Source organism: Nostoc sp. (genome assembly GCF_036917155.1).
Classification (GTDB): Bacteria; Cyanobacteriota; Cyanobacteriia; order Cyanobacteriales; family Nostocaceae; genus Nostoc.
In genome coordinates this window covers 1-45,681 of record NZ_JBALDZ010000076.1, presented here as the reverse complement: position 1 = coordinate 45,681, position 45,681 = coordinate 1, and the positions used below count along the sequence as shown (strand labels likewise).

At 41.1% G+C, this 45,681-nt stretch carries 34 protein-coding genes and 1 pseudogene; 26 read left to right on the top strand and 9 right to left on the bottom strand.

Going from position 1 to position 45,681, the window contains the following annotated elements; all coding sequences use genetic code 11:
* Positions 1 to 334 precede the first annotated feature (334 nt).
* A complete protein-coding gene (locus V7K67_RS11390) occupies positions 335 to 631 on the top strand; it encodes a hypothetical protein (RefSeq protein ID WP_292843727.1) in 297 nt (98 codons plus the stop codon).
* Between the two features lie 84 nt (positions 632 to 715).
* Here V7K67_RS11390 and V7K67_RS11385 read toward each other — a convergent pair whose 3' ends face one another.
* Together V7K67_RS11385 and V7K67_RS11380 are read right to left on the bottom strand one after the other, a co-directional pair.
* Complete coding sequence (locus tag V7K67_RS11385; RefSeq protein ID WP_334733080.1) at positions 716 to 1,804, bottom strand: nucleotidyltransferase domain-containing protein; 1,089 nt, start codon at positions 1,802 to 1,804, stop codon at positions 716 to 718.
* 305 nt (positions 1,805 to 2,109) lie between these two features.
* Positions 2,110 to 2,343: a Nif11-like leader peptide family natural product precursor gene (locus tag V7K67_RS11380; RefSeq protein WP_334706886.1), complete on the bottom strand. Its 234-nt coding sequence runs from the start codon at positions 2,341 to 2,343 to the stop codon at positions 2,110 to 2,112.
* A gap of 674 nt (positions 2,344 to 3,017) precedes the next feature.
* On the opposite strand from V7K67_RS11380, the gene rplU reads away from it, so the two are divergent.
* From rplU to V7K67_RS11345, 7 genes are all read left to right on the top strand, one after another.
* Complete coding sequence (gene rplU, locus V7K67_RS11375) at positions 3,018 to 3,425, top strand: 50S ribosomal protein L21 (RefSeq protein WP_179068072.1); 408 nt, start codon at positions 3,018 to 3,020, stop codon at positions 3,423 to 3,425.
* A 30-nt stretch (positions 3,426 to 3,455) separates the two neighbouring features.
* Entirely contained in the window at positions 3,456 to 3,752 is a 297-nt protein-coding gene (rpmA, locus tag V7K67_RS11370) for a 50S ribosomal protein L27 (RefSeq protein WP_334706884.1), read from the top strand.
* Positions 3,753 to 4,429: 677 nt separating this feature from the next.
* A complete protein-coding gene (locus V7K67_RS11365) occupies positions 4,430 to 4,810 on the top strand; it encodes a pentapeptide MXKDX repeat protein (RefSeq protein WP_334733081.1) in 381 nt (126 codons plus the stop codon).
* 118 nt (positions 4,811 to 4,928) lie between these two features.
* Complete coding sequence (locus V7K67_RS11360) at positions 4,929 to 5,537, top strand: thioredoxin family protein (protein ID WP_334733082.1); 609 nt, start codon at positions 4,929 to 4,931, stop codon at positions 5,535 to 5,537.
* A 163-nt stretch (positions 5,538 to 5,700) separates the two neighbouring features.
* A complete protein-coding gene (locus V7K67_RS11355; protein ID WP_334706881.1) occupies positions 5,701 to 6,420 on the top strand; it encodes a cytochrome c biogenesis CcdA family protein in 720 nt (239 codons plus the stop codon).
* A 94-nt stretch (positions 6,421 to 6,514) separates the two neighbouring features.
* A complete protein-coding gene (locus V7K67_RS11350; RefSeq protein WP_334733083.1) occupies positions 6,515 to 7,111 on the top strand; it encodes a cytochrome b/b6 domain-containing protein in 597 nt (198 codons plus the stop codon).
* A gap of 327 nt (positions 7,112 to 7,438) precedes the next feature.
* Entirely contained in the window at positions 7,439 to 8,158 is a 720-nt protein-coding gene (locus tag V7K67_RS11345) for a molybdopterin-dependent oxidoreductase (protein ID WP_334733084.1), read from the top strand.
* Positions 8,159 to 8,171: 13 nt separating this feature from the next.
* Here the strand turns inward: V7K67_RS11345 and V7K67_RS11340 are convergent, their stop codons facing one another.
* The 4 genes from V7K67_RS11340 to V7K67_RS11325 form a co-directional block, all read right to left on the bottom strand.
* Positions 8,172 to 8,939, bottom strand: coding sequence for a Uma2 family endonuclease (locus V7K67_RS11340; protein ID WP_334733106.1), 768 nt, complete (start codon positions 8,937 to 8,939; stop codon positions 8,172 to 8,174).
* 90 nt (positions 8,940 to 9,029) lie between these two features.
* Positions 9,030 to 9,701: a GNAT family N-acetyltransferase gene (locus tag V7K67_RS11335; RefSeq protein WP_334733085.1), complete on the bottom strand. Its 672-nt coding sequence runs from the start codon at positions 9,699 to 9,701 to the stop codon at positions 9,030 to 9,032.
* A gap of 255 nt (positions 9,702 to 9,956) precedes the next feature.
* Positions 9,957 to 12,047: a LysR family transcriptional regulator gene (locus V7K67_RS11330; RefSeq protein ID WP_334733086.1), complete on the bottom strand. Its 2,091-nt coding sequence runs from the start codon at positions 12,045 to 12,047 to the stop codon at positions 9,957 to 9,959.
* 196 nt (positions 12,048 to 12,243) lie between these two features.
* Positions 12,244 to 13,293, bottom strand: a complete 1,050-nt coding sequence (locus tag V7K67_RS11325) for an LLM class flavin-dependent oxidoreductase (RefSeq protein WP_335166563.1) — start codon at positions 13,291 to 13,293, stop codon at positions 12,244 to 12,246.
* Positions 13,294 to 13,864: 571 nt separating this feature from the next.
* Between V7K67_RS11325 and sfnG the strand changes: the two genes are divergently transcribed.
* Positions 13,865 to 14,962 carry a dimethylsulfone monooxygenase SfnG gene (gene sfnG / locus V7K67_RS11320; protein ID WP_334733088.1) on the top strand — a complete coding sequence of 366 codons (1,098 nt, stop codon included), beginning with the start codon at positions 13,865 to 13,867 and terminating at the stop codon, positions 14,960 to 14,962.
* Positions 14,963 to 15,532: 570 nt separating this feature from the next.
* Positions 15,533 to 16,741, top strand: coding sequence for an SfnB family sulfur acquisition oxidoreductase (locus V7K67_RS11315; RefSeq protein ID WP_334733089.1), 1,209 nt, complete (start codon positions 15,533 to 15,535; stop codon positions 16,739 to 16,741).
* Between the two features lie 340 nt (positions 16,742 to 17,081).
* On the opposite strand, the gene V7K67_RS11310 is transcribed toward V7K67_RS11315, so the two are convergent.
* Positions 17,082 to 18,716, bottom strand: a complete 1,635-nt coding sequence (locus V7K67_RS11310) for an iron uptake porin (protein WP_335166561.1) — start codon at positions 18,714 to 18,716, stop codon at positions 17,082 to 17,084.
* A 657-nt stretch (positions 18,717 to 19,373) separates the two neighbouring features.
* Between V7K67_RS11310 and V7K67_RS11305 the strand changes: the two genes are divergently transcribed.
* From V7K67_RS11305 to V7K67_RS11270, 8 genes and pseudogenes are all read left to right on the top strand, one after another.
* The gene (locus tag V7K67_RS11305) at positions 19,374 to 20,558 is read left to right on the top strand and encodes an acyl-CoA dehydrogenase family protein (protein WP_334733091.1); all 1,185 of its coding nucleotides are present in this window, start codon (positions 19,374 to 19,376) and stop codon (positions 20,556 to 20,558) included.
* Positions 20,559 to 20,705: 147 nt separating this feature from the next.
* Entirely contained in the window at positions 20,706 to 22,181 is a 1,476-nt protein-coding gene (locus V7K67_RS11300) for a hypothetical protein (protein ID WP_335166559.1), read from the top strand.
* Positions 22,178 to 23,524, top strand: coding sequence for a DUF1822 family protein (locus V7K67_RS11295; protein WP_334733093.1), 1,347 nt, complete (start codon positions 22,178 to 22,180; stop codon positions 23,522 to 23,524). The genes V7K67_RS11300 and V7K67_RS11295 overlap by 4 nt, the downstream gene beginning before the upstream one ends.
* Before the next feature lie 53 nt (positions 23,525 to 23,577).
* Positions 23,578 to 24,036, top strand: a pseudogene (locus V7K67_RS11290) (ISKra4 family transposase); the annotation flags it as partial.
* A 114-nt stretch (positions 24,037 to 24,150) separates the two neighbouring features.
* Entirely contained in the window at positions 24,151 to 24,285 is a 135-nt protein-coding gene (locus V7K67_RS11285) for a hypothetical protein (protein WP_334733094.1), read from the top strand.
* A 77-nt stretch (positions 24,286 to 24,362) separates the two neighbouring features.
* Complete coding sequence (locus V7K67_RS11280; RefSeq protein WP_334733095.1) at positions 24,363 to 24,653, top strand: helix-turn-helix domain-containing protein; 291 nt, start codon at positions 24,363 to 24,365, stop codon at positions 24,651 to 24,653.
* 36 nt (positions 24,654 to 24,689) lie between these two features.
* Entirely contained in the window at positions 24,690 to 25,526 is an 837-nt protein-coding gene (locus V7K67_RS11275) for an LssY C-terminal domain-containing protein (RefSeq protein ID WP_335166556.1), read from the top strand.
* 608 nt (positions 25,527 to 26,134) lie between these two features.
* Positions 26,135 to 27,235 carry an AI-2E family transporter gene (locus V7K67_RS11270; protein WP_335166554.1) on the top strand — a complete coding sequence of 367 codons (1,101 nt, stop codon included), beginning with the start codon at positions 26,135 to 26,137 and terminating at the stop codon, positions 27,233 to 27,235.
* 241 nt (positions 27,236 to 27,476) lie between these two features.
* On the opposite strand, the gene V7K67_RS11265 is transcribed toward V7K67_RS11270, so the two are convergent.
* Positions 27,477 to 27,602 carry a hypothetical protein gene (locus tag V7K67_RS11265; RefSeq protein ID WP_334733108.1) on the bottom strand — a complete coding sequence of 42 codons (126 nt, stop codon included), beginning with the start codon at positions 27,600 to 27,602 and terminating at the stop codon, positions 27,477 to 27,479.
* A 370-nt stretch (positions 27,603 to 27,972) separates the two neighbouring features.
* Between V7K67_RS11265 and V7K67_RS11260 the strand changes: the two genes are divergently transcribed.
* The 5 genes from V7K67_RS11260 (at position 27,973) to V7K67_RS11240 (ending at position 35,489) form a co-directional block, all read left to right on the top strand.
* On the top strand, positions 27,973 to 30,411 hold the full coding sequence (locus V7K67_RS11260; RefSeq protein ID WP_334733097.1) for a CHASE2 domain-containing protein: 2,439 nt from the start codon (positions 27,973 to 27,975) through the stop codon (positions 30,409 to 30,411).
* Positions 30,404 to 31,099, top strand: a complete 696-nt coding sequence (locus tag V7K67_RS11255; protein ID WP_335166552.1) for a hypothetical protein — start codon at positions 30,404 to 30,406, stop codon at positions 31,097 to 31,099. The genes V7K67_RS11260 and V7K67_RS11255 overlap by 8 nt, the downstream gene beginning before the upstream one ends.
* Positions 31,100 to 31,445: 346 nt before the next feature.
* Entirely contained in the window at positions 31,446 to 32,846 is a 1,401-nt protein-coding gene (locus V7K67_RS11250; protein ID WP_335166549.1) for a serine/threonine protein kinase, read from the top strand.
* Between the two features lie 176 nt (positions 32,847 to 33,022).
* Positions 33,023 to 33,220: a hypothetical protein gene (locus V7K67_RS11245; RefSeq protein ID WP_335166547.1), complete on the top strand. Its 198-nt coding sequence runs from the start codon at positions 33,023 to 33,025 to the stop codon at positions 33,218 to 33,220.
* Between the two features lie 121 nt (positions 33,221 to 33,341).
* Positions 33,342 to 35,489 (top strand): S8 family serine peptidase, encoded by a 2,148-nt coding sequence (locus V7K67_RS11240; protein WP_335166545.1) that lies wholly within the window; start codon positions 33,342 to 33,344, stop codon positions 35,487 to 35,489.
* 82 nt (positions 35,490 to 35,571) lie between these two features.
* Here the strand turns inward: V7K67_RS11240 and V7K67_RS11235 are convergent, their stop codons facing one another.
* Positions 35,572 to 36,159 (bottom strand): Uma2 family endonuclease, encoded by a 588-nt coding sequence (locus V7K67_RS11235; RefSeq protein WP_334733102.1) that lies wholly within the window; start codon positions 36,157 to 36,159, stop codon positions 35,572 to 35,574.
* A 300-nt stretch (positions 36,160 to 36,459) separates the two neighbouring features.
* Between V7K67_RS11235 and V7K67_RS11230 the strand changes: the two genes are divergently transcribed.
* From V7K67_RS11230 to V7K67_RS11220, 3 genes are all read left to right on the top strand, one after another.
* Positions 36,460 to 38,910 (top strand): CHAT domain-containing protein, encoded by a 2,451-nt coding sequence (locus tag V7K67_RS11230; protein WP_335166543.1) that lies wholly within the window; start codon positions 36,460 to 36,462, stop codon positions 38,908 to 38,910.
* A 153-nt stretch (positions 38,911 to 39,063) separates the two neighbouring features.
* Complete coding sequence (locus tag V7K67_RS11225; RefSeq protein ID WP_335166541.1) at positions 39,064 to 42,762, top strand: CHAT domain-containing protein; 3,699 nt, start codon at positions 39,064 to 39,066, stop codon at positions 42,760 to 42,762.
* A 113-nt stretch (positions 42,763 to 42,875) separates the two neighbouring features.
* Positions 42,876 to 45,149, top strand: coding sequence for a caspase family protein (locus V7K67_RS11220; RefSeq protein WP_335166539.1), 2,274 nt, complete (start codon positions 42,876 to 42,878; stop codon positions 45,147 to 45,149).
* Positions 45,150 to 45,681: the final 532 nt, after the last annotated feature.

The window sequence follows — 45,681 nt, the reverse complement described above, 5'->3', positions numbered from 1 at the left end:
AGGAGTTAGGAATGAGGAGTTAGGAATGAGGAGTTAGGAATGAGGAGTTAGGAATGAGGAGTTAGGAATGAGGAGTTAGGAATGAGGAGTTAGGAGTTAAGAGTTTTGAATAGAAAACTGCTTCATAACTCACAACTTTAATTCTTCACTCAGCACTCAGAACTCAGAACTGAGTATATAACTCCTAACTCCTAACTCCTAACTCCTAACTCCTAACTCCTAACTCCTAACTCCTAACTGCTAACTCCTAACTCCTAACTTCTAACTCCTAACTCCTAACTGCTAACTCCTAACTCCTAACTGCTAACTCCTAACTCCTAACTCAGCACTGAATATGAGATTTTGGTCTTTTTGGTTCAACAGCTTTGTTTTATCTAGCCAATACAACCCGCCCAGGTTTGTAGAATTATTGATGCTCTTATTAGCGATCGCCATGCTGGCAATAGCTAGTATTTTACCCGATATGCCCTATTTAATCTTAGGCTTGAGCTTAGTAGTTGGGGCATCTGTTTCCATCTTAGTGCGGGAAGCGATCGCACCCTCACCCCAGACGCGAATTACCCAACTAACAGCATCCCTATTACTCATCATCAGCCTCTATGGTTTTGCTGATTTAATGTACACTCTTTAAAATTTAATTAATCAGTTAGGAGTTATGAGTGAGAAATTAATTAATAACTCCTAACTCCTAACTCCTAACTCCTAACTTTTACATTTACCAATTCTGCATTTCCACCAATTCCATACACAACTCATTAATTTTCTCTAAATCAGGTTTGTGAGGTAGGGCGGATTGTTCGTAAACAACTTCCATTTCGGCGACCAAATCTTCTGCCATTTTCATCACCTGCTCATAAGAATACTCACCCTTTAAAATAGCTTTTAAATCCTCAACATCACCAGCTATTCTCCTATCTACAACCACTTCACCTCGCCGCAATATTTCTACTCCACTGCGTAACAATCTAATGCAGTGCATCCCATGTTTGAGGTCAAAACCCGACTTTCTTTCCATTTCTGCCCTAGCGGGATTTCTATTCTCTTGCCAAGATAAGTAAGCCTTCCATTCTCTTAAAGCTATCTGATAGCTTTGGCTTTTCTGAAGCAGGCGGATAAAATCTTTACGACTATTGGTTAACTTTTGGGTATATTCTAAAGTTTCATCGGGTAAAGCATATTGTTTTAGCACTCCTTTAAAATCAATATCTGCTGTCAGCAATTGATATAATTGTTCCGCTTCTTCCAGAAACTCAATCCGTCCTCTGATTAAGTTATAAAGATACTCCAGAAAAGCATTTAGCTCATCTTTGCTAAGAGGTGCTTCGTCTTCTATAGCGAAGTCAGACGGTATCGGTTTTTTTTGCGGTGGCTTTAACAACCACTTACGATGAGTTTCCATCTTTTTAATTTGAGCAAAGGCATAACCAGTGTAAGTATGTTTTACCTTTTTACTCAGAAATAACTGCTTATGATCGATTAAATGCTGTCCGACTGTGCTTAAAAAAGGATAATTATTTAACCAGAGCAATTCTAAAACATTGGGATTCGCGCCCGCTAATAACTGGAGGATTTTTCTTAATTCATATATAACCGTGTCTTTGTTACCATCAACGAATGGAAATATTCCTGGTTCATCCCAACCAGCATCTTTTTGTTCTATGTGGTCAAATCCTAAGTAGTACCTTTTGGGCGCGATAAATACTCCCCGATAATCAAAATCAGAATCAGGACGATTTAAACCATAGCCGTGGCTACCAGCCAAACCAATTAAAATAGTTCTTTGCTCAACTTCTATTCTTTTCATATCACCTAATTAAAATATAGTCATCCTAACTCATGAGCTAAGTAGGTGGCGAGATGGAGAGTAGAGAAATAATTTTTAACTCTTATTGCATAGATACTGTCACAGCATGTAGCCAAAGATGGGTACATAACAGCCCTACTTAATCATTCGCGAACAATAAGATCCCCGACTTCTTAGAGAAGTCGGGGATTTTAACCTTGGTTTAACAGGAATACCCTTAAAGGAGATGATGCAACGGTATCCCCTTGAGGAGCAAAACTTGTCAATTCAGTTGTTCCTATACTTTCGATTTCCCAGAGCAAGAATTATCTAGGATAAATGTGGCGTCTAGTCCCCCATCCTGGATTGACAATGGCGGCTAAATCTTCTTCAGATAATTTGCTAATTTCACTATCCAGTTCTCTGGCGGTGAAATCATAGCCACGCTCTTGAGCAATTTTGATGAAGGCTTCTGGATCGGCTGTTACTTTGAGTTTTTGCTGTAATGCTTGATCTTGTTTTACAGCTTGAAAAAGTCGGGCAGCATTTTGCTGTGTCATGACAATCAATCTCCTGTTTGAAATATCAGGTTTGAATGTGGTAATTTAACTTTTGAGGATTCACTAACTTCTGCAAAGAATTTCTAAATTATGCATCTCACATTTGATCTTAAAACAAAGAAGAACAATGTGTTGATTTTGATAAAAAAATATAACTTCTACGCTAATCTTAATGTGAATTTTTTTAAATTCAGTCCTAAGATAGTAGCAATTTTTATCTAAAAAGTATTGGTTCTGACTTCTTGATAAATGCAATTTATATTTGTGCTAGTGGGCGATAAGCTGTTGCGCCTACAAATTGCATCACAAGCATGATTAGGCAAAACCTGTAAATCCTCTCCCTTGCTCCCTGCACCCTGCTCCCTTGCTGCCTCAATGTGCAAACTATAATCACAACAGCTTATCTACGAAGGGCTACACCTATGCCCATAAAGACCGTTGGCTAATTCCTCCCCACTCTGGGAAAATGAGTTTTCATTTTTAGGTAGAGCAGACAGCAATGCCAAACCCAAAAATCCTGTTAAAGCTTGACTTGACACCTGTTAATAAAATATGATATTAAATTGTCTGTCTAATTCCTGCTCGGATCAGGTAGACATATTACAAAGGCTGGCAAAAGCGTCTCTATAAGAGATAAAACCAGCTACCTGTACGGCAACCTCAAGGACAATTCCATGACCTACGCAATTATTGAAACTGGCGGCAAACAAATACGAGTAGAGCCAGGTCGGTTTTACGACATTGAACTGCTTGCGATTGAACCAGATGAAAAAGTTACAATAGATTCCGTATTGCTCGTGCAGCACGATGGCGAAGTCACCATTGGACAGCCACTAGTTACGGGTGCGACTGTAGAAGGGACTGTATTGCGACATTACAGAGGTCGCAAAGTCCTGGTATACAAAATGAAGCCGAAAAAGAAAACCCGCAAAAAACGGGGGCATCGTCAGGAAATTACCAGACTTTTGATAGACTCCATCACCCTTAATGGTGCAGTGTTTGCTGCCCAAGGAGAACCGGAGAAAGAAACCCCCGTTATAGATGAGACTCCTGCCGAAGAAGTTGAAACCGCTGCTGAATAATAAAAAGAAGTAGATACACAAGAGGAAATTATGGCTCATAAGAAAGGAACAGGTAGTACACGTAACGGTCGTGATTCTAATGCTCAACGTCTGGGTGTTAAACGTTATGGTGGTCAAGTTGTACGTGCAGGAAACATTCTCGTGCGTCAGCGTGGTACAAAATTCCACCCTGGTAACAATGTCGGTATTGGTAGCGATGATACTCTGTTTGCCTTAATCGACGGTGTTGTAACGTTTGAGAGAAAGGGCAAAACCCGTAAAAAAGTTAGTGTTTATTTACCCGTAGCTGCTGTTGAGGCGGCGGCGGCTGAAGCAGTAGCAAGTTAGAGTGTTAGGGTGGTTGACATCCACCCCATTTTGATACCTGACGGCGATGGCGCAGCTAAGCCGGGTCTTCTCCCTTGGCGTTAGCCTCTCCCTTTGGGAGAAGGGGAGACGCCAAGGGCGAACGAGCGTCTTAAAATCGCCCGTGCCTAGCCCCCATAAATAGAGTCAGTAACTCAACCCTGAAGGGATTGAGCTTGTAAGAGAAATCAAACAAGCTGTACTGACCAGTCTCAGTCTTTGCTGACTACGTTTTTTGAATGAATTGACCAACAACATAATAGAATTTAGGGGCTTTCTCGGCACGGACAATTCGGTAAAAGTCCCTTTGTCCAGATCCCCGACTTTTTTAAAAAGTCGGGGATCTAATTTTTCACGAATGATTTAAGATTGCCATTGGATTAAGCTACCATAAATTGCCTGAGAAAATGCTGAGAATAAAATAAATTTTCTCAAGGGATAAATTTATGAAAATTATGGCTTCGTTTCAGATAAGCTTCAGTCCTAACAGAGATACTTTGGATGTTCGGGATAGCTCAAACATCAGTAACAAAAGTCTGATGAAGTCCCCTACAAGAAGGCATCTTCTTTACCCCAATCATTTTAATGAATCTGCTTGTAGCTTAGTTTACTCCGATCAATCAATACAAAAATAACTATCCAAAGGACGAAAGAAGACTATGAACTGGAAAACACTTTCTTTAATTGCTGGTTTGATTTTAACTACCAGTCTCACTGCTTGCTCTAGCAGTCCTGCCAGTAACAATCAAATTGCTCCTGAAGCCTCTCCTGCTATGAGCAAAGACAAAGCCGGCGATGCGATGGGCAAAGATGCTATGGGTAAAGACAAAGCCGGCGATGCGATGGGTAAAGATGCGATGGGCAAAGATGCGATGGGCAAAGATGCGATGGGCAAAGATGCGATGGGCAAAGATGCGATGGGCAAAGATGCGATGGGTAAAGATGCAATGGGTAAAGATGCAGACAAAGCTGGTGGTGCGATGGGTAAAGACAAAACAGGTGATGCAATGAAGCAATCGCCTGCTTCTACCAAGCCTTAGCCACAACTAGCTTTGCATTTCACTTTTCTTGTACTGGGTACTAGGGACTGGTAAACCAGGAAAATCCTAATTCCAATCCTTATACTTTGGTGCTTTGACCTCAACAGGAGAAATTCTGATGAATCACAACCTGCTCCACCGACGTCAGTTACTTTTTTATCTTGGGTTAGGGGTTGTTGGAATTGGTGCAGCTACAACATTTTCCAACTTTAGAAAAGTGAATGCCCCTTCTATCTCTCCTGTAAATAGTAAGAATATACAAAACTCGGAAACTATTGCAGTGAAACCTCTGGCAGGCGATAGTTTACCAGAGTTTCAAGGGATAAGTCAGTGGCTTAATTCTACACCTTTGTCAATAGCTGACCTCAAAGGCAGTGTTATTTTGATACAGTTTTGGACTTTTGCTTGTATTAACTGCCAGCGTACACTGCCTTACATTACTAGATGGCATCGACAGTACGAGTCGCAGGGACTCAAGGTGATTGGTATCCACACAGCAGAGTTTGCTTTTGAGCGAGACGCGGATAACATAAAAAAGGCATTACGACAACACCAAATTACTTATCCGGTTCCGGTTGATAACGAATATAAAACTTGGAACGCTTACGAAAACCAGTATTGGCCTCATATATTTTTGGCTGATCGTCAGGGATTGTTGCAATATGACCATATCGGTGAAGGGGCATACGAAAAAATAGAGCAAACTATCCGCCAGCTATTGGGGTAAAAAGATTATGAATTTTAGATTTTGGATTTTGGATTTTGGATTAAAAGATTCAAAATCCAAAAAAATTTTAGCAGCCCTCTTAGTTTTAAGTATAGAAAAATCTAAAATCTCTAACTAGAGTCAATTTCTTAAAGCATGGAGTCAATCTAAAATCTAAAATTGTATGACTACTTCTACTTTATCAATCAGTCTGGCTTTCTTGGGGGGAGTTTTAAATGTGCTTTCACCCTGCGTTTTACCGATTTTGCCTGTGCTATTGGGGCGATCGCTAACCACAAGTCACTCTGCATCTACGCCCCAATCCCATACCTACGGCCCAGTCGCACTGGTAGGGGGATTAATCGCTGGTTTTGCCCTGGTAGGTAGTTTACTCGGTGTAACAGCAAGCTGGTTTACAGGCTTGGTAAATTTATTACGTAATGGAGCGATCGCACTCCTCTTATTTTTGGGAGTACTGGCAATTTTCCCCACCTGGAGTTACCGAATATTTAGTTATATTCCAGTTGGCAAGTGGGCTAAAAAACCTCCACGTATGGGACTTATGGGAGAGTTTTGGCTAGGGACTCAGTTGGGGCTTTTGTGGACTCCCTGTGCTGGGCCGGTTTTGGGGGGAATTTTAGTACTAGCAGCAGTTAATCATCAAGTTACAAGTGCATTTTGGCTACTGCTTGCTTATGGAATTGGAGCAGGTTTGCCTCTATTAGCGATCGCTTATGGTGGACGAGTATTCAGCCAACGAATCCTCAATCTCCGCTTTCATAGTGCAGCTTTGCAGCGGATTGGTGGCGTTGCGATCGTGGCTACAGCAATTGCTATTCTTCTGGGTTGGGATGTTCAAATACAACTTTGGCTAGCTCCATTTTTCCCCACTCAATCCCTGTAAGACTTGCCAATTTTAGATTTTGGATTAGAAGACCCAATCCAAAAGTCTAACTGGGAACAATCTAAAAATCCAAAATTCAAAATCCAAAATTGGTATGATTTTATCTAAACGCAAAGTCCGCTCAACACCAAGTCAGACTTTTCTATCAAAAACTTTTCACTGGATTAATATCATTAGTCTCATCTTGATGATCGCTAGTGGACTGCAAATCTATAATGCTAATCCGGTATTTGGAGGGCGTGCAGGTTGGCATTTTCCTGACTTTTTGTTGCTGGGAGGTTGGTTAGGAGGTGGAAGACACTGGCATTTTGCTGCTATGTGGCTGTTTTCAATGAATTTACTTTGGTATGGACTTTATATCTTTGTAACTCGTCGTTGGCAGCGTCGCTTTGCCGATGGCGGTGATTTAAAAGCATTGCAAGTCAGCCAGAATCCAAAGCGCAAGAATTACGCATGGCATCGCCTAGTTTATACTGCTATCATTCCAGTGCTACTGCTGGCCATCTTGAGTGGTTTGGCGATGTACAAACCTGCTCAATTGCATTGGCTTTCTGGACTGTTTGGGAGTTGGCAGACTTTACGGACTGTTCACTTTATCACTGTTCCCACTGTCATACTGTTTACAATTGTTCATTCCTTACTTGCCCTGAAGGTAGGAAGCATCCGTCTAGTTAAATCTATGTTCCTGTAGAGGTTCTGTAACCATTCTCCGACCTAAAGGTACGGAGCTTTTTCCCCCTCCCAACACTACTAACAATTGCTTGTTCACTTATGTTGTTTGCGGAACTTACGGGCACGGTTACGTTTGATCAGAGGGTGTACTCACCCCCACACCCCACGACTCAATTTGCGTGGATACGACCCTCGCGGACTCGCTTTCTCGTGTCGCTATCGCTATGTCACTGGGTTACTACTTAAGCTTTGGCAACGAGTCAATTTCCTGCATTTAGTAATTTCACCGTATATTGATTTTACAGTAAAGCCGTCCTCCAAGGACGGGGAACAACCCAAATTTCTTATGAGTCTGATTCTTCCCAAAAGCACATTATCTCGTCGTCGGTTACTGCAACTATCTGGATTTTCAGGTGTAGGTTTTCTTTTAGGTGGCTGTGGGACAAATTTGTTCTCAGATAATCTGCGGCAAATATCTGAGCCACTAAACCAAAGTTTTGAAGCACTCCTGCTAAGTCAAAAACTAGTACCTGAATTTTCTGTCAATGCCATAGAAGCAGACAAATTGCTGGTTAATTCCTTTAACTTCACCCCGCAAATTGATCCGGCGCGGTTTCGCCTGACGATTGATGGTGAGGTTAATAACGCGATGCAATTGAGTATGGCAGATATTCAAAAACTTCCCTTGACTTCAATGGTAATTCGCCATGTCTGTGTTGAAGGCTGGGCTGCGATCGTTCAATGGGGAGGTGTGCGATTACGAGACTTAGTAGCGCTGGTACAGCCTAAGTCAAATGTCCGCTATGTCTACTTCAAATCTGCTGATGGCTATTATGAAAGCTGGGATATTGCCTCTGCTGTACATCCCCAAACTCTCATGGCTTATCAAAAGAATGGACAACCATTATCAGCTGATAATGGTGCGCCTATGCGCCTAGCATCTCCGATAAAACTAGGCTATAAGCAAAGTAAGTGGGTAACTCAAATTACATTCGTCAGCAATTTGTTACCTACTGAAAAAGGCTATTGGGAGGATAAGGGCTATGAGTGGTTTGCTGGGTTATGAGATAGGTAAAAAGCTAATCTAAGTCGGGTTCAACGCCTAGCGATCGCAATTGTGCAATCAACCGTTCAGTCCGTTGACTTTCTAGTTCAGCTCGTTGACTTTCTCGTTCAGCCCGTTGACTTTCTTGTTCAGTAGAAGTCAATACCCAATTGAGAGTCCCATCATACCACCGTAACCAGGGCTGTTCTACATCTTGATAGCGTCCCTGCCAGACGCCCAAGCCTAATTCTAGTTCTGGTATCCAAAGACGTGACTCTGACAATGCTATCTCAGCATAACGACCGCCATCTAATTTAAACACCCTTAATTTATATTTGTACCGATCAAATACTGCATAATAAGGCACACGTAGAATCTGCTCATATACTTCCCATTTTCCTGGTGGTTGCTTGATATCCCGCAATGTCTGCCCCAAATCTTCCTTTTCAGTGCCGGGAGACAGCAACTCAATCACAATAAAAGGATGAACTCCCTCTTGCCAAACGACATAACTTAAGCGTAAATCCCGCTGTTCATAGAGACGGGAAACACCTAAAACGGCAAACCAATCTGGTCGCTTATGCCACAGTGGATAGCGCGGGTCATAATAAAGATTCAGATCGCTAGCAACAAATATTTCGTCGCTAGGATAATTTGGTGGATGAAAGGTTTCGTCTAACAGACGAGGTTGCAATAAATGAAACTGATCGGGCAAACCAGGCTCCTCAGGATCTTCACTGGGAAGATCATACATGGTCGGCAATACATCTTTTGGCGATCGCGGCGGGTCAGTTTGATACATCATAAAGCAGTCCTGATGATGAAACTCTCAGTTCTATTATGATTGAACGCACTTTGAATAATTGAATCCAAAATCCAAAATCTAAAAAATCTAAAATTTCGATGTTTCTTCAAATAACACTAAGCCATATTTCTCGCCAGTCGGCAAAAAGCCAATTCCTCGATAAACTGCTTGGGCTGCGTGGTTATTATCACCTGTAAATAGGATGGCACGTTTTATTCCCTGCGATCGCGCATTTAATAACGAACCTGCTACCACACTTTTAGCGTAGCCTTTACCCCGCAATGCTGGAGGTGTCCAAACTCCACCAATTTGCACAATATCAGGTAGGCTGGCATTAAAGGCAGAGTAAGAAACTAGAGTATCTCCTGCTACCAAAACCCAATGCGTAGCCGTAGCTTGACGGGCTTCAATTACGAGACGGCAAGCTGGATGCGAACTGGTGGTTTCTATTTGTCCTAAAGCTTCCACATTATAAGCAACGCACCATTCAGTGAGTAATTCCAACTCATCTGGATGTGGTAAACGACACTGCACTTTTGCCGATGCTAAGGCTTGGGGTATTTGTAAATCTGGCAGTGCTAGAGAAAACAAAATCTCAGATTCATCAAGTTGAGTTGGTCGGTTGCTAAGTCTCAAAATGCTTTTTGTTGCTTCGACTTGTGCCGCTGGCCCGCTAATTCCAGAGATGGCACGTCCAGATTGTGTCACAACTGCTTGTACCACCTCTGATAAATATACAGGGACCTGGACTATTACCATCCCATTCCAAAAGTGGGCTGCAACTGCCACTATAGTTTCATCTATGTAGGCTGCTATGTAATTTTAAACCCACGGAGGTGGGTTTTGTCTGTATAGCCGCGAATTCCATTCGCCAGGGCTAGTGGTCTATCGCATTAATTTTATTGGGCTGCTAGATCCCCGACTTCTTGAAGAAGTCGGGGATCTGAACACCACTAACCTCTCAAAACTTTTGGGACAGACTACTAGGTGTGTTTTTACCACACTCAGCACTCTTCATCCTGTTTCAACAGGCGTTGAACCCTCATAAATTGGCAAAGGTATTGGTAGCGGTAGATTATCTTTATCATAGAGGACTTTTAGATGTCTGCTAAACTGTTCCTCAACAAAATAGCTGCTAGAAAATTCACTTGCAAAAGAAACCTGATGAAAATGATAATCTAGATTCAACAAATTGTAGACAAGTCTTAAAAAATAATCATCTATCCAAAAATCTACATCAAATAGTGAAATCCCATATTTCCCTTCTAACCTGCGATTTAAAGTTTTCAGTAACCAAGACCATTGAGGTTTGAGAGTCGGATCGATACGATTACCAAAGACAGGATTAAAAAACTGATTTACTTGAGTTGTCCTAACATCACTCACTTTAGTTAATAAATCTGCCGCATTTATAGGAGATGAATTAAACCAATAGTTAGCAACTACTAAATCATGTAAATAAGCAACTACAATTTTCGGATTTTCTTTAATAAACTGTGAGCGACAAACAATTCCTCTGATTGATGGAATTCTTAAATTAGTTGTTTGAGATAAAGGTAGTTTTCTGACAAAAGCATAAGCTTCTAAAATTGAGGCAAAGGTGTGACAACATACGTAAGCGTCTATAGTTTTATTTGCCAAACTCTTACTTGCTTTACGAGGATCTTCATTCACTAATCTGCAATCTATACTGACATCCAGATCATAGAGATCAAAAAGAGTAATGATGAACCTATGAGCATTTGAACCAAATAAGGTAGAAATTCGTTTACCTTTTAGATCCTGGACAGTGTTTATCGGAGAATCTTTATTCAGAACAATATTTATATCTTGACCCAAAATATTATAAGAAGCAATCCCAATTAATTTAGAACCAAAACTTAAATCATCAAAAAATTGGCTACCATTATTCAAAAGAGAAATATCATCTAAAATACAAATATCTAGTTCTCCCCGTTTCATCTGACGGTTCATTTGTTCCCCAGAAGCAAACGGCAGAATTTGTAACTCAAAATCTCGATTAATTTCAACATTTTTGAAAATAGCCTGTTCAAGTGATGATGCTCTCTGCAAATCAGAAATATACTTAGTTCCATAGCCAGCAACAAACTGTCCTATAGAATCCCTCTGAATACCTATCCTCAGAATATTTTCCTCTTTGGGAGAACCGCTACCTAAAAATAGATTTACATTGGGTAAACTTTCTAAGTTATCCCGATCGAGTCTAAAACTTCTCACCAAACTCTCTGCGGATATTAACAATTCACTAAAGCGAGGAACATGAAGATAAATTCCATATTCGTTAACATCTTGAATCGGAAAAATTAAGGCTTCGTATTCAGATATTATATCAGCTTGACAAAAGTCAGGTAAAATCGTTAGCTTTTGATTTTTTGAAGCATAGTTGAGTACATCTTGATAACTATTTAGCACTTGTACGCCACTTAATTTATTTATCAAAAATCCATTTTTAGATAGTTCCTGATGAACCTCGTCTAAAAGCACAACATCAGCCAGATCGATATCATTTATTTTAACTAAGCTACGCTCATTGAGATATTTACTTGCTCCAAAGGATACCAACAGCATTTTATGAGTTGTTAATCTAGTGCAGTGGTGTTCTTCTTTATATCCAGCGCAACTGTTAAGCAAGAGATCCATTTCTATGAGTTGAGAATTTGAAAAAAAGCTGCTATCTTTAACTGCAATCTCTTTAATATTTCTACCCGGAAAACAAAGCTGAAATCGCTGCAAATATTGTTGGAGCCAGACTTCTAAAATTAAATTAGTAGCTCCCAGTGTCAAATTTTCGCCCTCAGCGCTAAATGTTGCCTGAAATTCTTCTTGCAGATTTTCTACAGTTTCTACTACATTGAGTGTCTGGGAAATCAATTTCTTGCCTTTATTAGTCAAGTATATAGAGCCAGGAGAGCGATTTAGGAGAATTACTCCAAAACAATCCTCTATTTGTTTGACTTTTTTACTAATTAATGCTTGACTATATCCTAGCTTTTGGGCGGCTTTGGAGAAGCTACCACAGTCATCGACTGCTTTTAAGATTTTCAGGTGATTTAGGGTAATGTCTTCGAGTTTAATCTTATTCACTCTAGTAATTTAGGGGTGTAGGGGTATAAGGGTGTATTGGCTCTGGTGCGTTGGACGAGGATTGAAACCTCGTCCAACGCGGTTGTCCCAAGGGACGGGGCTTTTAACCTAGGGGTTGTTGGGGCTAGTCTTTTTTCCCTACACCCCTACACCCCCACACCCGACCCAACGGGGCTTGGTAAGGCAAGATTTTTAATTACAACGGAATTAAAGTACTCTGCTCTGCATATTCGGAAATAACTAGTTTGTGAAAGCGAATAGTATCTTCCAACATAGATTCAAATTTGAGTACTATTAAGTCAACGCCAACGGCTTCGTATTCTTTCAGGCGTTGAATAACAGTATAGCGATCGCCAACGAGTTGAGCGGATAAACCGAGATTGGCTTCAATGGTTTGACTGATATCTAGTTTGTTGTGGGCAACTACGTTAGGATCGATTTGCTCTTGAAAGTACTTAATCTGCTCCTGATCGGCAGAACGATAAATCGCTTCTAATCTGGCTTCAGCTTGGGCGGTATGTTCACGAACGATCGCAAAAGCACTCATGGCTACTTTAATCTGACGACCGTAGCGATCGCTAGCCAATTTTTTCACTTTCTGCACCAGTGCTGCTGTTTTTTCAGGATCATCAGCATTGATAAATAAATAATCTCCCCGGCGAGCCGCTAGGTCAATCGCCCGATCTGATTCACCAGCAATAAAAATTGGTGGTGTTGGTGTCGGTTGATCTGCGAGAATACCGCCCTTAATGGTGTAGTATTTGCCAACATAATTAAAGCCTTCTACTGTCCACAGCCCCTTAATTACCTCAATATACTCTTCTAATCGTGCGTAGCGATCGCTATGGGGTAGCCAGATATCTCCATAGCTTTCTACTTCTAATTTCCACCAGCCTGCAATACCACTGAGAGCAAATCTGCCATTACTAAATTGATTTTGAATGTTTGCACTCAAATTGGCCACCACCGCAGGTAGTTTAAAACCAGGTTGTACAGCCGCAACAATCTTGATATTCTTAGTGTTCAAACTTGCTAAAGCTGCTGTAATCCAACCGTCAGCAACATTATAGTTAGGCCCATGAACTGCATTTAAGTAATGTTCAGGAATGTAATAGAAGTCATAACCTAACTCGTCTGCCTGAACTGCCAGCTTTACCAAATCTTGGGTGGATAAATTAGCCTCATGGTTGACAACCCGCAACCATCCACCACAGACCGGCGACCAAATTCCAAACTGAAGCGGCATAAATGTTTTTCCTGTGCTTTTTTTTACGAGGCATCAATTAAACTACGGCATCTACACCTTTTTACCGTGATTTAGTAGTTAACACTACCATATTTATTTCTGCTGTGTACAGTTGCAGATGATACATGAAAATCAGTTATCTATCACGATATGGAATGGTATAGATATTTTGTCGAGTCCTGATTCCTGATTGCCCTGACAGAATCAGGATAATAGCCAGCTAATATAAAAAATAATTAAATACTCAGCAAAAATGGGCTGTATTCCATTTTGGAATACAGAAATGGAATTTAAGTATATCGAATCACGACATCAGAAAAATTGTTGTGATAAAGTCTGATTCATTCAGAACTACGGTAGTGCGATCGGTTTATGGTATATTATTGCCATCAGAGATTTGTCTACTTGTAAACTCAGAGTAGTTTCCAACCGCTCTCAAGCTTTCGATTTTGACTAAGATTTTGCTCTATCAAATTTTAGCTGATTTGTTAGTGATGACAAATTCCGCTTTGTTGCATCACTTGCAAACTTAGATAAATAACCAAGCAGTTTCAATTACAAACGCACAATTATGGTAGATATTAAATTCGCATACTGGATTCCCAACGTTAGCGGTGGGTTAGTTGTTAGTAAAATTCCCCAACGCACAGATTGGACTTACGAATATAATGCTCAACTAGCTCAGACGGCTGAAGAAGTTGGATTTGAATATGCTCTAGCACAAGCCAGATTTATCGCCAGCTATGGCGCGGAGTACCAGCTAGAGGCACTTACAACCGTATCAGCTCTAGCTCCAGTCACCAAAAAATTGAAGCTAATTGCAGCAGTTCACCCTGGATTGTGGCATCCGGGAGTAGTTGCCAAAATCGGTGCCAGTATTGATTTTCTCTCTAACGGTCGGTTTGCTCTGAATGTAGTTAGCGGCTGGTTTAAAGATGAATTCACTATATATGGTGAACATTGGTTAGACCATGACGAACGCTATCGTCGTTCAGAAGAATTTATCCGCGTTCTCAAAGGTTTGTGGACTGAGGATGAGTTTCACTTTAAGGGTGACTTTTACCGGATTAACGGCGGTTGGGTGAAGCCTAGACCAGTTAATCAGAATCCACACCCAGAGATATTCCAAGGTGGTAACTCCAAAGCAGCGCGGCGGATGGCTGGCCGCGTCTCTGATTGGTATTTCATGAATGGCAATACCATAGAAGGAGTGAAAGAGCAGATTACAGAAGTGTCTAAATTAGCGAGTCTTGAAGGACGCAAAATTAAGTTTGGACTGAATTCCTTTATCATCGTGCGAGATACGGAAGCAGAAGCCCATGAAGTGTTGCGCGATATTATTGCTCAAGCTGATGTAGAAGCCGTGAAAGGATTTGGCGAAGCGGTGAAACAGGCGGGATCTTCGACTCGTGAACGTGAGGGAATGTGGGCGAATTCCAATTTTGAAGACTTGGTGCAGTATAACGATGGCTTCCGTTCCGGCTTGATTGGTACGGCTGAACAAGTAGCTGAAAAGATTCGCCAGTTCCATGCAGTGGGAGTTGATTTAATTCTTGGTGGCTTCTTACACTACTCAGATGATTTACCAGCATTTGGTAAGACAGTAATCCCACTTGTGCGTGAACTTAAAACTAATCGTCGGACATCTGATGAGTTGGTTGGGGTGTAGATTAACACACACTTTATAAGAGTGGATTTTGTTGAGCTGACGTTGCTGAATTAAATAGGACTTACGCAAAAATCGCCAAAAAGCCTAATTTATCGTACCGCCTTCTTTTCGAGAGGCTGACGCCAACGCACAGCGTCTCGTAGAGAAGACGCCAAGAGCGCCGAGAATTCATAGAGTGTGCGTAAGTCCTATTAAATAAAGTATGATTTTTTTGGGCTACACCCCGCTTCGCTGACACGCAGAGGCGCAGAGAGTAAGAGTTTGAGAAATGGAATTTTTAATTTTCATACCTCAATTCAGCAACGCCATTGAGATCACGGCTAAACCCACTTCTACAGCAACTAGCGAAACGCTACGCAGACATCAACACCTAATTAGACATCTCCGAAAATGAATGTAGAGACGTAGCAGTGCTACGTCTCTACAAGGACTCTGGATAACGCATATTTAATTTCTGGAGATGTCTATTGCATAAACTTCCTAAATTTAGGATAACTCTGCGTACCTCCGCGTTTTCCTTAGCGTTCCTCTGCGTTTAAAGATGATCAATCACAATCAAGGAGCTTTATTATGACATCAGTAATTAATACCGAACAAAAAGCCCATATTATTCGGGATGACAAAGAAGCGATCGCGATCGCTCACGAATTAGCAGCTGAGTTTGCCAAGGGAGACTCAGAGCGCGATCAAACTCGGCGTTTACCTGCTGAAGAGGTAGAAAAGTTCTCCCAAAGTGGATTATGGGGAATTACAGTCCCGAAAGAGTATGGCGGTGCTTTTGTCTCAAGTGCCACCCTGGCAGAAGTAGTTAAAATCATCTCCGAAGCTGACTCTAGCCTCGGTCAAATTCCCCAAAACCACCTCTACATGGTGGAAGCAGTCCGCTTGGATGGCAGCGATGAGCAGAAGAAGTTCTTCTTTGATTTGGTTTTACAAGGTAAGCGCTTTGGTAACGCCTTCTCGGAAATTGGCACTAAGTCTGTCACCGATGTGCAGACAAAGTTAGAACCATCTGGATCTGACTTCGTACTCAACGGACGCAAATACTACTCTGCTGGAGCATTACTGGCGCATTGGGTTCCTGTGATTGCCAGCAATTCAGATGGTAAGACAGTGGTGGCATTTGTCGAAAGAGATGCCGAAGGACTAACCCTACTTGATGATTGGACGAGCTTCGGACAGCGTACTACTGCTAGCGGCACTACCATTATTGAAAATGTGAAAGTTAAAGCAGAACACGTGATTCCGCACTACTTAGCCTTTGAAAGGGCTACTCCAATGGGTGCGATCGCGCAAATCATCCAAGCCGCCGTAGATGTAGGAATTGCTAAAGCCGCAGTCCGTGACACCATTCACTTTGTCCGTAAATATACCCGCCCTTGGGTTGACAGCAATTTAGAAAAAGGTTACGAAGATCCGCTGACACTGTACAACTTAGGCAATGTCCAAATTCAGGTTCACGCTGCTGAAGCATTGCTGCGTCGTGCAGGCGAATTTCTTGACGTTGCCAACGAGTCAGGTTTAGAAGAACCCAAGGTAGTTGAAGCATCGATCGCAGTTGCTGAAGCCAAAGCCTTAGCCACCGAAGCAGCATTACTAGCTACTAACAAGTTGTTTGAACTAGCAGGTACTAAGTCCACATTGGAGGAATTCAACTACAATCGCCACTGGCGAAATGCCCGCGCTCACACACTCCACGATCCTGTGCGTTGGAAATACTATGCTGTTGGTAACTACTTCCTCAATGGTGTCTATCCCCCGCGCCATCCTTGGTTGTAATTGCCACATTCTCTATTGGGGTGACTCAATTTTGGATTTTAGATTTTGGATTAGGAAATTTTTCAATCTAAAAGACGCTCATAGATTCGTTCGGCTTAACTAAGCGATCGCCAATCTAAAATTGAAAGATTTTTTAAAGTTTTGGATTTGTAATTATTTAATCCAAAATCCAAAATTTAAAATCTAAAATTTACCAGAATGCTTTATCCCTGATAAATCCAACATTATTTAAGTTGATCCTATGAGCGTTGCAAATCCAACCCAGAGGCGGAGCATTTGGAAAAGCCAGCCAAATTCAGCGGACATAATATAAATTGCTCTTTGCACCTTTGCTAATTATCTAAAAAGTGAAGGTTGTCCTGACAGTGCCAATTACTGCATCTTGATTGTCATTGTTTTGAGCAGGAGCCGTGATCCAAATTACGCCAGGGGTGATGGCAATGTTATCTGTAAGCTGATACTTGTAAAAACCTTCAATGTGTAAGGATAAATCGTTTGCAGGTGCAGGATTACCACCCCGATAAGGTTCTGCACCCACAACAACACCACCAAGGTTGCCTTGTTTACCTAAATCTGGGAATGCCAATCCCAGAGCATAGTACCAAATATCTGCACTACCACTACCTGCCAGATTCTTGGCGTTAGTGTAGCCAAAGAAGCCATTGACTGCAAATCGAGGACTAAATTTATAAAAAGCTTCCATTCCGTAGGAGTTGGTAATCATCCGTTCAAATGGAGTATTGGCTTGTTGTGTTCCGACTAGTGTAAAACCACTACCAAGGTCAAATATTCCTCCCCGATTTTGGTAGGCATTTACATAAGTCAAACCAATGCCAGAGTTCTTGTTGGGGTTCCATGCTATTTGTCCAAAGGCGCTGTATTGACCATTAAAAAAACCGCTGTCTGGCTGAGGATTGGCATGATCTCCTGCTAAGTAAGCCAAGCTCAATACCAATTGGTCACTTAATCGATAATTGAATCCTCCACCGGCACCACCACCAATACGGTAGATAGGACTAGAGGAAGCAAATTCTGTCAAAGCACGACCGCCGCCTGTAGCACTGTCCAAATAAGGACTCAGAGTCGGAATGAAATCAAAAAATACTCCGTTTACGGCTCCTATATAAGCATCGATTTTGCTGCCAACTTGGAAGTAGTAAGAGAGCCAATCTACGGATAATTGGTTGTTACTAGGAGCAAGATTGAAGGTTTGCAAACCTTCGGCTGAACCACCAGGAAGCTGCAAGGTAGTAGTGTTTCCGGTACTTAGACGAGTATTGAGAGTGTCTTTACCTGTAAAACTAGTTTTGAAAACGAGGCGAACTCTATCTTGAAAAACGGTGTTATTCCCATTAACTGTGCCTTGGAAGGCATTTGTAATCGCAAAAATTACTTCCGCAGAAAGCTTTGTAGTTGTGGAAAACTGATTGGCTTCTAGTTCCGCAGTTCTCGCTTCTAAACGATCAACACGACCTCGTAGAGTTGCTAGTTCAGCGGTAAATTCTTCTTGCAGTCTTTGGACGCTAGTTAAGTCTTCTTTGGTAACTAAGTCAGATGTAGCTGTTGCAATTAGCTCGTTGATTCGAGATAAACAAGCATTTAAACCTGCTGCAAATTCATAGCGAGTGATGGCGCGGTTTCCCCGATAAGTGCTATTTGGATACCCCGCAATACATCCATAACGCTCAACTAAAGACTGGAGTGCTTGAAAAGCCCAATCAGTTGGCTGCACATCTGAAAACTGAGATACAGATGTTACCTGAGACATGCTGTTTGTCTGTTGGACATTTGTATCACTATTGATTTCAGGAATTTTAGGCGTTTGGGCAATGGTTATTACCGAGGTATTGTCCCTGAAATTGGCGGTTTCAGCCACTAATTTGCTGTCTTCGGCATGGGCTGATGTGCTGACTAGCAAAGTAGCCCCCAAAATCACCGATTCCATAAATAAATTATGAAATGAACGGTTGAACATTTCTATCACTCCTCACATTGTTGATTTGAAAAATTTAGTGAAAGCCATCAGACATCTCAGTGAATTGTCCAGCTAAAAACTTATGACTGCCCTGAGAAATGTTGAATTACTATTACACTTAAAAGGTTTCACTAATATTGCTACACTTACAGATACAATCAGATAAATCAGTGAATTTCTGAAGTTTTATCTGCATATTTTAGTGTCAAAAAATACTTGTTTTCACAATAATAGAATTCCTCTAAAAGCTGGTCTATTTGCCAAGGAAATGTCTATCTGTAAAAGTATTTAAACTTTTAGACAATCATTAGATTTTTGTCCATTACTTACTAACTATTGTTTACCGATTAAGCTAGAGTAGGTTAGTCTATTCAAGTTAATAATATTGCATATATGCTCTTAAAAAACAAGTACATTAAAATAATTTTTCTCATGTATTTTTTTCCTGCTTGACTCTCAAGTAAATATTTTTTATCTGGCACTAAGAAGCTATAGATTTAGCAAAAAATAATTTAATTTTAACTTGCTTTATTAGTTAAACCATGTAATGATATGGTGATAGTACAGTAGTTTTATCAAAACACTGTAAATTGAAAGTTTTTCCAAGCAAGTTTATAGTTACTCCTTACAAAAGGTTAGCCGGAGAAGTTGCAAGATATGCAATTAATCGAAACTAAAGAATCTCAAAATTATCTTGATATAGCTAAGTCTTTAGCAAAGGAATTTGCCCAAACTGCTGTAGAGCGGGATGCCAAAGGTGGAACACCAAAGTATGAACGCGATCGCTTGCGTCAAAGCAGCTTACTAAAACTGATCGTACCCACAGAGTACGGTGGTTTCGGACAAAACTGGATTACCGTTCTGCAAATTACCCGCGAGTTTGCCAAGGTTGATAGCTCCATTGCTCACGTCTTTTCTTACCACCATCTAGGTGTAGTCATTCCTCATATCTTTGGTTCGGCGGAGCAAAAACAGCGATATTACTCAGAAACTATTCAGAATAATTGGTTTTGGTGCAATGCCCTTAACCCTTTAGATAAAAGAACTACTCTGACACCAGAAAATAATTATTTCCGTCTCAACGGTGTTAAAAGCTTTTGCTCTGGCTCTCAAGACTCAGATATATTGCCGATCGCTGCCATTCATCAAGAAACTGGTGAATTGAGTATTTTGGTAATTCCTAACCAACGGCAAGGCGTTACTGTTAATCATGATTGGAATAATATCGGGCAACGGCAAACAGACAGTGGTAGTGTGACTTTTGAGAATGTGTTGGTGTACCCTGACGAAATTCTTAGTAGTAGAGACAAACAAGGTCAACCCTTCACCACTATTCGCGCCTGCTTAACTCAATTGAATCTTGCTAATATCTACCTGGGAATTGCCCAGGGAGCCTTTGAAGCTGCTAAAACGTATACTTCCACGAATACAAAACCTTGGCTGACATCAGGTGTAGAGAGTGCAACCAAAGATCCTTACATCCTCCAGCACTACGGCAAAATATGGGTTGATCTGCAAGCAGCTACACATTTAACTGAGCAGGCGGGAGAATTGCTACAAGCAGCTTGGGAGCGGGAATGGTCACTGACCTCAGAACAGCGGGGAGAATGTGCGCTCTTAGTTGCTGCTGCTAAAGTCGTCGCCACTAAAGCCGGCTTAGACATTACCAACCGCATATTTGAAGTTATGGGCGCACGTGCGACTAGTGCAAAATATGGCTTTGATCGCTATTGGCGTAATCTCCGCACGTTCACTCTCCACGATCCAGTAGATTACAAAATCCAAGATATCGGAAACTGGGCGTTAAATGATGAACTGCCAAAACCTAACTTTTATTCATAGTAGTCTGTCAAATTCATTTTCATTTTGACGGTTAGAGAGACGCGATAAATCGCCGTCTCTACTAAGATCCTCAGTTTTTGTCCTCAATGAGTTTTTGCCATACAAGCTAAAACTGCATAAGGTGAGTGACTCTGGAATTAAGAACCAATGTCAGGCGATACTGCTGTTGATGGTTTAGTTCAAATACTTATGGGTGTGGCATCACGATATTGGCAACTAGTGAAAATTGATGGGGCGGGACGGCGACAGATTCGGGAAATTAGTGCAGCTAAGGCGTTTTTTGTAGATGTGTTCCCAGCGATCGCCTCTGGTGGAGGGAACGCCATGTCTACGACGGGCTACGCCTACGCAGATAATACAGATCGTCATCATGTCCCAGATGCAGAAATTCAACTCCAACTGCTGCAACTATCGCGGGATGCGCCTGCTGATAAATGCTTGTTAGCACAACGTTGTCTATTGTGTTTTATATCTTGGCAAATTGAGCAAGTTTGCTTACAATTGGCAGCCAATTTTGGGAGTGTTCACGGTTTCAGTTGTGCTGATTTGCTGCCTTACGTCCTAGATGATGATGGCAGGCTACAACCGAATGGCACTTATCAATCTCTTTCTCAAAAGATTTTGCAGAGTTTTAACCCACAACAAAGCAGTCTCACAACCTGGACAACTACCAGAGTCAAACACGATGCTGCACTCAATAAATTTTTGCTGGAGTGCGGAGTTTACATGGTGAGTGACTGGGCAATTCTCAATGATACTCGACCTCAACAGCTAGAGCGCATTTTCCGAGAATTTTACGCCTTAACACCTCCAGAAATTCAACAAGCGCAACAGCTTTTAGAAAGCTACCATGCTGTTTATCGGACAGCACGTCTGCAACAGCGATCGCTCTCGATTGGGGGGAAATGTACTACACCGACAACTCAACAACTACAACAAATCGCCACTCTCCTCCAAAGTCAAACCAGTCAAACTCTCAAGAGTGAGACTGTGATGACACAACTGCAAAAACTCGCGACTCAACTAAGAGAATACCGGATTTGTATGCGGGGTGGGGCTTTACCGACAAAATCTCTAGATACTATTACTGGTGACGAGTATAGTGACACTAGCAAAGCGTTAGATAATGAACAAACAGAATTTTTGCAATTATATCGCCCCCAATTTTTGGCTTGTTTAGAACAAGCATTGGCTATAGTGACTCAATCACGGGTAAATAGTTTAGAACGGAAAAAGGGTGAAAAAGCCAAAAAGTTTTTGCAAGCACTCAAATTATTTCACTGTCAAAATTTACGCATGACAGAAATTGCTGACAGTATGGGATTACGCGCCCAAGATGCAGTAACTCGTTTGCTAAAACTAAAAGAATTTCGTGCTGATGTCAGACAACAGCTTTTATTATTGTTATGCGAGCGCGTTTTGGATTTGGCAAAAAACTACTCTCATCCAGACAGGCTAATAACTCTAGAACAGCAAATTAAACTTGCTCTTGACGAACAAATTACTCAAGTTATAAAAGAAGCAGGAAATCAATCTCAAACAGCAAAAATCAACACAATAGAAAATGGTCTGTTTAGTGAAAGACTCTGCCGTTATCTCGATTCGCTTAATGAGGAAATATGACTAACTTATCCCCAAATACTCCGCAGATGCGGCTAGATTTTGAATCTTTACCAACAGCCGCCATTACTCTCTCTGCTGATCAAATTACTCAAGCAGTAGAAGTCAGTAGTAAAATCAAAAATTCGTCTCAGCAGTGGCAAACTTATATTCATGCTTTGGCGTTATGCGCTTTTGAAGAATGGTTAGCATCACGGGCAATTTCTCTGACAATTAACCGGGAAAGATGTACAACTTTGCAGCCAGCACTTGCCAAGGCGATCGCGGCTGTGGCAAATTTACAGGTAGGGAAATTTAAAATTTGTTTAATTACCACTGGTAGCCTGACTGATGAGCAAATGTATTTACCGCAAGCAGTTGTAGATTTACCAGAATATATTCCTCATTTTTATGTGTGGGTGGAAGTTTTAGAAGAAGAAGATGCAGCACTTATTTCGGGATTTTTATCCTATCAGCAGTTAAGAGAACACCAGACAAGAGTTAATTTACAATCATCAGCAGATTGGAATTATCAAATACCTGTGAGTTGGTTTGAGAAGAATCCAGACCGCTTATTGTTATACTTGCGTTGTCTAGAACCAGAGACAATTGCTTTACCAGCTAAAAGCGAAAATACCCAGCTTTTATCGACAATTCAAAATGAATTACTAGCATTATTACCCCAATTGCGATCGCCTGGAACAGAACTATGGCAAGTATTAACTTGGGAACAGGGAAAGGTAGTATTGACTCATCCAGAGTTGCTGAATTGGATTGATAATTTACAGCAGCAAACACACACGTCTTCAGTTAGTGACAGCTTAAAAGATTTACTAAAATTGTTGACAGAGCCAGCGCTGAATGTGGGACGTTGGTTGTGGGATGAATTAGATGAATTAGCAGAGGAATTTTCTTGGCGATTATTGCCGAGTTTGACACCAACGGCGGCGATGCGAAGTCCAACAGAAGAGTTTCCAGCCATTATTAACCAACTTCAGCAGCGAGGTTTAGAAATTCCGGCTGTGGCGCGGGGTGCGTATCAAGATTTTCTCTTAACAGCAATTCCACTGCGATTATATGCCGTGACTTGGCATTTGTTAGGGGAATCAGAACCAAATTTGTGGACATTATTGTTAGTTCTTGGCACAGCTTCTCACACAGCTTTACCGGGTCATTTAAAGCTGCGGGTGAGTGACCAAACTGGGGTTTTAGTAGAACGGGGTATAAATCCACAACAGGGTGATTCTTATTTATTTACGCGTGTGGTGGGGAATTGGGATGAGAAGTTTTTGGTGAGTGTAAGTTTAACAGATGGTGTTGAGGTGAACTTACCTCCATTTACATTTTCTCCCAGGCGGTCGGTTTAGTTTCTCCGATTACATTTTTGGTAACAAATATCTCGTGTATAAGTGTTAATCTATATAGTCGGTTAGAGGTACAAGATTTGTTTCATCTGATGGAAAACCTACACAAGATTGGCGGTTCTAATCAACGGCTTCATCAGGCTAAAACCTTTCTCTGGCAAGGAAAAGTTGATGATGCTATTGCTGTCTTTGCTGACTGTCAGCTAAAACAAGCTCTTAATTTCTGTACTTATCTTGAGAAACATCGACACCGGATTGTCAATTACCAATATTATCAAGCAGAACAAATCTGTTCCATTGGTTCTGGTGCTATTGAGTCTACTGTCAAACAGATTGACCGTCGAACCAAAATTTCTGGCGCACAATGGAAATCTGATAACGTTCCTCAAGTCTTAGCTCAACGCCAGAGCTTATCTCAATGGATTAATCTTTGCTCGCTAAATAAAAACTGGGATGCTCCCGTCATTTGTTTGTACCAAAAGCATTTTCACTTTCGCATTGGCGCAGCCGTTTAATTGTGATATATGAAGTTCAGAGCCAATAAAACAGCGCTCTTGTTACTACAAAAGCGCTTTTTATTACTAATTATTTGCCCTGTACAGATTACAATACGGTTCGGTTAAGGTTTTTTGATTAAAATTCTAAATTCCAAAGACGCGATAAATCGCCGTCTCTACAAAGGAATGATTATTGTAGAGACGGCGATTTATCGCGTCTCTTGCCTTAACCGAACAGTATTGGTACAGATTATTGATGTGAATTAAATCTTGCTAATAACTCTTCACGGGATAAACTAGACAATTCCAGTAAAAATCTTGCAAAGTCACTAAAAACAGAGGAAGTGCCACAGAAGGTTAAAGATAGAGCGGAAGTAATCAGGCTAAACGCACATGGCTGGTATGTAGAAAAAATAGCAGCCCACTTTGATTGGGATAAGCAAACAGTTAGAGATGTTTTGCACAAATGGAGAAAGCAGGGTTTAGAGGGTCTTTGGGAATTGCCGGGTCGAGGGTTAAAACCCAAGTGGAAAGAAGAGGATATCGTATTTTTGGAAGAATGTCTAAGAATTGAGTCAGATCAACTGCTCTTGCCAAGGGATCAGTGGTACAACCTATTAGCTAGAGATGATTAATTAAAAAAGTCAATATAGCTTGGTCGCCGGATTCAAATGCAACAAGCCTCTAACTCAAATAGTGATAAACACCCAAAACATCGACATTGGTTTTGGTATATTTTTGGAACGTCAGTTGGTTTACTCGGCTTATATGGAGTGGTGAGTTATGTGGTTTTACCAGCACTGTGGCGTCACTACGAACATAACCCCAAGCTGGAACATTCTCCGAAAACGACGCAAACGGCAGAAGGGATCTCTGGAGATCCTTTGAATATTGGATTTGTCGGTACAACAGCAGAAGTGGTGCAGGTGCTACTGGCAGCAGGCTGGTATCCGGCAGACCCGATCACCTTAGGCTCAAGTGTTGGAATTGCTAAAAGTGTTCTCCTTAAGGATTCTTACCCAACTGCACCTGTAAGTAATTTATATCTGTGGGGCCGTAAACAGGATTTAGCTTTTGAACTACCTACAGGAAACAATGCCAAAACTAGACATCACATTCGCTTGTGGCAATCAAACAACCTGAATGCTGATAGTAGACCCTTATGGTTAGGTTCAGCAACATTTGACCAAAGCGTGGAACTTAGCCACCGCACAGGACAGATTACTCACCATATTGACGCAGACATTGATCAAGAAAGAGATAACGTAATTAAAAGTATTGATTTGACACACCAGATTGCCCAATTATATCAAGTCACAGGTATAGGGGCCACATGGGTTGGTCGTAACGGAGGAGGTGACAGATATTTTACAGATGGCGAACTAACTATTTGTGTACTTTCAATGAATAATATTGCTCAAACAAAACCATCAACTTATTCACCATCACCAGAGCCTGTTCAGTTCAAAAATCAACTGTGGTCATGGCTGCGACACTATTTGAAATAGCTCAACTCAAGAAAACAGGATAATTTTATGCAGATGCACAAAATGTTAAACTTATCGGGAAAGGCAGAGGGCAGGAGGCTCAGTTGGCTTTTATGGAATTCTGACTCGTGTCAAGAAGCTCGTGACCGTTCGCGCAGCGTCTCGAAGAGAAGGGAACAAGGGTTTAAGACCCCCACCAAACTTTCTTGTTTTGTGGCCTCAATTTAGGAGGGGTTTGAATCCCCTTCTAAATTGAACCTTCTGACTTGAAAATACTCCTTCGATGAGTATCTATATAGATCCATAGATCCGTCTCACATGACATTTTCATTCATGGTGATGAAATTTTTTCATTGGGACTGCCCTCTGCCCTCAGCATAGCTGCCTTCTTCAATTTTCAAGAAAGATAATTTAAATTTCTAGACCTCTGTGAGGGTAAATAGAATAAAATTTTAGCTAGGAAGTGAAATATCTGAACAAATTAAAATTGACTTGACTATATGGGCACAAACAAGAGAGAAAAATGAGACTTGTGTTAATCAGGCTTACAGTTCCTCTTAAAAATAAAAATTCTGCGCCATCCCAGGCACTAAATTTGTAAAATTCAAACAGAAGAATAAGTGATAGTAATGGCGAATCCCAGAGATACAGAGAATGGATGGTCGCAGTTAACTCGTGGTGCGCCATTGGCAGTAATGGTAGCGGTGGTACTCTACATTTTATACCAACTTTTACCAGTATTAGAACTTTTAGTTGTTGCAGCATTGATTGCTTTAATTTTACGAACCCTATTAAGGTTTTTGCAAAAGTTAGTCAAATCACAGGATATTGCTGTTTTGTTACTAATTGGATTAATCATCGGATTTGTTGTGGTATTAGCTACTGTAGTCCTACCTAGTGTGACATTTGAATCTCAAAAATTAATCAAAACATTACCAACTTATCTCAATAGATTGACAGGAGATGTTGAGCAACTGCGCCAGAAATTTGCTTTTATTCCTGACATTTCCCAAGCACTAATACAATTACGGAATTTGACCGACCAGTTACTAGGGGGAGTACCAGTTTTCTTAGGTGAAGCTTTGAGTTTAACCGTAGAGTTGGTAGCAACGTTAATTTTAGCGCTTTACATGGCTTACGATCCTAATTCCTTAGTGAAAGGGATTTTAAGATTAGTACCAAGGCGACATCACCATCGGTTTAAAGGAATCCTTAAGGCTTGCGAGACAAGATTGCGAGGCTGGATTTTTGGGACAGGAATAGCGATGATATTTCTGGGTGCTGGAGCAACATTTGGACTTTTGATTTTGGGTATTCCGTCAGCACTACCATTTGGGATTATTGCAGGTTTATTTGAAATAATTCCTTACTTTGGTTCGGTCATTGGTGCTTTTTTACCAGCATTAGTAGCATTGAGTATTTCACCGCTAAAACTAATATTTGTGTTGATACTTTTCTTTGTAATGAATCAAATAGATGCTCATGTTGTTCAGCCTTTGGTGATGGGTCAGCAAGTTAATATTCATCCAGTGATGGTGATTGTAACATTTTTGGTAATGGGTAAGCTATTTGGATTTATTGGTGTGCTGCTTGCAGTGCCTGCGGCAGCAGTGATAATTACGCTTATTGATGAGTTTACGCCGTCAGAAAAGCTGATAGAATCAGTCGGAGTTGAAACTGAAATAGATGTTCAATCGAACGATATTACTCAAGATCACAACCAAAGTTGAAAATCGAAGAAAAAATCAGCATTTACTGTTTGATTTCTGTGAAGTATTTCTGAAACTTAGTGGTAATGTCTTGGCTATCTATGCTGGGTGCAAAAGATCCTTTAGTTTTGCTTTTCTTGTTCTCAAATCCTGTTGGCATTACTCGAACCTTGCACCTAGATGGATTCAATCTTACCCTAGCTCGGATAGTGCCACTTTCAACCCGACATTGCATATCAGGTAAATCAGATAATTCCTCTTGTCAATCGCAGTTCAGACAGATAAACATTTCTCTGACTTCCCCTGCGACTCGCCGAGGAACTTGTACTGAACCCAATGGTTGTAACAATTCTTCTAAATAATCTTTTATAAATTGGTCATTTTGCATAACCTCCCCAAGCGTGAGAGATATAGAGAATTAGCGAGTAATTTACTCTCATCTGCTTGGAGGACTGCTTTTCGTGCATTACCGTCTCAAATCCCTCTCTCTTGTTTTTAGTGCTTTCCCTGTCCTTACCTGTAGGCGTTGCGGAGTCACAGACAAGGGGAAATGTACAAACTACCCTGATTGCACAGGCGCAAACGACACAACAACCCAAGGATGAAGCATTGGGGCTCAACCAATTAGGTGTTCAACAATTAAACACAAGCCAGTTTCAAGAAGCTCTTAAGACTTTTCAGCAAGCTTTAGCTATTAATGCATTTCGGACGCAGTTTATAATGAATACTTACTAATTTTAGATTTTTATTCATATTTGATGATGATTGCTTCTAATTTTTATCTGAAAGTTCAACAGTTTGATAAATTTTGCTCATTTGAATTATCTTGGGGTGGGGGGCAGAATATTGGTGTCACACTCGCCTATCCTGAAAATCTAACGGCGCTTTATCAAGAATGGCAGCAAATTTATCTCCGATTTTATAATACACAACTGCGAGGAAAGGTAGAAGAAATCGGTAGTTTTATTGCACCCAATGTTGATTGGCACGCGCATTTAGTACAATCGGAAGCGCAACTTTTATATGAATTTCATCATTGGTTACGCAGTGTAGAATTATATGAAATTCGGGCAGTGATCGCCCAAGTAACTAAAAACAGTGATAATCCCTATATTGATATTTTTCTAACTTGCAATTCTCTAGAGTTGGCACGATTTCCGTGGGAAGTCTGGGAAATGGGCACAGAATTTGCTCTCGATTCTAGTAAAATTCGTATTGTTCGCACACCCCTAAATAGGCGGGAAACAGTAAATACTAATGCCTACCATGCCCGAAAAGCTAGAATATTAGTAATTTTAGGAGATGAAAGTGGTTTGGATTTTAAAACAGAAAAAGCATCTGTAAGTTCCCTAAAATCCTTAGCTGAAATTACTTTTATTGGCTGGCAACCCCACGGAAGTATCACGGAATTAAAAACCAAAATTGTTCAGGAGATCGCCTCAAAAGTCGGCTGGGATATTTTATTTTTTGCAGGTCATAGTAATGAAACAAATTTGACTGGGGGTGAATTCGGAATTGCCCCTAATACCGCTTTGCTAATTAGTGAGATAGAAGAATCACTAACTATTGCCAAATCAAGAGGATTACAAGTTGCTATTTTTAATTCTTGCAAAGGGTTGAGTATTGCCAATAAGCTCATAGACTTGGGTTTAAGTCAAGTCGCGATTATGCGAGAGCCAATTCATAATCGGGTTGCAGAGGAATTTTTTCTGCAATTTGTGCAAGCTTTGGCGGAATACAAAGATGTCCACGAATCATTATTAGCAGCCTCGAAATATCTGAAATTAGAAAAGAATTTCACTTATCCGAGCGCTTATCTCATTCCCTCTTTATTTCGCCATCCAGAGGCAACTTTATTTAGTCTCAAACCATTTGGTGTCAAGCAATTTCTTAAGAGTTTGAAACCAAATCGTCAAGAAGCGATCGCACTGACAATTATATTATTGATTAGTTTACTATTGCCGGTACAAAACTTTTTATTGCAGAGACGTTTATTAGCACAAGCTATCTATCGTCAATTGACTAATCAAGCAGGAAAACCGACTCCTCCACCGGTGCTGTTAGTAGAAATTGATGAAGAGTCTATCATCAAAGCCAAAATTTCTAACCCGAAACCGTTGGAGCGCACGTATCTAGCAAGTATAGTTGACAAGCTAGCAGCGAATCAAGCCAGAGTAGTCGGTATTGATTATCTCTTAGATCGACCTCAAGAACAAAGCGATCTCATACTCACCAACTCTATCCAAGCTGCTGTTTCTGCACCTCAGCCGACATGGTTTGTTTTTTCAGCTACTTACAACAGGAAAGGGAAATGGCTACAGACGCTACCTAATATTGCTAGTCTTAACTGGAGTTTACAAGGCGAGATTGAGATTAGACCTGCATATATGGAACTTTTCTCTATGGATGATTTACAATCCGAGGCTTGGCAATTTTCTAGTTTATTAACACTAGCAGAGCAATTACAACAAATACCTAACTCGCCACAGCCAAAATTAGATAGCAAAATTGATTTTCTACAACAAATTAATAATTTTCTGAAAGAAGGTAACAAAAGTCATCAAACGATTTTGTCATCACCGCGAGCGCACGTACAACCAGTAACCGCTTTGAGTTATTGGCTAGGGCAAATGTGGATGCACCCCATTGTTGACTTTTCTGTTCCCCCTAATCAGATATATCATTCTATACCTGCTTGGCAATTACTCGAAAATCAAGCTATTCCTCAAAGTTTACAACAGCAAATTGTCATTATTGTTCCCGGAGGATATGACGAAGCTGGAATTACTCAAGACGGCGAAGATAATTTTAAAAATTCGGATTTACCTCTAGCTATTGAATATTGGCGATATCAGGAAAATCCTCTGAATACGAATAGGATACTTACAGGCGGTGAATATCATGCTTATATGGTGCATCATCTGCTAAAGCAGAGATTAGTTATACCAATTCCCGATTTCTGGATGGTTGGTATAGCGATATTGCTAGGCAAAACTATATATTTACTGGGACAAAGAAAGCAGTTTTCTGTATTGCAATGGTTAATACTGCTCAGTATGATTACAGGGTTGTATGGACTAGTTAGCTTGCAAATTTACATCGGTGCAACTGCAATCCTGTTACCTTGGTTTTTCCCATCGATAGCATTGTGGTCTTACGTTTTACCTAATATTTTCAAAAGAAAAACTCATGTATAAACTTTTACTATATACTCTAGTATTCTCAACTATAGCTTTTAGTCCTGTACAGGTTCTATCTAATCAAGCAACACCTGCTCAAAAAAGTTCAATCCAACAAATATTTTCTTGGGCAAATATTTCCCGAATTCTATTTAGTAAAAAACCTCCTGTAGAACCGCGCAAAGGTGGTTCTCGTCCCATTGATCCTATCTGTATGGTTTCCCCAGATGCACCAGCTAAACCCAGAATTGTTTGGAGCGATCGCCCCTTATTTCTTTGGAAAGGTCGAGTGCAAACAATAGCAGTGCGTCTAAGAGATAGTAAGCAAGATTTATGGAATCAATCGGTAACAGAAACTCAGAATATCACCTATCAAGGTGAACCACTGCAACCAGGTCAAACTTATGAATGGGTAGTCAATTCATCAAGGTTCGTCCCATTTAAAATTATGGACACTAAAGAGCGCGATCGCATCACCGCAGAATTGCAGACTCTAGAAAATCAACTGCAAGCACAAGGTGTAGGTATTGAAGCGATCGCCCTTGCTAAAGCCAAGTATTTCGCTGATTCTAATCTGTGGTCAGATGCCTTACAGCAAGCTTACTCCGTGCCAAATCCTTCAGATGGATTGAAGGAGATGATCAAAAATATCGGTAACTTGTGTGACGTACCGAAATCAGACGGTCATAATTCCGCAACTCGTTAGGAAATCACTCTCATTTTGCATAATCTTTCAACACTCAGAGATATATACCTGTGAGCAGCAAGAAAACCTATGTATTTAATATTTTAGGAGATAGAAAAATGAAAGGTTTAAAATTAGCAGCAATTCTGGTATTGGGAACATTGACTTTTATACCCAAAGCTAAAGCTAAAAGCTTGTTGAACACTTGACAAATAATCAAATACTTTTGGTGACTGACATTGCCAGATGATAGGTGCAAAGAACAATTTGGTAGACGATTGCCGCTACGAATTAGCGACTGGAATGGTTGGCGGATGAGTTTAAGTATGGTTTAGGAATAAAAATCACAAGAGAGTAAATCCTTTCTATGATTGATAAAATTTTAGGCGAACGATACGAAATTCAGCAGGAGTTGGCAAAAAAGGCTGGGCGACAGACACTCTTAGCTAGAGATTTGGGAACTAATGAATTAGTAGTTATAAAATTACTCTCTTTTACCAATGACTTTGAATGGGATTCACTTAAGCTGTTTGAGCGAGAAGCCAACACTTTAAAGTCTTTGTCACATCCCTTTATCCCTCGCTATTTAGATTATTTTGAAGTAAATTCACCTACTATCAAAGGATTTGCTCTTGTCCAAACTTATATACCAGCCCAAACTTTAGAACAAAATTTACAAGCTGGTCGAACTTTTACAGAAGCTGAACTCAAAGAGATAGCTTCATCAGTTCTCTCCATTCTCATTTATCTACATGGACTAAATCCACCTGTTATTCACCGTGATATTAAGCCTAGTAATATTTTATTGGGGGATCGTTCTGGTAATAGTGTCGGTCAAATTTATCTGGTAGATTTTGGTTCTGTGCAAACAGCTAAAGCAGAAGAAGGTGGGACAAGAACTGTAGTAGGAACCTATGGCTATATGCCACCCGAACAATTTGGTAGCCGCACAGTAAGTGCCTCTGATCTTTATGGTTTAGGCGCAACATTAATTTACTTGGTAACAGGTATTCACCCAGCAGATTTACCTCAACAGGATTTTCGCATTCAGTTTGAACAAGTGGCTAATTGCAGTTCCAGACTAACTACTTGGTTGAGGTGGATGACAGAACCTAGTTTAGAAAAGCGTCTCAGTTCTGCGGATAAAGCACTCGAAGCTTTGCATGAAATGGAACTGCAAGGTTCTATAACTTTAAGCGCTAAAAAACAAACTTGTACTAAAGTTGAACTGACCAAAATTAAGCTTAATAAAAATGAGAATGTTCTAGAAATTATCATCCCACCGACTGTTTCTTTCTGCAATATTTTTAACGTTGTTTGCATTCTTCTAGTAACTTTAATTTTGATAATAATTTCACTTTCAGCTTCTTCTAATATCTCTAGCTTTGCTTCTCTCATTCCTTTCATGCTTGCCACGGGTTTTTCGTATGCTTTATATCAGGCAATTTTTGATTTACTTGGATGCATTCGACTGCGTATAGATAGCCAAAAAATTACCTTAACCTACACCTTATGTGGGGTTTTATTTTATCGTCGTCAGTCATCACGTCGAGGCAGTCACAGTGTTTCTAAACTGGTGTATATTCCGAGATACTTTACTGAAGGAGCTCATGGAGAAACTGAAACTCCAGCAAAATTGCAGATTTGGGCAGGTACAAAAAATTATCAACTTAGTATTTTTAGTAGCAGAGTCAGAACTGAAGTTGAAATTCAATGGTTAGCTCGTGAAGTAAGCGATTGGTTAGGTATAGAGATAACAAATGTTTAATTGCATTTCAATGTTTGCAAATCAAATAGGATTGCAATACCCAAATTAGACGGTAATAATTTCCCAAATTGTTAGTATATGTCCCTGATTTTGCATAATCTCTCAACACTCAGAGATATATACCTGTGAAGAGCAAGAAAACCTCTGCAATATTTAAGATTTTAGGAGACACAACAATGAAAGGTTTGAAATTAGCAGCAGCAATTCTAGTATTTATCACATTGACTTTTACACCCAAAGCTGAAGCTAAAAGTTTGTTCAACACTCGACAAGTAGCTGATTTACAGAAATCATTCACGCTGTTTAAACAAGAGGGTAATCAGGAATTCGCCCAAAAAGCCACTGACGCAATTGAGAAGATACAGCAGAGTTAAACTCTATTGCATAATTCTGACGACTAGGTGCAGAACAAGAAGCAAAAGCGATCATAAACGAGAACCCCTATAAGGGCTTCAGCCCTGACTACAAAATAATCTCTCAATCAAAGAAAATAACATGATGAAACGCATTACATCTGGGATTTTAATAACTGGTTTTGTTTGGTCTGGCTTGGGTATGTTCTCCCTACCACCACAAGTTACCGCAGTTGCTCAAACTCAAGACGATGGTAATTTATTTTACCTTTATAAAGGACAACGCATTCCCCTAAACCAACGGCAAGATACGATCGCAGTTGCCTTTAAAAAAGTAGCAACCCGTGACCTGGCTGCTACTCCCCTGTACCTCCAACTTCAAAAAGACCTCCAGGGTAGTATTCGCGCAATTACTCCACCAAGGGTCAGTCCTTTGGGCGAGAACTATGCTGTGGTCAGTCTGCCAACAGGAACTAGGGATATCGTACAGCAGAACATTCAACAGCAACCTTATGTGCAAAGTACTCTACCAGTGCTAAGTCGCAGCCAACGCCAAGAAATCATTATTGTCCCCAACGAAATTATCATCAGCTTTGATGCCAAACTGACCGAGGCTGAGAAACAAACAATTTTACAGCAAAATAATTTAGCGATTATCCGTCCATTGCGCTTTAACCGCGATCGCTATATAGTCAAATCCACAGTTGCTACTGGCACAAAAATTCTCAATACTGCCAACCAGCTAAACAGTGTCAAGGGAGTTACTTCTGCTGCACCCAACTTTATCCAATCTGTTACTGACGAAAATCTCAAAACAGCTGCTAAACAAGTCGCTAATCTGAAAAATTCTCAGCAATATTATAATCTGACGAAACAGAATACTGCCCCTCAATCTACTAGAGCTATTTCCCCAAAAACCAACTTCTTGGGATTGGCGTGGCATTTGGATAGTTTACCCCTCAAAGAATGTCTGCAAGAAGAGGTATCTAGCTGGGAATCACTGCAAACTTGTCTGCAAAAACCAAATGTCACAAAATCGGCTATAACCCGTACAGATATGCGGGTTACAGATGCCTGGAAACATAGCAACGGCGGACGCGGTGTAGTTGTGGCAGTTATCGACAGTTTGATTCAATGGGATCATCCCGATTTGGTAGATAGTTTGTATACAGTGAAAGCTGCTGATAAATGTCCAGGGGAAGTCCACGGTTGGGATTTTTCTGCTGGCGGTGATAGCAGCAACCCCTGCGAAAACGGTGATCCTGATACTCGTGTTAGCCCCGTAGAACTGGCTATTCTCGCTGCCAAATTTCAAGATACCTTCCAATTATCTGATGCCAAATTAGTTCAGCAATATCCCGAAGAAGCCCTGGAAGTGAAGCAAAACAACCCAGATTACTCTCTAGAGCAAATCGCGACTGTTTTACGTTACGTTTTTCGCACTTATAAAATAGGTGCGGAATTTCACGGCACTTATGTGAGTGGAACCATTGCTGCTAAACCGCAAAATGGTGAAGGACTAGTAGGCGTGGCTCCCAATGCTCAAATTTTACCAGTGCGGGTATTTGGGTTGAATGGTAGTATTCTCACCTCAGCTTACATCGAAGCTATAGGTTATGCAGCCTCGCGCGGTGCTGATATCATTAATCTTAGCCTGGGTGCTAGTCTGCCATCTGAGGGAGAAGAAGAAGCGATCGCTGATGTTCTCAAAGCACATCCTAAACTAGTAATTGTGGCTGCTGCTGGCAACGAAAACTTAAACAAAGTATCTTTTCCTGCTGCTTATGCCGGAGTAGTTGCAGTTGGCGCAACTAATATTGACGGTAATCGTGCGCCCTACAGTAACTACGGAAAAGGATTAGATGTAGTTGCACCCGGAGGCGACTTAAATGCACCAGGATTATTGGGTGGAATTCCCGCCACAGGCGGTACTTGGCTGAATGCCTTCTGGCAAGGTATCCCCAATCCTGAATCTCGTTGGTCTTCTGTGGTTGATCTTAAAGGTAAATATTGGTGGGTGCAGGGTACTTCTTTTTCTTCGCCAGCCGTGGCGGGGGTAGTGGCATTGATGAAAGGAGAAAATAGAGAACTTAGCAGAAACCGCTTGGTTAATATCCTCAAATCTACAGCCAGTTATGAAGGGCTGAGTATGTCTGAGGAAGATACTAAATTATATGGTTCCCTGCCAAGTAAAAGTGCAGTGTCTTCCTCAAAAGGTCAGCAGTACTTCTTTGGTCAAGGATTAGTCAACGCTGATGCAGCAGTGCAAGCGGTGAAAAAGGGACGATAAAGCCAATTTGGATGTTTAAGATGTAGAGACGCTGCAATGCAACGTCTCTACTGTTGGGTACGAGATGGGAAAATCCGTATTTCTAGGCATTTACAACCGTGGGAAAAATCCGACTCAAGTCTAATAAGACATCTTCAAATCCAGGAATCGCCACTGACTGATATGGCAAAAATATCTGTTTGCTGAGATAATTAAATTCACCTTGAGCATTTTGATACGGTTGGCTGTAACGCTCAAGTTGGCGAACATTTAAGTTGACAATCCAATAATCAGAAATTCCGGCTTCTGCGTAGACTTCTAACTTTGTTGTTTGGTCGTAATTTAGGGTTGAGTCCGAAATTTCAATCACTAAAAAAATATCTTCGGGATAAGGATGGTGGGGAAGATAGTCAGTCTCATTTCCGCGTGCGATCGCCACATCTGGTTCAGGTTCACTATCTGATGGTAGTATAATTGGCTCTTGACAACGCACAACAGCCCCATCGCCCAGCAATCGATCCAGTTGTCTACAAAGTCGAGTTGTGCAAAATGTATGAGGTGTGCCTTTGGCTACCATCTGAATTAGTTCTCCGCGAATTAATTCAATGCGATCGCTCTCCTTTAAAAATTCCAGTTCAATCAGCCGATGATATTCGTCAATAGTAAATCGCTTTGGTGTGACAACGTTCATGGGACATCACCGATTTAACTGTTATGTACTTTCTAGCTTACCATCTGTATTTATTGGCTTTTGCCCATTTTGCGATCGCAAAATTTTCTTGTAAAACGGGTGAGACACCTTGATTTACAATACACTCACAATAATAAACCGCCCTTGATCGCAAACCAAGCTGTTGGCGGTAAGCGTAGCCATGCCGTCAGGCTTATCGCTTTTGTTCACTCTTGCACAGTGGATCTAATTTGCATATCCTTCAGCAGGTGAGAGATATATCTCCTTAAACTCGCTGCATTACTCCTGACTCTAAAATCTATGGGCGATCGCAAACTTAGTTTAACCGCATTGATCACTCTCATCTTGACTGTTTCATTGCCGATTGCAAATTTGCCTCCACTATTCCAGGCGTCGGCGGTACTGGCGCAAACGCCAGCGAATCGTAAAGACGAAGCAGATCGTCTTTTACAGCAAGGTAGAGAGCAATATCAAACTAATCAATCGGAAGCTGCATTAAAATCTTGGCAACAAGCATTGATTATTTACCAAAAAATTAGAGATTATAAAAGTGAAGTCAAGGTATTAAATAATATTGGTCTGGTACACCAGCAACAAGCAGAATATGCCAGTGCCATTGATTACCTACAGCGTTCCTTAAGCATAGCAATATCCATAAAAGACCAGTTAGGTCAAGCTAAAGCGCTGGGTAATCTCGGTACTGTATTTCAAGATACAGGAGATTATGCTCAATCAATTTATTATCACCAACAAAATTTAGCGATCGCACGAAAAATAAAAGACAAGCAAAGTGAAGGGAAAGCACTTGCTAATCTTGGCCTTGTTTACTATTTCTTAGGCGATGCTACAACGGCGATTAAAAATTATTGGGAAGCTTTAGCAATTTTTCAAAAAATTTCAGATAGTCAAAGTCAGGGGGCATCGTTAAATAATCTCGGTCTTGCTTACTCTGCAATTGGAGATTACCCTAAAGCAATTCAAAACTACCAACAGGCTTTAACAATTGTCCGAGAAATCACAAACCGTCAACTTGAAGGAAAAATCCTGGGTAATTTGGGTAGCATCTATTATGTTTTAGGGAAATACTCTCAAGCTATTGATTATCAACAAAAATGGCTAGCAATAGCACGGCAAATTGACGATAATCAAAGCCAGGAAAACGCTATAGGCAATTTAGGTTTTACTTACTATACTCTGAAAGACTACCCCAAGGCTATTGATTATCAACAGCAGAGTTTGGCAATTGCGCGGAAAATTAACGACCGACTTGGTGAGGGTACATCTCTCTTAAATTTAGGACTTGCTTTCTATAAATCTGGTAATCTTCCCATAGCAGAGAAAAGTCTTTATGAAGCAATCAATATTTGGGAAGCTCTCAGAAATACAAAATTAAAGTTACAAGATACTAATAAAGTATCTCTTTTTGATACTCAGATAAACACTTATACACTCTTACAGCAAGTTTTAATTGCTCAAAATAAACCCGATAGGTCCTTAGAAATCTCAGAGCGTGGTCGCGCTAGAGCTTTGGTGGAGCTAATTGCATCTCGCTTATCTAGCGATAATAGCAATGAAGCCAAACCTCCCCAATCGCTGACAATTGCGGAGATGAAACAAATTGCCAATATACAGAATTCCACTCTAGTTCAATATTCAATAATTAGAGATGTAGGTAAAGTAGAATTTAAAGAATTAGAACTCTACATTTGGGTAATCAAACCCACAGGTGAAGTTACCTTCCGCAAAGCTGACTTGAAACCCCTGTGGCAAAAAAATAAGACAACTTTAAACGACTTCATTCTCACCAGTCGTAACTGCATCGGTGCAAAAAGTACAGCTTTCCGCAATGCTATTGATATAGCTGACAATCCCAATGCACCCAAAGCCAAAGACAATTTAAAGCGTCTACACGAATTATTAATCAACCCCATCGCTGACTTATTACCCAAAAATTCTAGCGACAGAGTTATCTTCATTCCCCAAAGTAGCCTATTCCTCGTCCCCTTCGCCGCATTACAAGACGCAGACGGTAAATACCTGATTGAAAAACATACTATTCTCACATCACCATCAATTCAGGTTTTAGATTTAACCCACAAACAGAAACAACGGATCGGCACAAAACCCATAGAAGGAAAAGATACGCTGATTGTAGGTAATCCAACAATGCCTTTTATTGCCCCAAAAATCGGCGAAACTCCGCAACAATTAAAACCTTTACCTGGTGCAGAACTTGAAGCAAATGCAATTAGCAAGTTACTCAAAACTGAACCTCTCGTCGGTAGCAAAGCAACAGAAGCAACTGTAGTCAAGCGTTTACCCCAAGCGCGATTTGTGCATTTAGCAACCCACGGTTTATTTGATGATATCCAAGGATTAAATAGCGGTATTGCTTTGACTCCATCGGGTAAAGATGATGGTTTATTAACAGCTTCCCAAATCCTCGATCTGAAGCTAAATACCGAATTAGTCGTTTTAAGCGCTTGCGACACCGGACGCGGACACCTAACCGGGGATGGGGTAATTGGTTTATCTCGTTCCTTCATTAGTGCTGGTGTACCCAGTGTCTTAGTATCCCTTTGGTCGGTTCCAGATGCACCCACAGCACTATTAATGACGGAATTTTATCAAAATCTGCAAAACGGCTCCGACAAAGCGCAAGCACTGCGGCAAGCGATGTTGACTACGATGAAAAATAATCCGAATCCCGTTGATTGGGCAGCTTTTACTCTCATTGGGGAAGCAGAGTAGTTTAACTAATTCGTAATTCGTAATGGCGCTGCTGCGTCGCCCTAAGCGTTGGCGTAGCCTCTCGTAGAGAAGCTATGCCGCAGGCTTTACGCTACGCTAACGTAATTCGTAATTGTTAGAGATTCCGAAAAGATAAATTAAATAACGCTAATTATGACCAAACTACATCCTCTAAGATTAATCCTGTTGCTGTGCCTATCCTTGTGTTCAGAAACAGTCAGCGCATATCCCAAACCAATACCTTTAACCGTACCCCCTCAAATAATAACCCAAAGCAACACCCTAGACAGCAACCGTGCTGCGGCCCAAAAAGCAGAAGCAGAAGCCCAACAATTAGGCAAACAGAAAGCACCCTTGTTAAGCCAAATCATTCCTAAATGGGAAGAAGCTCTAAAATATTGGCGTTTGGCAAAAGATCGCAAAAAAGAAGCCAAAACTCTCAATCAAATAGCTCGATTATACTTTATTCGAGGTGAATATCCGAAAGCTTTGGAATATGCTCAGAAAGCTCTGCCTATTTGTCAAGCTTTAGGCGATAAGGAAGATGAAGGAGCAGTCACTACTTCACTTACCTTGATCTACGATATGATGGGAGAACATCAGAAGTCGATCGATATCCGTCTGCAAGTTCCATTACTATTTCCTAAAGAGCCTAACTTGCAAACTATCATTTTTAGCTCAATTGGAGAGATTTACGCTGATAAATTAGGCGAAAAACAGAAAGCACTTGAGTATTACAACAAAGCTTTGGCTTCCTGGAAAGAAAAAGGTGATGTTCTCCGACAAGCTGAAACACTCGAATTTATTGCTTCGTTTTATACCCACTTAGGTGAAATAAACAAAAGCGTTGAAATCTTCAAGCAAGCTAATATTCTCGATCCCGAATTTAAGAGAAGCTCAAGCTCCGATGTGCGTTACCTCTCGTTAGCACTTTCAATTTGTTCTGATAAATTAGCATCATTAAAAAAGCCTCCCAAGATTGAGCAACGAAAGAACTCGTCGAATCAATCAGCAACTCCTAATACTGTCGCAGATGCCAACAATCGTATCGAAAAATGGAAACAAGAGGCTCAAAAATGGCGCACTCAAGAGAGTCTTTGGCGTGAGGCGGAAGTTCTACAAGAAATTGGCGATTTTGGATACAGCGAAATAGGGGAGTATCAAAAAGCCTTTGATGTTTATAAACAAGCACTAAAACTTAGGCAAATGATGGGCGGTAAGCCTGAGGAAGCGAGCACACTTACCGATATTGCTGATATTCTAAACAAGCAAGGGAAAAAACAAGAAGCGATTGATGCCCTCAATCAAGCCTTAGACATTCAACGTCAGATTAAAAATCTTCCAGACGAAGCAGCTACTTTGTTGACTCTCGGTGATGTTTACTCCTCTTTAGGGGCATATTCTGAGAGTTTACATACTTATGATCAAGCATTATCCAAATGGAGAACTATTGGTAATCGCAGCAGTGAAACTATGACTCTGAGCAACATTGGTGCTGTTTATCGAAAGTTGCAAGATTACCCACAAGCCCAGAATTATTATCAGCAAGCTTTGTCTATATCTAAAGACACGGGAAACTGTCATAATGAAGCCTTATCATTAGAGCATATTAGTGGAACTTACCTAGATTCGGGAGATGATCAACAAGCAATTAGTTTTGGCAATCAGGCTCTAGCTTTATCTCGTAATTTAGAGATGGTTGAGTATAAATTAGCCACACAAGCAAGGATACTTAATGTCCGCGCTGAAGTTGAGATTAAACAAGGAAATTATTCCCAGGCTCTAGAAGACTCTCAAAAAGCCAGAAAATTGGCAGGAGAAATAGGTGCTAGGGAGATAGAGGGAGCAGCTTACACCAAAGTGGCTGAAGCTTACGCAGCCCTTAAACAACCCGAAAAAGCTATACAAACTTATGAAGAACAATTTGCTTTCTATGGTGAAATGGGCTTTCTTTCTGAACAAGCCCAAAGTCGCTACAACATCGCCAAACTGCAACGCCAAAACAACCAACTCCAAGCAGCTCTCACGCAGATAGATAAAGCAATAAAAATCATCGAAAGCATCCGCAAAGAAGTCGTTAGTTCAGATTTACGAACCTCCTTTTTTGCCACCGTCCAGGATTATTATCGACTCAAAATTGACATCTTGATGGAACTCCACAAAAAAGACCCATCAAAAGGATACGATGCTCAAGCAATCGAAACAAGCGATCGCTCTCGCGCTAGGGGACTTGTAGAACTCTTAACCGAAGCACGCGCCAATATCCGCAAAGGTGCAAACCCAAAACTTTTAGAAGAAGAACAACGCTTACAAGCTTTAATTGATGCTAGAGAAAAACTGCGGTTTGAGATAGTTAATAGTAATAAAATTAAAGACCCGATTTCTCAAGCCAACGCTGACAAGTTGAAAACAGAAATTGACGAACTCCTGGGACAACAAAAGGAACTGGAAACGAAAATCCGCCAAAGTAGTCCAAAATACGCCAACCTGAAGTATCCCCAACCCCTAAAATTACCGCAAATTCAGCAACAACTCGATAAAGACACGCTGCTGTTACAGTATTCCTTGGGCGAGGAACGCAGTTTTCTATGGGTGGTGAGTCCCAATTCTCTCGATACTTACGAACTTCCCAAAAAACAAGAGATCGAAAAAAGCGCCATCAATTTATTTTGTCTGATCAGCCAGAACAGTTCTAAACCACCTTCGGTAACAAATAAAGAAAACCCCTGTACAGATATCAAAACTTGGCGGACTGACAAAGCAGCTACCGAACTCAGTCAACTCATTCTCGCACCCGTGAAAGATAAATTGGGCACAAAACGCTTAGTTATTGTTGCGGATGGAGCTTTGCAATACATTCCCTTTGCGGCGTTGGCTGACCTAACCCCCCAACCCACTACCCTGCAAGGGAAGGGGGAGAAAGATAAACTCCCCTCCCCTACCAGGGGAGGGGCTGGGGGAGAGGTGATTTCGGGAAGAGGTATTGATGTTATCCCAAATATGCCGGCATCAGGAAACAACTTTAACTACCAACCCCTATTTGTTAACCATGAAATTGTCAATCTACCTTCCGCCTCAACGATCGCTATTCAACGCCAAGAACTCAACGCACGCAAACAAGCACCCAAAACCTTGGCTATCTTCGCTGACCCAGTATACAACGCTACTGATACGCGAGTTACAGACGCCCAAAACAAACAACAAAATAAACAAGAATCCATCGATATCGAACTAGAACGTTCTGCCCTCAATCGTTCTGGCGATACCTCGCTATTCGAGCGACTGCTAGGTACTCGCACAGAAGCGGAGACAATTTTAAAACTCGTACCCGATTATAACAGTCTGCAAGCCTTTGATTTTGATGCTAACTACACTTTGGCAACTAGCAGCAGTCTCAACCAATACCGTATTTTACACTTTGCTACTCACGGCTTTGTCAACGATGAAAACCCAGAGCTATCAGGTATCGTCCTTTCTCTGGTAGATAAACAAGGTAAAAACATCCGGGGATATCTGCGCTTAGAAGACTTATTTAACCTCGATTATCCAGCTGATTTAATTGTTCTAAGTGCCTGTGAAACTGGTTTAGGCAAGGAAATCCAAGGTGAAGGCTTGGTGGGATTGACAAGAGGACTAATGTATGCAGGTGCAGAACGACTGGTGGTGTCATTGTGGCAGGTTAGCGATGAAGGTACATCTGTATTTATGCAGGAATTTTACAAACAAATGTTGCAGCAAGGCAAGCCAGCGAATCAGGCATTACGGGAGACGCAATTGAAAATGTGGCATCAGGAGAAATGGCGTAATCCCAATTATTGGGCGGCGTTTACGTTCTTGGGTGAGTGGCGATGACAACTCACGCCGATTTACTCAACTCAAAAGCACTGGAATATTTTGCATAACCTCACATAACCCAGAGATACAATCCTTGAAAGCGACTTCAGCCAAAATATAAATAAGATTTTATGTCTAACATTAAACGCCGTCATTTTCTCCAATTTTCTGCTTCTACTCTTGCAACATTGGGTTTAAGCCAGTTGGATATTATGCAGCAGGGCGAACGCATGAGCCAAGTTCTCGCCCAAAGCACACCCCGTAAACTGGCGCTACTGGTGGGAATAAATGAGTATTCTGATCCAATCCTAGCTTTAAAAGGTTGTGTAAATGACGTAATGTTGCAGAAAGAATTATTAATTTACCGCTTTGGCTTTAAACCAGAGGATATCCGCATCTTGACGGATAAACAAGCTACCCGTCAAGGTATCCTCACAGCCTTTGAAGAACATTTGATTAAGCAAGCTAAACCTGGAGATGTGGTAGTATTCCACTATTCCGGGCATGGTTCACAAGTAGAAGATCGCGATCGCGATTCACCAGATGGACTCAACAGCACTTTTGTACCCATCGATAGCGAATATTCGGTCCTTGGTGGCCCAGTCCAAGACATTATGGGACACACGCTGTTTTTACTCATGTATGCGTTGAAAACAGATAACGTTACAGTTGTATTAGATAGTTGTCATTCTGGCGGTGGAACACGGGGGAATTTGCGGGTGCGATCGCGCGATGGTGGGCCGAAGTTCCAACCGAGTCCAGGAGAACTCGATTATCAGCGACAATGGTTAGGAAAACTCGGACTTTCACAACAAAAGTTTATCGAACTCCGCAGAAAAGGTGTTGCGAAGGGAGTTGTCATCGCTAGCGCCAAACGTGAACAGTTGGCCGCCGATGCTTGTTTTGACGATTTTTATGCCGGAGCCTTTACCTATTTATTGACTCAATATCTATGGCAGCAAAGTGGGAATGAACCTGTCAATAGAGCGATCGTCAATGTAGCTCGGAATACGAAATACTTAGCGACCAAAGAAGGCAACAATCAAGATCCAGAATTAGAAACAAATTTTAGCAAAGAGAATACCAACGCACCCATTTATTTTTCTCGCTTTTCGGCTCTGCCGGCTGAGGCTGTGGTAACTCAAGTTAACAAAGACCAAGTGAAATTATGGCTCGGCGGTATAGATTCACAAAGTTTGGAAGCTTTTAAAAAAGATATAATTTTAACTGTCTTAGATCCGAATGGCGGTGAAAGAGGACTGGTAAAGTTAGGCGCTCGTCAAGGATTAATTGCCGACGGAAAACTCCTAACCACTGCTAGGGCAGAAATCCCAATTCAACCAGGAACTTTATTACAAGAACGCATCCGCAGTATTCCCAGCGATTTGACTTTAAAGATTGGGCTAGATAAATCCTTAGATAATAATACAGCCCAACAGGTAACACAAGCGTTACGGTCAATCAATCGCATTGAACCCAAACCCTTGGGAACTGTTGAAGTGCAATATATTTTTGGGCGCATGACTGATGCTAAACATCAGCAATTACAAAAACAGCGAGTAGCTAATCTCCCAACGGTGGGTAGTTTTGGCTTATTTTTACCTAGCCAAGATCAGATAGTTCCCGCGTCTTTTGGTAATAGTAAGGAAACAGTGAGTGAGGCGGTAAAGCGGTTGCAACCTAAGTTAAAATCGCTGCTAGCAGCCAGAATTGTCAAGCAAATGCTGGGCAATACTAATACATCCAAAATTGCAGTCACGGCATCCATGAATATCGCTGGCAATAACGAGTTACTTGGCGAAACTTTTACGATTCGCGGTGTGAAAAAAGCAACTCAACAAACAAAGAAACCAGCCCCCGTACAGGCTATAAATTACTCTGATTCTGGTGTCGCCAAATTACCAATCGGAACTGCAATTACTTTCCAAGTTCAAAATAACGAGTCTAGCCCTCTATACGTCAGCATTTTAGTAATTGATGCTCAAGGAGAAATGACAGTTATTTTTCCTAATGATTGGTCAGCCTCAGAAGATGCTGCATTAGTACAGGCAAAACAAAAGCAGGCGATTCCCCAAGCTGATGATGCCTTTAAACTTACTATCGGTGAACCCTTGGGAATCTCAGAAGCCCTAATCATCGCCAGTACAACACCTCTGCGGACTTCTCTCAAAGCCTTGCAAAAAATTGCTCAGTCAAGAGGACTGGAAAACCGCCGTGCGCCTGTTGCCGTCCCTGATGAAGTGTTAGATGTTACTAATAGTTTGCTTGATGACTTAGATGCAGGGACTCGTGGCGGCATTAATGTCGAAGGGATCGCTCTTCCCGATGGAGTTCGCGGTATTGATACCAAAAAACTCGCAGGAATGGCGATCGCTTTTGAGGTAGTTCCTGCTACGAGTAGTTAGCTAATTTCGTGACACTTTACCAAGTTATCCGTGCCGGGAAAGCCCCTAAATTCTATTTATGGGGGCTAGAGCGCCGGTCAAGTACAAGTAGTTGACGTAAAGCGCAGGATATGGGTGTTATGTTAATCGAACGTTTATCCCGCATTTCTCACTCTTCAGTAGGGGCGGGTTAACAGATATAATCCATCATTCATGAATGTCTCGCTTAACCCGCCCCTAAGACCTCTGCACTTCGGTTTGATAAATCTGGTGAGAAATCCTTATGCACTCAGTTTTAATGCGATCGCTAAAAACTAGACCTCAAAATTTAGCCATCAATAGGCGTTTTGACCATACACACGTAATGACGTTTTTGTCAATATATATTAGTTGACCGGCGCTCTAGGCACGGGCGAATTTATTCGCAGTGATATGTCTCTTGTGATATAATTACGTACGTTAGTGTATTCAACGTAATGATGCTGGGATTTGAGGCAAAATTGGAAGGAACAAAAGAACAGTACCAATCGCTTGATGAGGCGATTAGAACTGC

Bases quoted from the DNA above. Each gene is read 5' to 3' on its own strand.
- V7K67_RS11390 (WP_292843727.1), top strand. From the start codon at position 335: ATGAGATTTTGGTCTTTTTGGTTCAACAGCTTTGTTTTATCTAGCCAA.
- V7K67_RS11385 (WP_334733080.1), bottom strand. From the start codon at position 1,804: ATGAAAAGAATAGAAGTTGAGCAAAGAACTATTTTAATTGGTTTGGCT.
- V7K67_RS11380 (WP_334706886.1), bottom strand. From the start codon at position 2,343: ATGACACAGCAAAATGCTGCCCGACTTTTTCAAGCTGTAAAACAAGAT.
- rplU (WP_179068072.1), top strand. From the start codon at position 3,018: ATGACCTACGCAATTATTGAAACTGGCGGCAAACAAATACGAGTAGAG.
- rpmA (WP_334706884.1), top strand. From the start codon at position 3,456: ATGGCTCATAAGAAAGGAACAGGTAGTACACGTAACGGTCGTGATTCT.
- V7K67_RS11365 (WP_334733081.1), top strand. From the start codon at position 4,430: ATGAACTGGAAAACACTTTCTTTAATTGCTGGTTTGATTTTAACTACC.
- V7K67_RS11360 (WP_334733082.1), top strand. From the start codon at position 4,929: ATGAATCACAACCTGCTCCACCGACGTCAGTTACTTTTTTATCTTGGG.
- V7K67_RS11355 (WP_334706881.1), top strand. From the start codon at position 5,701: ATGACTACTTCTACTTTATCAATCAGTCTGGCTTTCTTGGGGGGAGTT.
- V7K67_RS11350 (WP_334733083.1), top strand. From the start codon at position 6,515: ATGATTTTATCTAAACGCAAAGTCCGCTCAACACCAAGTCAGACTTTT.
- V7K67_RS11345 (WP_334733084.1), top strand. From the start codon at position 7,439: ATGAGTCTGATTCTTCCCAAAAGCACATTATCTCGTCGTCGGTTACTG.
- V7K67_RS11340 (WP_334733106.1), bottom strand. From the start codon at position 8,939: ATGTATCAAACTGACCCGCCGCGATCGCCAAAAGATGTATTGCCGACC.
- V7K67_RS11335 (WP_334733085.1), bottom strand. From the start codon at position 9,701: ATGGTAATAGTCCAGGTCCCTGTATATTTATCAGAGGTGGTACAAGCA.
- V7K67_RS11325 (WP_335166563.1), bottom strand. From the start codon at position 13,293: ATGCCGCTTCAGTTTGGAATTTGGTCGCCGGTCTGTGGTGGATGGTTG.
- sfnG (WP_334733088.1), top strand. From the start codon at position 13,865: ATGGTAGATATTAAATTCGCATACTGGATTCCCAACGTTAGCGGTGGG.
- V7K67_RS11315 (WP_334733089.1), top strand. From the start codon at position 15,533: ATGACATCAGTAATTAATACCGAACAAAAAGCCCATATTATTCGGGAT.
- V7K67_RS11310 (WP_335166561.1), bottom strand. From the start codon at position 18,716: ATGTTCAACCGTTCATTTCATAATTTATTTATGGAATCGGTGATTTTG.
- V7K67_RS11305 (WP_334733091.1), top strand. From the start codon at position 19,374: ATGCAATTAATCGAAACTAAAGAATCTCAAAATTATCTTGATATAGCT.
- V7K67_RS11300 (WP_335166559.1), top strand. From the start codon at position 20,706: ATGTCAGGCGATACTGCTGTTGATGGTTTAGTTCAAATACTTATGGGT.
- V7K67_RS11295 (WP_334733093.1), top strand. From the start codon at position 22,178: ATGACTAACTTATCCCCAAATACTCCGCAGATGCGGCTAGATTTTGAA.
- V7K67_RS11275 (WP_335166556.1), top strand. From the start codon at position 24,690: ATGCAACAAGCCTCTAACTCAAATAGTGATAAACACCCAAAACATCGA.
- V7K67_RS11270 (WP_335166554.1), top strand. From the start codon at position 26,135: ATGGCGAATCCCAGAGATACAGAGAATGGATGGTCGCAGTTAACTCGT.
- V7K67_RS11265 (WP_334733108.1), bottom strand. From the start codon at position 27,602: ATGCAAAATGACCAATTTATAAAAGATTATTTAGAAGAATTGTTACAA.
- V7K67_RS11260 (WP_334733097.1), top strand. From the start codon at position 27,973: ATGATGATTGCTTCTAATTTTTATCTGAAAGTTCAACAGTTTGATAAA.
- V7K67_RS11255 (WP_335166552.1), top strand. From the start codon at position 30,404: ATGTATAAACTTTTACTATATACTCTAGTATTCTCAACTATAGCTTTT.
- V7K67_RS11250 (WP_335166549.1), top strand. From the start codon at position 31,446: ATGATTGATAAAATTTTAGGCGAACGATACGAAATTCAGCAGGAGTTG.
- V7K67_RS11245 (WP_335166547.1), top strand. From the start codon at position 33,023: ATGAAAGGTTTGAAATTAGCAGCAGCAATTCTAGTATTTATCACATTG.
- V7K67_RS11240 (WP_335166545.1), top strand. From the start codon at position 33,342: ATGATGAAACGCATTACATCTGGGATTTTAATAACTGGTTTTGTTTGG.
- V7K67_RS11235 (WP_334733102.1), bottom strand. From the start codon at position 36,159: ATGAACGTTGTCACACCAAAGCGATTTACTATTGACGAATATCATCGG.
- V7K67_RS11230 (WP_335166543.1), top strand. From the start codon at position 36,460: ATGGGCGATCGCAAACTTAGTTTAACCGCATTGATCACTCTCATCTTG.
- V7K67_RS11225 (WP_335166541.1), top strand. From the start codon at position 39,064: ATGACCAAACTACATCCTCTAAGATTAATCCTGTTGCTGTGCCTATCC.
- V7K67_RS11220 (WP_335166539.1), top strand. From the start codon at position 42,876: ATGTCTAACATTAAACGCCGTCATTTTCTCCAATTTTCTGCTTCTACT.